At 71.3% G+C, this 57023-nt stretch carries 51 protein-coding genes, 1 pseudogene and 2 riboswitches (1 of these 54 running past the window's edge); of the genes and pseudogenes, 12 read left to right on the top strand and 40 right to left on the bottom strand.

From position 1 onward, the window contains the following. Positions 1–262, bottom strand: partial view of a 2-hydroxyacid dehydrogenase gene (locus tag ABT300_RS03955; protein WP_351671735.1) — the 5' portion only. Its footprint begins 692 nt before the window's first position; the window shows 262 of its 954 coding nt (coding positions 1–262); it begins with the start codon at positions 260–262; the stop codon falls past the left edge of the window. A 77-nt stretch (positions 263–339) separates the two neighbouring features. Here ABT300_RS03955 and ABT300_RS03950 point away from each other — a divergent pair, with 77 nt between their 5' ends. Then, positions 340–1338: an aldo/keto reductase gene (locus tag ABT300_RS03950; protein ID WP_351671732.1), complete on the top strand. Its 999-nt coding sequence runs from the start codon at positions 340–342 to the stop codon at positions 1336–1338. A gap of 135 nt (positions 1339–1473) precedes the next feature. Beyond that, positions 1474–2637, top strand: coding sequence for a PQQ-dependent sugar dehydrogenase (locus tag ABT300_RS03945; protein ID WP_351671729.1), 1164 nt, complete (start codon positions 1474–1476; stop codon positions 2635–2637). Positions 2638–2646: 9 nt separating this feature from the next. Here ABT300_RS03945 and ABT300_RS03940 read toward each other — a convergent pair whose 3' ends face one another. The 16 genes from ABT300_RS03940 to ABT300_RS03865 form a co-directional block, all read right to left on the bottom strand. Beyond that, positions 2647–2898, bottom strand: coding sequence for a DUF6191 domain-containing protein (locus tag ABT300_RS03940; RefSeq protein WP_351671726.1), 252 nt, complete (start codon positions 2896–2898; stop codon positions 2647–2649). Positions 2899–2942: 44 nt separating this feature from the next. Beyond that, entirely contained in the window at positions 2943–6011 is a 3069-nt protein-coding gene (locus ABT300_RS03935) for a helix-turn-helix transcriptional regulator (RefSeq protein WP_351671723.1), read from the bottom strand. Positions 6012–6106: 95 nt separating this feature from the next. Further along, positions 6107–6301 carry a hypothetical protein gene (locus tag ABT300_RS03930; RefSeq protein WP_319277508.1) on the bottom strand — a complete coding sequence of 65 codons (195 nt, stop codon included), beginning with the start codon at positions 6299–6301 and terminating at the stop codon, positions 6107–6109. Positions 6302–6516: 215 nt separating this feature from the next. After that, positions 6517–7152: a hypothetical protein gene (locus ABT300_RS03925; RefSeq protein WP_351671720.1), complete on the bottom strand. Its 636-nt coding sequence runs from the start codon at positions 7150–7152 to the stop codon at positions 6517–6519. A gap of 35 nt (positions 7153–7187) precedes the next feature. Beyond that, positions 7188–7763, bottom strand: coding sequence for a GNAT family N-acetyltransferase (locus ABT300_RS03920; protein ID WP_351671717.1), 576 nt, complete (start codon positions 7761–7763; stop codon positions 7188–7190). Further along, a complete protein-coding gene (locus ABT300_RS03915; RefSeq protein WP_351671714.1) occupies positions 7741–10005 on the bottom strand; it encodes an MMPL family transporter in 2265 nt (754 codons plus the stop codon). The genes ABT300_RS03920 and ABT300_RS03915 overlap by 23 nt, the downstream gene beginning before the upstream one ends. 299 nt (positions 10006–10304) lie before the next feature. Beyond that, positions 10305–10616 carry a hypothetical protein gene (locus tag ABT300_RS03910; RefSeq protein ID WP_351671711.1) on the bottom strand — a complete coding sequence of 104 codons (312 nt, stop codon included), beginning with the start codon at positions 10614–10616 and terminating at the stop codon, positions 10305–10307. 85 nt (positions 10617–10701) lie between these two features. Beyond that, positions 10702–12216, bottom strand: a complete 1515-nt coding sequence (gene gatB / locus ABT300_RS03905; protein ID WP_351671708.1) for an Asp-tRNA(Asn)/Glu-tRNA(Gln) amidotransferase subunit GatB — start codon at positions 12214–12216, stop codon at positions 10702–10704. Between the two features lie 15 nt (positions 12217–12231). Continuing rightward, the gene (locus ABT300_RS03900) at positions 12232–12471 is read right to left on the bottom strand and encodes a hypothetical protein (protein WP_069770484.1); all 240 of its coding nucleotides are present in this window, start codon (positions 12469–12471) and stop codon (positions 12232–12234) included. Next, complete coding sequence (gene gatA, locus ABT300_RS03895; RefSeq protein WP_351671704.1) at positions 12468–13970, bottom strand: Asp-tRNA(Asn)/Glu-tRNA(Gln) amidotransferase subunit GatA; 1503 nt, start codon at positions 13968–13970, stop codon at positions 12468–12470. Before gatA ends, ABT300_RS03900 begins: the two co-directional genes overlap by 4 nt. 5 nt (positions 13971–13975) lie before the next feature. Then, positions 13976–14272 (bottom strand): Asp-tRNA(Asn)/Glu-tRNA(Gln) amidotransferase subunit GatC, encoded by a 297-nt coding sequence (gene gatC, locus ABT300_RS03890; protein ID WP_007384860.1) that lies wholly within the window; start codon positions 14270–14272, stop codon positions 13976–13978. Between the two features lie 100 nt (positions 14273–14372). Further along, complete coding sequence (locus ABT300_RS03885) at positions 14373–16610, bottom strand: putative bifunctional diguanylate cyclase/phosphodiesterase (protein ID WP_351671700.1); 2238 nt, start codon at positions 16608–16610, stop codon at positions 14373–14375. Between the two features lie 201 nt (positions 16611–16811). After that, positions 16812–19004 carry an NAD-dependent DNA ligase LigA gene (gene ligA, locus ABT300_RS03880; protein ID WP_351671697.1) on the bottom strand — a complete coding sequence of 731 codons (2193 nt, stop codon included), beginning with the start codon at positions 19002–19004 and terminating at the stop codon, positions 16812–16814. A 14-nt stretch (positions 19005–19018) separates the two neighbouring features. After that, entirely contained in the window at positions 19019–20020 is a 1002-nt protein-coding gene (locus tag ABT300_RS03875; protein WP_351671694.1) for a methionine synthase, read from the bottom strand. Between the two features lie 29 nt (positions 20021–20049). Beyond that, positions 20050–20748: an SDR family oxidoreductase gene (locus ABT300_RS03870; RefSeq protein ID WP_351671691.1), complete on the bottom strand. Its 699-nt coding sequence runs from the start codon at positions 20746–20748 to the stop codon at positions 20050–20052. A gap of 18 nt (positions 20749–20766) precedes the next feature. After that, complete coding sequence (locus tag ABT300_RS03865) at positions 20767–21306, bottom strand: LOG family protein (protein ID WP_351671688.1); 540 nt, start codon at positions 21304–21306, stop codon at positions 20767–20769. Between the two features lie 50 nt (positions 21307–21356). Between ABT300_RS03865 and ABT300_RS03860 the strand changes: the two genes are divergently transcribed. Together ABT300_RS03860 and ABT300_RS03855 are read left to right on the top strand one after the other, a co-directional pair. Then, complete coding sequence (locus tag ABT300_RS03860; RefSeq protein WP_351671686.1) at positions 21357–21680, top strand: DUF427 domain-containing protein; 324 nt, start codon at positions 21357–21359, stop codon at positions 21678–21680. Positions 21681–21717: 37 nt separating this feature from the next. Then, positions 21718–22500 carry an alpha/beta fold hydrolase gene (locus ABT300_RS03855; protein WP_351671684.1) on the top strand — a complete coding sequence of 261 codons (783 nt, stop codon included), beginning with the start codon at positions 21718–21720 and terminating at the stop codon, positions 22498–22500. Between the two features lie 184 nt (positions 22501–22684). Here the strand turns inward: ABT300_RS03855 and ABT300_RS03850 are convergent, their stop codons facing one another. The 5 genes from ABT300_RS03850 to ABT300_RS03830 form a co-directional block, all read right to left on the bottom strand. Continuing rightward, entirely contained in the window at positions 22685–23254 is a 570-nt protein-coding gene (locus tag ABT300_RS03850; protein ID WP_351671682.1) for a hypothetical protein, read from the bottom strand. Between the two features lie 369 nt (positions 23255–23623). Next, on the bottom strand, positions 23624–24382 hold the full coding sequence (locus ABT300_RS03845; RefSeq protein WP_351671680.1) for a M48 family metallopeptidase: 759 nt from the start codon (positions 24380–24382) through the stop codon (positions 23624–23626). 62 nt (positions 24383–24444) lie between these two features. Further along, a complete protein-coding gene (locus ABT300_RS03840) occupies positions 24445–28119 on the bottom strand; it encodes a type I restriction endonuclease subunit R (protein WP_351671678.1) in 3675 nt (1224 codons plus the stop codon). A 155-nt stretch (positions 28120–28274) separates the two neighbouring features. After that, complete coding sequence (locus ABT300_RS03835) at positions 28275–28841, bottom strand: Uma2 family endonuclease (RefSeq protein WP_351671676.1); 567 nt, start codon at positions 28839–28841, stop codon at positions 28275–28277. Positions 28842–28987: 146 nt separating this feature from the next. Next, positions 28988–29539: an ATP-binding protein gene (locus tag ABT300_RS03830; RefSeq protein ID WP_351671673.1), complete on the bottom strand. Its 552-nt coding sequence runs from the start codon at positions 29537–29539 to the stop codon at positions 28988–28990. A 300-nt stretch (positions 29540–29839) separates the two neighbouring features. Here ABT300_RS03830 and ABT300_RS03825 point away from each other — a divergent pair, with 300 nt between their 5' ends. Then, positions 29840–30694: a helix-turn-helix domain-containing protein gene (locus ABT300_RS03825; protein WP_351671670.1), complete on the top strand. Its 855-nt coding sequence runs from the start codon at positions 29840–29842 to the stop codon at positions 30692–30694. A gap of 3 nt (positions 30695–30697) precedes the next feature. After that, on the top strand, positions 30698–30901 hold the full coding sequence (locus ABT300_RS03820) for a DUF397 domain-containing protein (protein ID WP_319593542.1): 204 nt from the start codon (positions 30698–30700) through the stop codon (positions 30899–30901). On the opposite strand, the gene ABT300_RS03815 is transcribed toward ABT300_RS03820, so the two are convergent. From ABT300_RS03815 to mnmA, 5 genes are all read right to left on the bottom strand, one after another. Next, a complete protein-coding gene (locus tag ABT300_RS03815; protein ID WP_351671666.1) occupies positions 30870–32072 on the bottom strand; it encodes a restriction endonuclease subunit S in 1203 nt (400 codons plus the stop codon). The two genes, ABT300_RS03820 and ABT300_RS03815, sit on opposite strands and share 32 nt — an antisense overlap. A gap of 22 nt (positions 32073–32094) precedes the next feature. Then, complete coding sequence (locus ABT300_RS03810; RefSeq protein WP_351671663.1) at positions 32095–34701, bottom strand: type I restriction-modification system subunit M; 2607 nt, start codon at positions 34699–34701, stop codon at positions 32095–32097. A gap of 120 nt (positions 34702–34821) precedes the next feature. After that, a complete protein-coding gene (locus ABT300_RS03805; RefSeq protein ID WP_351671660.1) occupies positions 34822–35589 on the bottom strand; it encodes an RloB family protein in 768 nt (255 codons plus the stop codon). Between the two features lie 22 nt (positions 35590–35611). After that, the gene (locus ABT300_RS03800; protein WP_351671658.1) at positions 35612–36910 is read right to left on the bottom strand and encodes an AAA family ATPase; all 1299 of its coding nucleotides are present in this window, start codon (positions 36908–36910) and stop codon (positions 35612–35614) included. A 120-nt stretch (positions 36911–37030) separates the two neighbouring features. Beyond that, the gene (gene mnmA, locus ABT300_RS03795) at positions 37031–38161 is read right to left on the bottom strand and encodes a tRNA 2-thiouridine(34) synthase MnmA (protein ID WP_351671655.1); all 1131 of its coding nucleotides are present in this window, start codon (positions 38159–38161) and stop codon (positions 37031–37033) included. Between the two features lie 107 nt (positions 38162–38268). Between mnmA and ABT300_RS03790 the strand changes: the two genes are divergently transcribed. Continuing rightward, entirely contained in the window at positions 38269–38940 is a 672-nt protein-coding gene (locus ABT300_RS03790) for an N-acetylmuramoyl-L-alanine amidase (RefSeq protein ID WP_351671652.1), read from the top strand. 168 nt (positions 38941–39108) lie between these two features. Here ABT300_RS03790 and ABT300_RS03785 read toward each other — a convergent pair whose 3' ends face one another. The 3 genes from ABT300_RS03785 to ABT300_RS03775 all read right to left on the bottom strand — a co-directional run bounded on the left by ABT300_RS03785 (position 39109) and on the right by ABT300_RS03775 (position 40869). Continuing rightward, positions 39109–40272, bottom strand: a complete 1164-nt coding sequence (locus ABT300_RS03785) for a cysteine desulfurase family protein (protein WP_351671649.1) — start codon at positions 40270–40272, stop codon at positions 39109–39111. 60 nt (positions 40273–40332) lie between these two features. Further along, positions 40333–40599, bottom strand: a complete 267-nt coding sequence (locus ABT300_RS03780; protein WP_266725844.1) for a DUF4190 domain-containing protein — start codon at positions 40597–40599, stop codon at positions 40333–40335. 105 nt (positions 40600–40704) lie between these two features. After that, positions 40705–40869: a hypothetical protein gene (locus ABT300_RS03775; protein ID WP_319277535.1), complete on the bottom strand. Its 165-nt coding sequence runs from the start codon at positions 40867–40869 to the stop codon at positions 40705–40707. A 142-nt stretch (positions 40870–41011) separates the two neighbouring features. On the opposite strand from ABT300_RS03775, the gene ABT300_RS03770 reads away from it, so the two are divergent. Then, entirely contained in the window at positions 41012–41638 is a 627-nt protein-coding gene (locus ABT300_RS03770; protein WP_319277538.1) for a TetR family transcriptional regulator, read from the top strand. 722 nt (positions 41639–42360) lie between these two features. Here the strand turns inward: ABT300_RS03770 and ABT300_RS03765 are convergent. After that, positions 42361–43242, bottom strand: a complete 882-nt coding sequence (locus ABT300_RS03765) for a thioesterase family protein (protein ID WP_351671644.1) — start codon at positions 43240–43242, stop codon at positions 42361–42363. A 142-nt stretch (positions 43243–43384) separates the two neighbouring features. Here ABT300_RS03765 and ABT300_RS03760 point away from each other — a divergent pair, with 142 nt between their 5' ends. Continuing rightward, positions 43385–44623, top strand: coding sequence for an alpha/beta hydrolase (locus ABT300_RS03760; RefSeq protein WP_351671641.1), 1239 nt, complete (start codon positions 43385–43387; stop codon positions 44621–44623). Here the strand turns inward: ABT300_RS03760 and ABT300_RS03755 are convergent. The 9 genes from ABT300_RS03755 to ABT300_RS03715 all read right to left on the bottom strand — a co-directional run bounded on the left by ABT300_RS03755 (position 44532) and on the right by ABT300_RS03715 (position 54774). Continuing rightward, entirely contained in the window at positions 44532–45188 is a 657-nt protein-coding gene (locus ABT300_RS03755) for a trimeric intracellular cation channel family protein (RefSeq protein WP_351671638.1), read from the bottom strand. The two genes, ABT300_RS03760 and ABT300_RS03755, sit on opposite strands and share 92 nt — an antisense overlap. A gap of 69 nt (positions 45189–45257) precedes the next feature. Continuing rightward, positions 45258–46691 (bottom strand): ABC transporter ATP-binding protein, encoded by a 1434-nt coding sequence (locus tag ABT300_RS03750; protein WP_351671635.1) that lies wholly within the window; start codon positions 46689–46691, stop codon positions 45258–45260. Next, on the bottom strand, positions 46688–47785 hold the full coding sequence (locus ABT300_RS03745) for an ABC transporter ATP-binding protein (protein WP_319277550.1): 1098 nt from the start codon (positions 47783–47785) through the stop codon (positions 46688–46690). Before ABT300_RS03745 ends, ABT300_RS03750 begins: the two co-directional genes overlap by 4 nt. Continuing rightward, positions 47782–48789 carry an ABC transporter permease gene (locus ABT300_RS03740; protein WP_351671631.1) on the bottom strand — a complete coding sequence of 336 codons (1008 nt, stop codon included), beginning with the start codon at positions 48787–48789 and terminating at the stop codon, positions 47782–47784. The genes ABT300_RS03745 and ABT300_RS03740 overlap by 4 nt, the downstream gene beginning before the upstream one ends. Positions 48790–48857: 68 nt before the next feature. After that, complete coding sequence (locus tag ABT300_RS03735; protein WP_351671628.1) at positions 48858–50603, bottom strand: ABC transporter substrate-binding protein; 1746 nt, start codon at positions 50601–50603, stop codon at positions 48858–48860. A gap of 58 nt (positions 50604–50661) precedes the next feature. Beyond that, positions 50662–51660 (bottom strand): ABC transporter permease, encoded by a 999-nt coding sequence (locus tag ABT300_RS03730; protein ID WP_351671625.1) that lies wholly within the window; start codon positions 51658–51660, stop codon positions 50662–50664. Positions 51661–52224: 564 nt separating this feature from the next. Next, on the bottom strand, positions 52225–52980 hold the full coding sequence (locus ABT300_RS03725; RefSeq protein ID WP_351671802.1) for an enhanced serine sensitivity protein SseB C-terminal domain-containing protein: 756 nt from the start codon (positions 52978–52980) through the stop codon (positions 52225–52227). 161 nt (positions 52981–53141) lie between these two features. Further along, entirely contained in the window at positions 53142–53936 is a 795-nt protein-coding gene (locus tag ABT300_RS03720) for an enhanced serine sensitivity protein SseB (RefSeq protein ID WP_351671622.1), read from the bottom strand. A 118-nt stretch (positions 53937–54054) separates the two neighbouring features. Then, positions 54055–54774, bottom strand: a complete 720-nt coding sequence (locus tag ABT300_RS03715) for an AAA family ATPase (protein WP_351671619.1) — start codon at positions 54772–54774, stop codon at positions 54055–54057. 141 nt (positions 54775–54915) lie between these two features. Further along, positions 54916–55015: riboswitch (glycine riboswitch) on the top strand. Then, positions 55016–55137: riboswitch (glycine riboswitch) on the top strand. Positions 55138–55211: 74 nt separating this feature from the next. On the opposite strand from ABT300_RS03715, the gene gcvT reads away from it, so the two are divergent. The 3 genes and pseudogenes from gcvT to ABT300_RS03700 all read left to right on the top strand — a co-directional run. Beyond that, positions 55212–56330, top strand: coding sequence for a glycine cleavage system aminomethyltransferase GcvT (gcvT, locus tag ABT300_RS03710; RefSeq protein ID WP_351671616.1), 1119 nt, complete (start codon positions 55212–55214; stop codon positions 56328–56330). Positions 56331–56438: 108 nt separating this feature from the next. Further along, entirely contained in the window at positions 56439–56816 is a 378-nt protein-coding gene (gcvH, locus tag ABT300_RS03705; RefSeq protein WP_057584871.1) for a glycine cleavage system protein GcvH, read from the top strand. 14 nt (positions 56817–56830) lie between these two features. Next, positions 56831–57023, top strand: a pseudogene (locus ABT300_RS03700) (serine hydroxymethyltransferase); the annotation flags it as partial.

The following is a 57023-nucleotide window of genomic DNA, read 5'->3' as shown; positions in this document are numbered from 1 at the left end:
GTACGCCGGGGGGCAGCGTCCCGAGGGCCGGCTCCACGTGGTCGATGCCGGCGGACAGGGTCTGCACGACCTCCAGCGAGCTCATCGCGGGCAGGGGTCGCTGCCCGACCTCGGGGTCCTTCATGTAGGGGACGACGTAGAAGGCGCAGTCGGCGGGGTCCGCCGGAAAGTCCTGCTCGCCGTTCCAGAAGCGGTAGGCCGGGCCCTGCGGGAGGCCCTCGATCTCCTGCGGGGGGATGGGCAGCCATACGTCAGCACTCATGGTCGGGAGGCTATGTCAGGCCCGGGCCGCGGCAGAGGTTAGGTTGGGGGGTCGGGTTGAGGGAGGGTTTCGGGCAGGTGGAGCGCAGGACGATCGGCGCGGGGGCGCTCGAGGTGGGCGCCGTCGGTCTCGGGTGCATGCCGATGAGCTGGGCGTACAGCGGGTCGCGGCAGCGGGGCGACGAGTCGCTGAGGGCGGTGCACCGGGCGCTGGACGAGGGCTCGTCCCTGCTGGACACCGCCGACATGTACGGCCCGTTCACCAACGAGCTGTTATTGGGACGGGCGTTGAAGGAGCGGCGCGAGGACGCGTTCGTGTCGACGAAGGTGGGTCTGCTCGTCGGCGAACAGCACATCGTGGCCAACGGCCGCCCGGGATACGTGAAACGGGCCTGCGACGCCTCCCTGCGGCGGCTGCAGACGGATGTCATCGACCTCTACCAGCTGCACCGCGCCGACCCCGAGGTGCCGGTCGAGGAGACCTGGGGCGCGATGGCCGAGCTCGTCCGGGCGGGCAAGGTGCGGGCGCTGGGACTGTGCGCGGTGGGCGCGCGGGGCGGCCGCCGGTCGAGCGGGCGCCTGTACGACGGAACGATTCGGCAGCTGCGGCGCGTCCAGCAGGTCTTCCCGGTGAGCGCGGTCGAGGCGGAGCTGTCGGTGTGGTCGCCCGAGGCGCTGGACGGTCTGCTGCCGTGGTGCGAGGCGCACGGGGTCGGCTTCCTGGCCGCGATGCCGCTCGGCAACGGCTTCCTCACCGGCAGGCTGACCCCCGGGCAGGGATTCGAACCGGACGACATGCGGGCCCGGCATCCGCGGTTCACCGCCGAGATGATGGCCTCGAACCAGCCGATCGTCGTCGGCCTGCGCCGGGTCGCCGCCCGGCACGGCGACGCCGTGACGGCCGCGCAGGCGGCCCTGGCCTGGGTGCTGGCGCAGGGCCGGCACGTGGTGCCGGTCCCGGGCGCCAAGCGGGAACGGTGGGTGTCGGAGAACGCGGGCGCCCCCCGGCTGCGTCTGACGCCGCAGGATCTGGCCGAACTGGCGGGGCTGCCGGGGGCGCAGGGATCGTGGGAGTGAGCGCCCCCGCCCGGGGCGCCGGGGCCGAAGGGACGAGCACCGCTTTCGGGTGGGCGCCGCGCCGGACGGGAACCCCACAGGCTCCGCCGGCGTAAGACAGGTGTAGCCCGCCGAGGGACCCGTGTCGAAGGGACCATGATCGTGCGACGTCGAGCTGTGTCGGCCGTGCTGGCCACGGGCGCCCTGTTGGTGACGGCCGGCTGTTCCTCCGGCGCCGGAGGGTCGCCCGGCGCCTCCGCCAGCGCCTCCCCGGGGAGCGCGTCCGCCGCCCGGACCGCTCCGGCCGCCGAGGAGACCCCGCCCGCGAAGGGCACGGTCGACGTGGTGCGCACGGTGGCCGAGGGCCTGAACACGCCCTGGGGCCTCGCGCCCCTCCCCGAGGGCGGACTGCTGGTCGGCTCGCGCGACGAGGGCACGATCACGCGGGTGGACGAGAAGACGGGCGCGAAGACGGAGCTGGGCGAGGTGCCGGGGGTCTCCGCGGCCGGTGAGGGCGGCCTGCTGGGCCTCGCCCTCTCCCCCGACTACGCCTCCGACCACATGGTCTACGCGTACTTCACCTCGGTCTCCGACAACCGCGTCGTCCGCATGCTCTACGACGCGAAGCGACCGGCCGGCGATCAGCTGGGGGCGCCCGACACGGTCTTCAAGGGCATCCCCAAAGGCATGATCCACAACGGCGGCCGGATCGCCTTCGGTCCCGACCGGCAGCTGTACATCGGCACCGGCGAGAACGGCGACCGGGGGCTGGCGCAGGACAAGAAGTCCCTCGGCGGCAAGATCCTGCGGCTGACCCCGGAGGGCGAGCCGGCCCCCGGCAACCCGTTCCCGGACTCTCCGGTGTACTCGTACGGCCACCGCAATGTGCAGGGGCTGGCCTGGGACGCGAAGCAGCGCCTGTTCGCGTCGGAGTTCGGCCAGAACACCTGGGACGAGCTGAACGCGATCGAACCCGGCGCCGACTACGGCTGGCCCGCGGCCGAGGGCGCGTCCAAGGACGCGAAGTACCGCGACCCGACAGCCCAGTGGCACACCGACGAGGCCTCACCGAGCGGCATCGCGTACGCCGAGGGCTCGATCTGGATGGCGGGGCTGCGGGGGCAGCGGCTGTGGCGCGTCCCGCTGAAGGGCACGGCCGTCTCCGCGGATCCGCAGGCCTTCCTCAAGGGCGAGTACGGGCGGCTGCGCACGGTGGTGGCGGCGGGCGGCGACAAGCTGTGGGTCACCACCAGCGCCACGGACGGCCGCGGCGCCCCGAAGAAGGGGGACGACCGGATTCTGGAGCTGCGCGTGACCTGACCGCCGCCGTCACCCCTCCCCCGCGGTGGGCCTCTCCCCCGCGGTGGGCCTCTCCTCCGCGGGTTCGTCCCGCGCCGGTACCTCCCGCGCCGGCGGCTCCGGTTCGGGCGGGCGGACCACGACCTTTCCTGAGGCGAGGTCTATCGGCCCGCGTCCGGGATCGGCGTCGCCGACGTCCTCCCGGGTCAGCTCCAGCCGGTTCTGCTCGTCCCGGGTGTGCTTGCGGCCCGGTGAGAAGAGTTCCTCGAAGGCGTTGAACATCGCTCTCCTCTGCCGGGTCGCGGTCGGCCTGCCCCGTGTCGCGATTATCGCGCGATCAGCCCGTTTCCGGCCTTCGGCGGGAACAGCCCCAGCCGGTGGGCCACCGCCGCCGCCTCTCCCCGGCCCGACACCTCGAGCTTCGACAGGATGTTCGAGACGTGCACACTGGCCGTCTTCGGGGAGATGAACAGCTCCTCGGCGATCTGCCGGTTGGTGCGGCCGGCCGAGACCAGACGCAGTACGTCGCGTTCGCGGCTGGTGAGACCGAGAGCGGCGAGCGGGTCCGCGGGTCCGGCCGGGGCGTCCGGCGGGCCCGCGACGGTGGTCCGGGGCAGCCGGGCGCGCCGGCCCAGCAGGGCGACGGCGTCGGCGAGCGGACGGGCCCCGAGGTGGACGGCGACCGCGTGCGCGAGGCGCAGAAGCTCGGCGGCCCGCTCGCGTTCGGCGTCCCCGCCGACGGCGAGCAGCGCCTCGGCCGTCCGGCGCCGGACGCGGGCCAGGTCGTAGGGGCGTTCCAGACACTCGAAGGCGGCGACCGCCTCGGACCAGTCCTCCGGGTCGTTGCGGCCCTCCGCGCGGGCGAGTTCGGCGTGGAGCCACAGCGCGTGCGCCTGCCAGACGGGGGCGACTGCGGCGAGCGTCTTCGCCGCCCGACGGATCCGGACCGCCGACCCGGCGCCGGTCCCGGCGACCGCGTCGAGCGCGGAGACCGCGGTGAGCAGCAGGGGCCAGGCGTAGCGCTGGGCGCCGGGCGGGAATCCGACGTCCAGGGCGTGTTCCAGGTGGGACCGGGCGTCGGCGGGGCGGTCCTCGGCCACGGCGAGGGCGATGGCGAGGCGGGCGAGCGGGAGACGGTCCTGCGGCACGTGTTCGCGGAAGCCGAAGCAGCGGTGGGCGGCGTCCAGTCGGCGGCCCGCCTCGGCGAGGTCGCCCCGGGCCAGGGCGAGTTCGGCGCGCAGCGTGGCGTGGACGCCCTTGACGGCCACCCCCCGGGCGATCCGGCCCGCCTCGGCGCTCGCACGGTCGGCCTCGTCCCAGCGGCCCAGCGACAACAGGGACTCCGCGAGGTTGGCCTGCACACACGCCTCGGTGTCCGGCAGCCCCTGCCGTCGGGCGTAGAGCAGTCCCTCCGTCATGATCGCGACGGCTTCCCGGGAGCGTCCGACCGCCTCCAGTTCGGAGGGGAGGTTCACATAGGCGTCGAGCGCGACGGTGGGGATGTCCTCGGCGAGCGCCCGGTCCTTGACCTCGGTCAGCTCGGTGAGACCGGTCTCGATGTGCCCGGCGTCGACCATGAGGATGCCCAGGATCTGGCGGGCCTTGAGCTCGGTCTCGCGGGCGCCGACCATCCGGGCGTACTCCACCGCCCGCTCGGCGGCGCGGTAGGCGTCCGGTCCCGGCACATGGAGCGCCGACCAGCCGGCGGCGTGGGCGAGCACCTCGGCGTGCACCTCGCTGGGCGGCAGGCCGCGCATCAGCTCCTGTGCCCGGGCCAGCTCCTCACGGCCGCTGCCCCGGCCCAGGGAACGCACCAGACGGGAGCGCTGCACCCAGAACCAGGCGGCGCACAGGGGGTCGCCGTCCTCGTCCTCGAGCAGCCGCAGCGCCCGCTTGGCGATCTTCAGCGCGCGTTCGCGTTCTCCGCAGTAGCGGCCCGCGACGGCGGCCTCCGCCAGGAGGTCGAGGTAACGCAGCGGGGCAGCGGGGTCGCGGCCGCCGGGCGTCCCCTCGCGCGGTTCGGGCGGCCCGGACGGGTACGCCTCGGCGTGGTCGACGGGGCGCAGCGCGGCCCTGACCTCCGGCGGGGCGGCTTCCCACAGCTCCATCGCCCGCTCCAGGAGCCGCAGTTGCTCGCTGTAGGCGCGGCGGCGGCGGGCTTCGACGGACGCGTCGAGAACGGCGGGCAGCGCCTTGGCCGGGTCGTGGGCGTGGTACCAGTAGCTGGCCAGCCGCAGGACGCGCTCGTCGGCGGGGACGAGCGTCGGGTCGGCCTGCAGGGCCTCGGCGTAGCGGCGGTTGAGGCGGGAGCGTTCCCCGGGCAGGAGATCGTCGCTCACGGCCTCGCGGACCAGGGAGTGGCGGAAGCGGTAGCCGTCCCCGTCGGGCGCCGCGAGCAGCAGATGGGCGTTGACGGCGGCGCGCAGGGCGTCGATCAGATCGTCCTCGGCGAGCCGGGCGACGGCCTCCAGCAGCCGGTACTCGACGGTGGAGCCGCCCTCGGCGACGATCCGGGCGACGCTCTGGGCGCAGTCGGGCAGCGTCTCGACGCGGACGAGGAGCAGGTCGCGCAGGGAGTCGGTGAGACCGGTGCGGCAGCCCTCGTGGGCGGCGACGGCGAGTTCCTCGACGAAGAAGGCGTTGCCGTCGGAGCGTTCGAAGATGGCGTCGACCTGTGCGGGGTCGGGTTCGCGGGCCAGGATGCCGGCGATCTGACGGCCGACCTCGTCCCGGGTGAAGCGGGCGAGTTCGAGACGCCGCACGGTGCGCAGCCGTTCGAGCTCGGCGAGCAGGGGGCGCAGCGGGTGACGGCGGTGGATGTCGTCCGCGCGGTAGGTGGCGACGACGACGAGGCGGCCGGCGCGCAGGGTGCGCAGCAGATAGGACAGCAGATGGCGGGTGGAGGCGTCGGCCCAGTGGAGGTCCTCCAGGACGAGGACGACCGTGCGGTCGGCGGCGACGCGTTCCAGGAGGCGCGCGACGAGTTCGAAGAGCCGGGCCGTGCCCTCCTCGTCGTGCCGTCCGGCCGTGCTCCGACCGCACTCCGGCAGCAGCCGGGCGAGTTCGTCCTCCTGTCCGGCGGCGGCCGCCGCGAACTCGTCCGGCAGGGCCCGGCGCAGGGCTCGCAGGGCGGTGGAGAACGGGGCGAAGGGCAGTCCGTCCGCGCCGATCTCGACGCAGCCGCCGACCGCGACGACGGCGCCGCCACCGCGGCCCGCGGTCACCGCGAACTCCTCGACGAGCCTGGTCTTGCCGACCCCGGCCTCGCCGCCGACGAGCAACGCCCGGGCCTCTCCCGCGGCGGCCCGGGAGAGCGCGTCGTGCAGGATGTCCAGCTCGTCGCAGCGGCCGACGAAGACGGGGCTGACGGACGTGTTCTCCACGGGGGCGAGCATGGCATGCGGGCGCGAGGGGAGCCCAGCGGATATCGCCGGGCCCCCGGTGGGCGGACGGCCGACCCCCGTGCGGCCGCCCGCCACCGCCGCGGCGGTCACGCCGTCCGGGGGAACCGGAGCCGGCGCAGACGGTGCGTATGGGACTCGGACTCGGCGCCCCCGCTCGCGCGTTCCTCGGCCGCGCGGCGGGCGGCGCGAGCGCCTCGGGCGACGGTGCGGGCGAGCCGCTCGTCGGCGGCCCGGCGGCGCAGTTCGGCGGACCGGGCCTGGTGGAGCTCGTACTCGTACATCGTGTGTCTCCCGGGAGATCGGTTTCGGCTTCGCTTGCTGCGATGCCTCAACCTTCGTCTCCCAGGGGGGTCCGCCACATCGGGAGAGTTCCGCATCTTCGGCGGGCGGCGGGGCCTTAGACGCGCCCGAGGGGCCTCAGAGCCGGCCGTAAGGTGCTTACGGCGGCCCTGAGGCCCCTCATGGTCTCCTGAGATCCCTCGTGGTCCGCGGAGACTCAGGGCGCGGAGGGCAGGCCGAGCAACGCGTCGGTGTACTTGAGCACGGCCAGCAGCAGCCCGATGACGCCGAGCGCGACGCCCGCCCAGGAGACCGACTTGATCCAGGCCGCCTGCGGCCGGGCCGGGCTGCCGAAGGCCGGGCGGGCGAGCACGACGACGCCGGTGACCAGCGCGGTCAGCGCGAAGAGTCCGGCCCACAGGGCGGTGATCTGCCAGGCGTCGCCGTAGATCGCCTGCATCTGCTGGGCGACGCTCAAGCCGCCGGCCGAGGTCTTTAGCTGGCCGACGAGGCTCTGGCGCGCACCGGCGACGGTGCCGACCCAGCTGCCGGTCAGCGACACGAAGCCGAGGACCGCGGAGACGACCGCGCCCGCTCCCTGCCCCACGCCGACGGACTCCGCCCGGAGCGCCTCGGTGCCGTCGGCGCCGTCGGCGTCCTCGGCAGCCCCGGTGTCCTCGGCGTCCTGCGCGGCCTGCGCGTCCTGTGCGGCGGCCTCCCCGGAGTCCGCGAGCTCCCCGGTCTCCGTCGCGCGGTCGTCGGCGTCGGTCTTGGTGACGTCCGCCTTCTCCTCGTCGGTCGTGGCCCCGGCGCCGGTCTCGGCCCCGGCCTGGTCAGCAGTCTTGGTTCCCATACCTCGCACCGTACGGACGCTCTCTGAGAGGTCCCTTAGAGATCGTTGTGAGCGGCGCCCGCGCGAGCGTCGCGCCACTCCTGGGCCAGCACGGACCACACCTCGAGGTCGTGCCGCTCCCCACGATAGGGGTAGGCCTGGCGGCGGACGCCGTCACGGGTCATCCCGAGACGCCGGGCGACGTTCAGGCTGGCCGTGTTCCCGGCGGAGGCGATCCACTCGACCCGCTGGATCCCGCGCTGCTCCACCGCGTGGTCGATCAGGACCCGCACGGCCCGGGTGATCAGTCCGCGCCCGGTCGCGGCGGGCTCCAGCCAGCAGCCGACCTCGCAGTTGGCGGTCGCGGCGTCGAAGTTCAGCAGGAGCGCGCCGCCCACCAGACGGCCGTCTGCCCACAGGCCGTGCAGCGAGCCGGTGTCGGCGGCGCGCATGTCGGCGTACCGCCGCAGGGTCTCCCGCGCGGTCGCCGCGTCGACGGCCTTCGCGCCGAAGGGGACGTACCGGTTGATGAAGTCCCGGCCGCGCTGCAGATGCGTCAGGAACTCCTCGGCGTGCCAGGTCTCCAGGGGGCGCAGCTCGGCTCCGTCGTCACCCAGCGATATCGCGTACATCCGGCCGCGGCTCCCTCTCGAGTTCCTCCAGTGCCCCGGCGAGCCTCTCATGGGCGGCCCGGCACTCGGGCGGCTCGATGCTGATCCGCGGCAGGCGCCGGTCGAGGGCGCGGGGCAGCCACCAGTTGGCGCCGCCGAGCAGGTGCATGAGGGCGGGGACGAGCAGGGTGCGCAGCACGAAGGCGTCCAGGGCGACGGCGGCGGCGAGCGCGATGCCGAACATGGCGATCACCCGGTCGCCGCTGAGCACGAAGGCGAGGAAGACCGAGATCATGATGACGGCGGCCGAGTTGATGACCCGGCTGGTCTCGGCGAGGCCGACGCGGACCGCGCGCCGGTTGTCGCCGGTCTCCAGCCACTCCTCGTACATCCGGCTGACCAGGAAGACCTGGTAGTCCATGGAGAGGCCGAAGAGGACCGACACCATGATCACGGGGAGGAAGGGCTCTATGGGCCCGGCGCGGCCGAGTCCCAGCAGCTCGCTGCCCCAGCCCCACTGGAAGACGGCCACGACGATCCCGAAGGCGGCGGCGACGGCGGCCACGTTCATCACGGCGGCCTTCAGCGGGATGCCCACGGACCGGAACGCGAGCAGGAGCAGCAGACAGCCGAGGCCGATGACGACGCCCACGAAGAGCGGCAGCTTGTCGACGATGACGTCGGCGAAGTCGTCGTAGCCGGCGGTGACGCCGCCGACCTGCACGTCGAGGGAGGTGCCCGCCTCGGCGCGGGGCAGCACCTCGGTGCGCAGCCGGTCGACGAGTTCGCTGGTGTGCTGCGACTGCGGGGCGGACGTCGGGACCACCGTCAGGTACGCGGTGCGGCCGTCGGAGGCGAAGGTCACCGGCGTCACCGACGCCACGCCCTCGGTGGTGCGCAGGGCGGTGTCGAGGTTGTCCAGGGCGAGCCGGTCCTCGGCGCCGCCGACGCGGGTCACCAGGGTCAGCGGGCCGTTGACGCCGGGCCCGAAGCCTCCCCCGTTCCCGGTCGCGCCGGGGCGGGAGTCGCCCTGGGCGAGGAGGTCGTAGGCCTGGCGGGTGGTGGCCGTCTCCGGGCCGTTGCCCTGGTCGGAGGTCCCGAGGCGGAGGGAGAAGGTGGGCACGGCGAGGACGCCGATGACGACCAGGGCGAGCGCGCCGAGGAGCTTGGGGCGGCGCTCCACGAACGCCGACCAGCGGGCGGCGAGCCCGGTCGGCAGCTCCGGCTGGGGCCCGTGTTCGGTGAGGCTGCGGCGTTCGCGGCGGCTGAGGGCCCGCATGCCGATGAGGGACAGCAGGGCGGGCAGCAGCGTCACGGAGGCCGCGACGGTGAGGACGACGGTCAGCGAGGCGGCGATCGCCACGCCGCCCAGGAAGCTCAGGCGCAGGATCAGCATGCCGAGCAGGGCGATGCACACGGTGGCGCCCGCGAAGACGACCGCGCGACCTGTGGTGGTGACGGCGTTCGCGGCGGCCTCGGCGACCGGCAGCCCGCGTTTGAGCCCGCGCCGGTGTCGGGTCACGATGAACAGCGCGTAGTCGATGCCGACGCCGAGCCCGATGAGCATGCCGAGCATGGGCGCGAAGTCGGCGACCGTCATGGCGTGCCCGAGCAGCACGATCCCGGCGTAGGCGGTGCCCACGCCGACCAGGGCGGTGGCGATGGGCAGGGCCGAGGCGGCGAGCGAGCCGAAGGCGAGGAACAGCACGACCGCGGCCACCACCACGCCGACGACCTCGGCGAGATGCCCGCCGGAGGACTCGGTGAGCGCGATCGCGCTGCCGCCCAGCTCGACCTGGAGCCCGTCGGTCTCGGCGGCCTTGGCGGCGTCGACGACGGCCCGGGCCTCGCCCTCGTCGACGTCCTCGGCGCGGTCGTCGAAGGCGACCGTCGCGTAGGCGGTGTGCCCGTCCCTGCTGATCTGCGCCTTGCCCTGCTCGCCGTAGGGACCGGCGACGGAGGCCACGCCGGGCAGACCGGCGATCTTCTCCAGCGTCCGGGTCATGGTCTGTTCGACGTCGGCGTCGCTCACCGAGCCGGCCGCGGTGTGCCAGACGACGGTGTCGCTGTCGCCGCCGAGGTCGGGGAAGCCCTCGGTGAGCAGTTGGGTGGCGCGGCCGGACTCGGTGCCGGGGACCTCGTAGTCGTTGGAGTACGCGGCGCCGGCGACGGCGGCCGCCGTGGCCGTGCCGCCCAGGGCGAGGAGCCAGAGCAGGACCACCAGCAGGCGGTTGCGGACACACCAACGCGCGAGGGCTGCCACAGCTGTGCTCCCGGAGGACGAATTGTGGATCTTTGACCGGGAATCAGCCAGCAAAGAACGTATGAGCGATCTGGGATCACTCTTGCAGGCGGAAAAGATCGAATGACGCGTTCGTGTGTCTTTTCACAAGAGTGGGAGACAGATCACAGGACAATCACGGTGTCCCTGTCGGGCCATGTCAGCCCTGCCATGCCGGTCCGGCCGCGCCCGTCTCGCCGCGCCCGTCTCGCCATGTCCGTCTCGCCGCTCCATCCGGCCGCGCCCGCGTGGCCCCGCCCGTCCGGCCGCGCAGGGCGGCGTCAGTCCGACTGGTCTCCGAGCGCCATCACCATCACGCCGGCGATGAGCAGCCACAGGGCGCGCCGGGTGCGGCCCCGGGCGCCGAGGAACGCGGCGAGCGCGCAGACGGCGGCGCCGAGCGCGTAGGCCGAGGGGACGAGGGCCGGAACGGAGCGGCCGAGGCGCACGAGGGACGCGGCGAGGCCGGCGAGGGTGAGCAGGGCGCCGGCGACGGTCGCCGTCCAGCGGGCCCGCCGGGCCTCCTCGGCGCCGTACGCCTCGTCCGGGTCCTCCATGTCGCTGTGGGCGTCGGAGTCGGTTCGTGCGCTCATGGCGGGCGAGCGTAGCGCGTCCGGCCGGGAACGCGGCCAGGGGTGCACCGGCGAACCGGTGCACCCCTGGTGGCTCGCGAAGGGCTCAGCCCTCGCTGACGCCCAGCTTCTCCAGGATCAGCTCCTTGACGCGGGCCGCGTCGGCCTGACCGCGCGTGGCCTTCATCACGGCGCCGACCAGCGCGCCGGCCGCGGCCACCTTGCCGCCGCGGATCTTGTCGGCGATGCCCGGGTTGCCGGCGATGGCCTCGTCGACGGCCGTGCCCAGCGCCGAGTCGTCGGAGACGACCTTCAGCCCGCGCTTGTCGACGACCTCGTCCGGGTCGCCCTCGCCCGCGAGGACGCCCTCGATGACCTGGCGGGCCAGCTTGTCGTTCAGGTCGCCGGAGCTCACCAGTGCGGCGACCCGGGCGACCTGCTGCGGCGTGATGGCCAGCTCGTCGAGCGCGACGCCCGACTCGTTGGCGCTGCGGGCCAGTTCGCCCATCCACCACTTGCGGGCGGACGCCGCGTCGGCGCCGGCGTCGATCGTGGCGACGATCGGGTCCAGTGCGCCGGCGTTGAGGATCGACTGCATGTCGGTGGCGGAGATCCCCCACTCGGCGAGCAGCCGGCCCCGGCGAACCAGCGGCAGCTCCGGCAGCCCTGCGCGGATCTCCTCGACCCACTCGCGGGACGGGGCGACCGGGACGAGGTCGGGCTCCGGGAAGTACCGGTAGTCCTCGGCCTCCTCCTTCACGCGGCCCGAGGTCGTGGACCCGGTGTCCTCGTGGAAGTGGCGGGTCTCCTGGACGATCGTGCCGCCGCCGTTGAGCACGGCCGCGTGCCGCATGATCTCGAAGCGGGCCGCACGCTCCACGGACCGCAGCGAGTTCACGTTCTTCGTCTCGGAGCGCGTGCCGAACTTCTCGCGGCCGTGCGGCCGCAGCGACAGGTTCACGTCGCAGCGCATCTGGCCCATCTCCATACGGGCCTCGGAGACGCCGAGCGCCTTGATGACCTCGCGCAGCTCACGCACGTACGCCCGGGCCACCTCGGGGGCCCGCTCGCCGGCGCCCTCGATCGGCTTGGTGACGATCTCGATGAGCGGGATGCCGGCGCGGTTGTAGTCCAGCAGGGAGTGGGACGCGCCGTGGATGCGGCCGGTGGCGCCGCCGACGTGGGTCGACTTGCCGGTGTCCTCCTCCATGTGGGCGCGCTCGATCTCCACGCGGAAGGTCTCGCCGTCCTCCAGCTGCACGTCGAGGTAGCCGTTGAAGGCGATGGGCTCGTCGTACTGGGAGGTCTGGAAGTTCTTCGGCATGTCCGGATAGAAGTAGTTCTTCCGGGCGAAGCGGCACCACTCGGCGATCTCGCAGTTCAGCGCGAGACCGATCTTGATCGCCGACTCGATGCCGATCGCGTTGACGACCGGGAGCGCGCCGGGCAGGCCGAGGCAGGTGGGGCAGGTCTGCGTGTTGGCGTCCCTGCCGAGCTCGGTCGAGCAGCCGCAGAACATCTTGGTCTTGGTGCCGAGTTCGACATGGACCTCGAGGCCCATGACGGGGTCGTACGACGCCAGCGCGTCCTCGTACGACACCAGGTCGGTCGTGGTGGTCACGGTGAAACTTCCCTCTCAGCCCAGCAGGACGTCGTCGTCGCCCAGCCGCTTCAGCTCGCGGTAGAGGATGGCGAGGCCGGTGACGATGGCGACGGCGGACACGGTGGCGTCGATCAGGACCAGGGTGTCCTTCTCGGCGCGGGCCTTCTTCAGCCGCTTGGCGACGCCGATCGCGCCGAAGGCGGTGCCGGCGATGGACAGGTACGTGCCGGACTTGGACTTCTTGAAGCCCTTGGCCTTGTTCAGTGCACTCACAGCGACGGAGCCTCCTCGATGAGCGGGTGACCCCACCTTTCCACGAAGGCGGCCTCGACGGCGGCGCCGACCTTGTACAGCCGGTCGTCCTTCAGCGCCGGGGCGATGATCTGCAGGCCCACCGGGAGGTTGTCCTCCGGGGCGAGACCGCAGGGCAGCGACATGGCCGCGTTGCCCGCGAGGTTGGTCGGGATGGTGCACAGGTCGGCCAGGTACATCGCCATCGGGTCGTCGGCGCGCTCGCCGATCGCGAAGGCGGTGGTCGGCGTCGTGGGCGACACGATCACGTCGACCTGCTCGAAGGCCTTCTCGAAGTCCCGCGTGATGAGCGTGCGGACCTTCTGCGCGGAGCCGTAGTAGGCGTCGTAGTAACCGCTCGACAGGGCGTACGTGCCGAGCATGATGCGGCGCTTGACCTCGGGGCCGAAGCCCGCCTCACGGGTGAGGGAGGTGACGTCCTCGGCCGAGCGGGTGCCGTCGTCGCCGGTGCGGCGGCCGTAGCGCAGACCGTCGAAGCGGGCGAGGTTGGAGGAGCACTCGGAGGGCGCGATCAGGTAGTACGCCGACAGCGCGAGGTCGAAGGACGGGCAGTCCAGCTCGACGATCTCGGCGCCCAGCTCCTTCAGCAGCGCGACGGACTCGTCGAACCGCTGGATGACGCCGGCCTGGTAGCCCTCGCCGCGGAACTGCTTGACGACGCCGACGCGCATGCCGTCGACGCTGCCGTTGCGGGCGGCCTCGACGACCGGCGGGACGGGCGCGTCGATCGACGTCGAGTCCAGCGGGTCGTGCCCGGCGATGACCTCGTGCAGCAGCGCCGCGTCGAGGACGGTGCGGGCGCAGGGGCCTCCCTGGTCGAGGGAGGACGAGAAGGCGACCATGCCGTAGCGGGAGACCGCGCCGTACGTCGGCTTCACGCCGACCGTGCCGGTGACGGCGGCGGGCTGGCGGATGGAGCCGCCGGTGTCGGTGCCGATGGCGAGCGGCGCCTGGAAGGAGGCGAGCGCGGCGGACGAACCGCCGCCGGAGCCGCCGGGGATCTTGGAGAGGTCCCAGGGGTTGCCGGTCGGGCCGTAGGCGCTGTTCTCGGTGGAGGACCCCATGGCGAACTCGTCCATGTTGGTCTTGCCGAGGATGACGACGTCGGCGGCCTTCAGCCGCTTGGTGACCGTCGCGTCGTACGGCGGGATCCAGCCCTCGAGGATCTTGGAGCCGACGGTCGTCGGGATGCCCTCGGTGGTGAAGATGTCCTTGAGCGCGAGCGGGACGCCGGCCAGCGGGCCGAGCTTCTCGCCCCGCTCCCGCTTCTCGTCGACGGCGCGGGCCTGCGCGAGCGCGCCCTCGCGGTCGACGTGCAGGAAGGCGTGGACCTTCTCGTCGACGGCCTCGATACGGGCCAGGTGGGCCTCGGTGACCTGGACGGCCGTGAGCTCGCCGGAGGCGATCCTCGCGGCGGTCTCGGCGGCGGTGAGCCTGATGATGGTGACGTTGTCCGTCATGGCGGTTAGTCCTCCCCCAGGATCTGCGGCACCTTGAAACGCTGCTGCTCCTGGGCCGGGGCGCCGGAGAGCGCCTGCTCGGGGGTGAGCGACGGACGGACCTCGTCCGCCCGCATGACGTTGGTCAGCGGGAGCGGGTGCGAGGTCGGCGGTACGTCTTGGTCGGCGACCTCGCTGACGCGGGCGACCGCGCCGATGATGTCGTCCAGCTGTCCCGCGAAGTGCTCGAGCTCTTCGGGCTTCAGCTCCAGACGCGCCAGCCGGGCGAGGTGGGCGACCTCCTCGCGCGTGATGCCAGGCATGCAGCGTTCCTCTGGGGTGGAGTGAGTGTGTGGTCCGGGCCCAATCCTAGGGTGCTGTGCGCCCTGCCCGTGAAACGCTTTCGTCACCGGCCCGCGAGGGCTACTCGTCCGCGGCGGCCGCGGGCAGGGCCGCCCGCGGGCGCTGCCAGCCGCGCGAGCCCCTGGCCCGCAGCCACGCCGTCGTCTCGTCCGCCGGCATCGCGGCCGCCACCAGCCAGCCCTGGACGGCGTCGCAGCCCAGGTCGCGCAGGCGTTCCCAGGTCTCGTCGTCCTCGACGCCCTCGGCGACGACCAGGAGCCCCAGGGAATGCGCGAGGTCGACCGTGCAGCGCACGATCTCCGCGTCCTCGGCGTCGACGGCCAGCCGCGCCACGAAGGAACGGTCGATCTTCAGCTCGCTCACCGGCAGCCGGCGCAGGTGCACCAGGGAGGAGTAGCCGGTGCCGAAGTCGTCGAGGGACATCTTCACGCCGTGGCCGGTCAGTCCGTTGAGGGTGTCGGCGGCGCGCTGCGGGTCCTCCAGGAGGACGTGCTCGGTGATCTCCAACTGGAGCGCTCCCGCCGGCACTCCGTGCCGGGCGAGGCGCGCCGCGACCGATCCCGCGAAGCCCGGCGTGTGGACGTCGCGCGGGGAGACGTTGACCGCGACCGGCACGAACAGCCCCTGGGCCCGCCAACGGGCGACCTGGCCGAGCGCCGTGTCCAGCACGTACTCGGTGAGGTGCGGCATCAGCCCGGACGACTCGGCGATCGCTATGAACTCGTCCGGCGGAACCTTCCCGCGCTCCGGGTGCACCCAGCGCACCAGCGCCTCCAGCCCGGCCACCTGTCCGTCGAAGCGGACCTTCGGCTGGTAGTGCAGCTGCACCTCGTGCGCGTCGAGCGCGCGCCGCAGGTCGCCCAGCAGGCCGAGCCGGTCGGGGGTGTTGGAGTCGCGTTTGGACTCGTACACCTCGACGCCCGTGCGGTCCCGCTTGGCCTGGTACATCGCCACGTCGGCCCGGCGCAGCATGCCCTCGGCGTCGAGCGCGTGCTCGGGGAAGACGGCGACGCCCGCGCTGGCCTCCAGGACGAGCGTGAGTCCGTCGAGGTCGAGCGGCGAGCTGAGGTCGGACACCAGCCCGCGGGCGACCCGGGTCGCCGAGGTCGTGGAGTCGGCGACGGGCAGTAAGACGGCGAACTCGTCCCCGCCGAGCCGGGCGACCTCCGCTCCGCGCGGGAGGGCGAGCTTCAGCCGCTCGGCTATCTGGAGCAGCAGCCGGTCCCCGGCGAGGTGGCCGAGGGTGTCGTTGACCGAGCGGAAGCGGTCGAGGTCGATCAGCATCAGGGCGGAGCGGGCGCCGATGCGCTCGGCGTCGTCCAGGGCGGTCCAGATGCGCTCCAGGAGCCACTGACGGTTGGGCAGGCCGGTGAGCGGGTCGCGCAGCTGCTCCTCGGCGCGGGCGCGGGCCATCCACAGGGTGGAGTCGAGGGCGATGAGCGGGATGGCGAACAGCGGCAGCAGGATCGGCTTGGCCACGGCCACCACGCAGATCAGCGGTGCGATGCCGAGCAGGGCGACCGCGACGAGGCCCTGTCTGACCAGGGCCGTCCGGGCGACGGTGGGCAGTCCGCCGAGGCGGGGCGCGTGCAGGTACCAGAGCAGGACACGGGTGACGGCGAGGTAGGCGACGGCCACCAGGACCACCTGTGGTCCGGTGTAGACCGTCCAACTGTCGGGCGTCCAGGGGCGTTCCACCGAGGGTATCCGTCCGCAGGCCGCGAGCAGCAGGGCGCCCGCGCCGATGCCGAGGATGTCCACCGCGCCGTGCAGGACGCCCTGCCGCCAGCGGTGGCGCCGGGCTATGCCGACCAGGACGACGACGGTGAGGCTGACCATGCCGGCCGGCACCCACCCGTACAGCAGCAGGACGGCGAGGGTGAGCGCGGCGCCGGAGCCGGTGCCGCCCCACCACCGGGCGCGGCCGAGGAGGACCAGGTGGCCGACGACGACGCCGGCGAGGACGGCCAGCGCCCAGCCGGTCGTGCCGGACGGGAAGAGGGCCCGGTGGTCGGTGTAGGCGCGGAAGAACCCGGCGCCGAGGACGAGGGCGGCGACCCCGACGACCGACGCGGGCAGGGTGGGCAGGGACGGCTGACGGCCGGTGTGGGCGCCGGGCGCCCCGAGGGGCGGCGCGGCGAAGCCGCCGGCGTCGGGCCGCGGTGCGGTGTGCGGCACGTACGTCTCCGCGGCCGGTCGCCGCTCGGAGCGCCCCGTCCACCGGTTTCCCCACCGGACGCCGGCCACCCGGCGCCGGCGCAGCCATGACTCCGGGGCGGCGCTCTCGGTCGGTTCCATTCCCGTCCCTCTCACAGCCGGCGGTGCCCACGCCACGCGGCCCGTTGCCCTGACAACCCTGGGCACGGCAGGCGCACGCCTCAACAGTAGGCCGCAGAAGGCTTCCACGGGCAGCGGTCGTCGACGGTTGCCCAATTGCGCCCCGGCCACCCGTATGCATCTGGTATGCGCCAATCGGGTGGCCTTCAACCGCCGTCGCGCCTACTCCTCGGCGGAAAGCGCCACTTCAGCAGCCGCTTCGGGCCCTTGTTCCAGGAGAACGGAGAAGCCGTCCTCGTTCAGAACAGGAACCTTCAGCTGCATTGCCTTGTCATATTTCGATCCAGGATTGTCACCCACCACAACGAAAGATGTCTTTTTCGAAACCGAACCGGTCACCTTCGCCCCACGGGTCTGCAGGGCGTCCTTGGCGCCGTCACGGGTGAAGCGCTCCAGAGTGCCGGTGACGACGACCGTCAGGCCCTCCAGCGGACGCGGGCCCTCGTCCTCCTCGGAGCTCTCCTCCTCCATGCGGACGCCGGCGGCCTTCCACTTGCGGAGGATCTCCTGGTGCCACTCCTCGGCGAACCACTCCTTGAGCGAGGCCGCGATGATGGATCCGACCCCGTCGGTGTTCGCCAGCTCCTCCTCGGTCGCCTGCTCGATGCGCTCGATCGAGCGGAACTCACGCGCCAGCGCCTCGGCCGCGACCGGACCGACGTGCCGGATCGAGAGGCCGGTGAGGACACGCGCCAGCGGGCGGTCCTTGGCCGCCGCGATGTTCTCCAGCATGGCCACCGCGTTCTTCCGCGGCTCGCCCTGCTGGTTGGCGAAGACCGTGGCGATCTTCTCCTCGCCCGTCTTCGGGTCCCGCTTGGGCAGACCGCTGTCCTGGTCGAGCACATAGGCCCGGATGGGCAGCAACTGGTCGACGGTGAGGTCGAACAGGTCGCCCTCGTCGGCCAGCGGCGGCTGCGCGGGCTCCAGCGGGCGGGTGAGGGCGGCGGCGGCGACATAGCCGAACTGCTCGATGTCCAGCGCCTTGCGGCCCGCCAGGTAGAACAGGCGCTCGCGGAGCTGGGCCGGGCAGCTGCGGGCGTTCGGGCAGCGCAGGTCGACGTCGCCCTCCTTCATCGGCCGCAGGGGGGTCTCGCACTCCGGGCACTCGGCGGGCATCACGAACTCGCGCTCGCTGCCGTCGCGCAGGTCGACGACCGGGCCGAGGATCTCCGGGATCACGTCACCCGCCTTGCGCAGCACCACGGTGTCGCCGATGAGCACGCCCTTGGCCTTGACGACGTCCTGGTTGTGCAGGGTGGCGAACTCGACCTCTGAGCCGGCCACCGTCACCGGCTCCACCTGGGCGTACGGCGTCACGCGGCCGGTACGGCCGACGCCCACGCGGATGTTGACCAGGCGGGTGTTGACCTCCTCCGGCGCGTACTTGTAGGCGATCGCCCAGCGCGGCGCACGGGCCGTGGAGCCGAGCCGGCCCTGCAGCCGGATCTCGTCGAGCTTGACGACCACCCCGTCGATCTCGTGCGCCACCGAGTGCCGGTTCTCGCCGTAGTACGCGATGAACGCCCGCACCGCGTCGAGGTCGCCGACCACCCTGTTGTGAGGGGAGGTGGGCAGGCCCCAGGTCTTGAGGAGGTCGTAGGCCTCGGAGAGGCGGGTCAGGCCCTCGTAGCCCTCCAGGGCGCCGATGCCGTGCACGACCATGTGCAGCGGGCGGGAGGCGGTGACGCGCGGGTCCTTCTGGCGCAGCGATCCGGCCGCCGCGTTGCGCGGGTTGGCGAACGGCTTGTCGCCGGCCTCGACCAGACGGGCGTTGAGCTCCTCGAACTTCTCCATCGGGAAGAACACCTCGCCGCGGATCTCCACGAGCGAGGGCACCCCGTCGCCCGTGAGACGCTCCGGGATCTCCGCGATGGTGCGCACGTTGGGCGTGATGTCCTCGCCCGTGCGGCCGTCGCCGCGGGTCGCCGCACGCGTGAGACGGCCGTTCTCGTAGGTCAGGTTGACGGCCAGGCCGTCCACCTTGAGCTCGCACAGGAAGTGGTACGCGGAGGCTCCGACGTCGCGGTGGACGCGCTCGGCCCACGCGGCCAGCTCCAGGTCGTCGAAGGCGTTGTCGAGCGACAGCATCCGCTCGCGGTGCTGGACGGCCGTGAACTCCGTGGCGTACGCGCCCGCGACCTTCTGGGTCGGGGAGTCGGGCGTGCGCAGCTCGGGGTGCTCCTCCTCCAGCGCCTCGAGGGCGCGCAGCAGCCGGTCGAACTCCGCGTCGCTGACGACGGGAGCGTCCTTCACGTAGTACCGGAAGCGGTGCTCCTCGATCTGCTCGGCGAGCTGCGCGTGCTGCTCCCGCGCCTCGCTGGGCACCGTCGTCTCCGCCTGCCTGTCGCCGGCCACCGTGTGTCCTCCCGTCACTCAGGGTCGTCCGCGAGGGATCTCGCCGCCCGGACGCAGTGGGCGAAGGCCCGGCGGGCGTATCCGGGGGAAGCGCCCGCGAGGCCGCACGACGGCGTGAGCGTGACCGCCTCCGCGAGAAGCCCGGGTCGCAGTCCCAGTCGGCGCCACAGCGTCCTGACACCCATGACGCTACCGGCAGGGTCTGACAATGGGGCGTCCACGCCCGGCACGACACCGGCGAAGAGCCGGGTGCCCGCCTCGACCGCCTCGCCGATCACGTCGTCGTCACGCTCGGTGAGGAGCGAGAAGTCGAAGGAGACCGCGGCCGCCCCGGACCGCCGCAGCAGGGCGAACGGGACGTCCGGCGCACACGAGTGGACCACGACGGGCCCCTCGCCGTGCACCCCGACGACGTCCCGCAGCGTGCCCTCCACGACCTGCCGGTCCACCGCGCGGTGCGTCCGGTAGCCGCTGGCGCTCCGCACGTGGCCGCGGAGCACGGCGGTGAGGGACGGCTCGTCGAGCTGGAGCACGACGTCCGCGCCGGGCACCCGTCGGCGCACCTCGGCGAGGTGGAGCCGCAGGCCCTCGGCGAGGGAGCCGGCGAGATCGCGGCAGGCGCCGGGATCGGACAGGGCGACCTCCCCGTTCCTGAGCTCCAGTGCGGCGGCGAGGGTCCAGGGCCCGACCGCCTGCACCTTCAGCTGCCCCTCGTAGCCCTGGGTGTGCTCCTCCAGTGCGTCGAGGTCCTCCCGCAGCCAGGACCGGGCCCGTTTGGTGTCCCGGCCCGGCCGGTCGCCGATCCGCCAGCCGCTGGGCTCCACGCGCGCGTACAGCTCGACGAGCAGGCCCGCGCTGCGGCCGATCATGTCCGCGCCGGGTCCACGGGCCGGCAGCTCGGCGAGGAAGGGGAAGTCCTCGAAGGACCCGGTGACGGTCTTGGCGGCCTCGCGGGCGTCGCCGCCCGGCAGGGAGCCGACGCCGGTGGCCGGGCCGAAACTGAAGTCTGCGTTCACGGGTGAAGCGTACGTAGCGCGACCGACCGTCAGCGCCCCGGCCGTACCGTCAGGTCGTTGATCTCGGCGTCCCTCGGGAGGTCGAGCGCCGTCAGGATCGTCGTGGCCACCGACTCGGGGTCGATCCACTCGGCGGGGTCGTACTCCTTGCCCTCCTGCCGGTGCACCTTGGCCTGCATGGGGCTGGCCGTCCGTCCGGGGTAGACGGAGGTGACGCGGACGCCGTTGCCGTGCTCTTCGGCGCGCAGCGAGTCGGCGAGGGCCTTCAGGCCGTGCTTGGAGGCGGCGTAGGCGGACCAGTCGGGGCTCGCCCGCAGACCGGCGCCGGAGTTCACGAACAGCACCTGGCCGCGCGCGGTGCGCAGTTGGGGCAGGAAGTGCCGGGTCAGTTCCGCGGGGGCGATCAGGTTGACGTTGAGCTGGTGCCGCCAGGACTTCGGGGTGAGGTCGCCGACCGGGCCGAGGTCGACCACTCCGGCGATGTGCAGGAGGGAGTCCACCTGCTCCGGGAGGCTCTGGTGGGAGAAGGCCCAGCTCAGCCTGTCGGGGTCGGCGAGGTCGCCGACGAGCGTCCGTGCGCCGGGGAAGCCGGCCGCGAGTTCCTTCGCCCGGCCGGCGTCGCGCGCGTGCAGCACGAGTTCGTCCCCGCGCGCGTGCAGACGACGGGCGACGGCGGCGCCGATGCCGGAGCCCGCTCCGGTGATCACATGGGTAGCCATGCCCGCCATGCTCGCATCATCGCCGGGTCACCCGATGCCCCGGCTCTCCTCGAGGTAGGCGAGGGCGCCCACCGGCTCCTCCGCGAAGAACACCAGGTCGGTGAGGGGCAGGGGCAGCAAGCCCTCGGACTCCATCCGTCGGAACTGCTCTTTGAGGCCGTCGTAGAAGCCCGCGGTGTTGAGCAGCACGACCGGCTTGTCGGTGTGGCCGTGCTTCTTCAGCTCCAGTATCTCGGTGGCCTCGTCCAGGGTGCCGGTCCCGCCGACCATGATCACCACGGCGTCCGACTTCGCCAGGAGCAGCCGCTTCCGCTCGGCCAGGTCCTTCGCGATCACCATCTCGTCGGCTCCCGGCCGCGCCGACGCGGCGAGGAAGTCCACGGATACCCCGCACAGCCGGCCGCCGGCCGACTGCACGCCGTCGGCGACGACCTTCATCAGGCCGACGTCCGAGCCGCCCCACACGAGGGTGTGCCCGCCCTTGCCGAGCAGTTCCGCGAACTCGCGCGCGGGGCGGGTGTAGCGGTCGTCGAGGTCGGCCGCGGAGAGGAAGACGCAGATACGCATGCCGCCACCGTACGCGGGAAGAACCGCGGGCCTCCGAGTGCTGTGGTGGCATGACCCGAGGACACACGATCACCGTCGAGCTGAGCGACCGGCACGTCAGGGCGGTCCACGACGGCCATGTGCTGGCCGAGACCGACCGGGCGCTCGTCCTGCGCGAGACCGGCTGTCCGGCGCGCTACTACATCCCCGCCGAGGACGTCCGGCTCGACCTGCTGACCCCCTCCGAGACGCACACCTACTGCCCCTTCAAGGGAACGGCGTCCTACTGGTCGCTGCCGGGCGCGCCCGACCTCGTCTGGGCCTATCCGGATCCGAAGCCGGACGTGGCGCCGATCAAGAACCACCTCTGCTTCTACGAAGCCGAGGTGTCGTGACCGATTAGTCGCGTGCTGTGGGGCAGTCTGCTGAAGCATGGACAAGAAGACCACTTCACGCGACGGCACCTCCCTCGCGTACGGACGCACCGGCGCGGGTCCCGCGGTGATCCTGGTGAGCGGGGCGATGTCGACGGGGGCCACGGTGGCGCCGTTCGCCGTGCCCCTCGCCGACCGCTTCACCGTCGTCTCCTACGACCGCAGGGGTCGGGGCGAGAGCGGCGACACCGCGCCCTACGACGTCGCCCGTGAGGTAGAGGACCTGGCCGCGCTCATCGAGGCGGTGGGCGGCGAGGCGTGCCTGTACGGGCACTCCTCGGGCGGCGCCCTGGTCCTGGAGGCGGCGGCGAGCGGACTGCCGCTGCGCGGCGTCGCCGTGTACGAGGTGCCGTACGCCGTCTACGAGGGCGGTGCGAAGGAGCGGGCCAAGTACACCGACGGTCTCACCGAGGCGCTGGAGCACGGTCGGCGCGGGGACGCGGTGGAGCTGTTCCTGCGGCTGACGGGCCTGGCCGAGGAGATGATCCAGGGCGCCCGCCAGTCGCCGATGTGGGCCGGGATGGAGTCGCTCGCCCCGAGCCTGGCTTACGACGACGCGGTGATGGGCGACGGACTGGTGCCCCGGGACCGGCTGGCCTCGATCACCGTGCCCGTCCTGTCCCTCGGCGGCGGCGCGAGCCCCGACTGGATGCGCGAGGCCGCCCGCACAGTGGCCGAGTCGGTGCCGCAGGGCACGTACCAGGTGCTGGAAGGCCAGTCGCACATGGTGGACCCCCAGGCGCTCGCGCCGGCGCTGACGGAGTTCTTCTCGTCCCTCTAGGCGATGGCCCCGCTGTCCGACGGTCCCGCCAGATGGCGGCCGTCACGCGCGTGGTCCGGCGGACGGAGGAGAGTATGCGTACGCTCCGTGATCCGGCCCGGGCTTCGAACAGGTGAAACCCCAGGTCGGTACCGACCTGGGGACAGCTTTCGTGCTTTGGCACAAGGGGGTCGACCCCTGCCTCTCACCGAAGCGAAGCGCTGATTTCCCCGTCGGGGGTGAGCACGACGAACATGCCGTTGCCGTTCATGCCGGCGTCCCGCTGGTTCGCCTCCAGCGTGGCGTAGACGGCACCCCGGTAGACGATCTGTGCGCGGTAGTGGTGCGGGCCCACCTTCGTGATCTTGGCCGTCGAGCCGTCGGGGAGCTTGAAGGAGCCGGGCCCGCTGTGGCCGCCTCCGAACCAGGAGTGCACCTCCCCGTCAGCGGTAAGCACGACGAACATGTTGTTGGCGTTCACGCCGGCGTCCCGCTGGTTCGCCTCCAGCCTGGCGTAGACAGCACCCCGGTAGACGATCTCGATGCGGAAGTGATGGGCCCCGAGCTTGTAGATCTTGCCCGTGCTGCCGTCCACCAGCTTCACGGTGCGCCAGGGCGACGCCGTCGTGGATGTGGCCGTCGCCGTGACACCGGCCCGGTGCGCGGCCGGTGTCGCGGCGAGGGCGGTTGCGGCGGGCGCCAGCAGAGCGGCCGTCAGAACCGTGCCGGTCAGGGCGCGGACGACTGCGCGGCGGGGCGCCTTCCATGTCGACATGCGGGTCTCCTTAGGTGAAGAGTCAAGGGGATGTGAGCCGCAGATCGCCTGTCTCCTCGTGTGCGGGGCCATGAGGATCGACGTCTTGCCTGATCGAACTTATTGATCGTTTTCAGCGGATTCGGCCATTCCCTGTCACAGCGGTGCAACAGGACCGTCGGACCGTCATGGCCTTGGTCGCGATCCTCGCCGACCCCACCAGGCGCGTGCCCTCGTACGGCACGATCGCGCCTGGCCGGGGGCGTCGCCGCGAACCGGCTCGGCGAACGTCGCCTTCAGGAAGCCGTCGAGGTTCGCGGGGGTCGTCCTCGTCGACGATCGTTTGCGCGCGGCCTTCCGTCCGGACCGCCGTGCGAAGCCGGGCGTCGGCTACGGCTGGTGCGTCGGCGAGGAGACGGCTCCGCGCCACAGTCGCGGCTCCTCCTGAGCGAACTGCCGTTCGCGCACGTCCACGTCGGGGAGCGCGAGCCGGACGGCCCGTCGGAAAGCCGATCCGTGGCCGGGGTGCCTGAGGTGGCACAGCTCGTGGATCAGGACGAGGTCCACCAGGGCGACCGGCAGTTGCATCACCGCCCAGTGCACGGTGATCGCGCCGTGCGGAGAACAGGCGCCCCAACGACGGCCGAGGTCTCGCACCTCGACGCCTGCCGGATCACGCACTCCGGCCAGTGTTGCCAGCGGCTGCAGCCGGGCAGCGAGCCAGCGCTCCCCGCAGCTGCTGTACCACTGCACAAGGGGCCTCGCGTCAGCGGCGGCCGACCGCGATCTGGGCAGCTCCAGCCATCCCAGTCTCAGTCGTACGTGACTGCTGCCCCCGTCGGGAGTGAGCTTGAGCCGGTACCGGCGGCCCAGGTAGGCGAAGCTCTCGCCGCCGATCAGGTCCCTGGCCGGTTCGGCCGCTTGCAGGTCCTGACGGCGGCGGACCTCGGCGGCGAGACGCGGCATCCGGCCGCGCACCGCGTCGGCGATCTCTTTCGGATCCGCGCCTGCGGGAATCGCGAAGAGCACCCGGCCGTCCTCGGCGATCTCGATGCCGAGGGTGCGGCGTCGTGGCCGCACGACGACATCCCACCGCCACCCCCTGGGCACGGGGAGATCGGCGATGGCCTGTTCGACGACGGTGGTCACCCGCTCTTCCTACCACTCGGCGACGACATCACCCTGCCCGGCAGCCGTCAGCGGTCACCGAGTCAGGTGCCCCCGCTGTCCCCCTCGTCCGTCTCGTCGCGCGGCTGGTATCCGAGGAAGTACTCGTATCTCTCGACGGCCAGCTCTGTCAGATGGCTCGCGAGGTCGCCGATGTCGTCCCAGTCCATGTCGAGCCAGATCTCCAGCTGCTGGCAGAGTTCGCTGCGCATGCGATTGCGGGCAGGGCCCTGTGTGCGTATCTGCGGACGCCGGACGAGCACCGACATCTCCCTGGTGAGGCCGCGGGCGGCCCGGATCAGATCGGTGCCCGGCGGCCAGGGGTCCCGCCCGGCTTCTTCCGCGTGCTGCTGGAGCAGCCCGAGGACCAGCCGCTCGGTGCGGGAGTCGAGACCGTCGCCGCTCTCCGGCTCGCGCTCTGCCGCGGCCACGTCCCCGACCAGACGCGCCAGGTCGGCTGCGGCCTGTTCGAAGTCGTCCCGCATCCGCGCGATGATCTCTTCGAGTCGGACGCTGAACCGCTGGTAGCCGGCCCGGTCGCCGCCGATCTTCGCGCTGATGCGCAGCTTCAGCGAGCCCGTCATGTACGAGCATCGCGCCCGGGGGTCGGCGTTCGCGTCGACCCGTTCCATGAACTCCGGGTCGGTGAGTTCGACGGGTGGGATCCGCTGCCGGATCCCGGTGGTCTCGATGTGCTGGGAGATGAGCCGGCGCACCTTTGCCCCGTAGCGGCGCGGGCTGAACTGTTCGCGACCGTCGAGGTAGCGGCGTCTGGCCATGTACTGCAGCGTGCCCAACTGGCCTGCCAAATCGCGGTACTTCAGCGCCTCGGGGTCCGGCAGGACCGCGTTGAGCGCGGTCAGGAAGTCGCGGACGCGTTCGTCGAACTCGCCGCGCAGCAGCGGGTCGTCGAGGCGTTGGCCGAGGAATTCCTCCCACTGCGACTCGTCGCCGGGGTCGGTGACGTTCTGCCCGGCCAGGAAGCGGGTGGCCTTCGCTCCGAGGTCTTTCAGGAGGGCCTTGGCGGCGGCGTCGGATCGCAGCAGCAGTCCGTCCCGATCGGGGCTGCGGCCGTCGGGCTGTGGCCCCTGGTAGTCCGGCTGGAGGTGGTCCACCGACACGTTCGGGTAGCCCAGCACATGCCGCAGATGCTCCTGGTCGTAGGAGGCGAGCGAGCGGGCCAGTTCGGGGCCGATGCCCACGTAGTCGACGACCTGGCCCCACTTCTTGGCCGGGTAGGGCCGGTTGGTGCGGGCCACGGCCTGCAGCAGTCCCGCGCCGGACAGCTTGCAGTCCAGGTAGAGGACCTGCTCGACGGGGGCGTCGAAGCCGGTGAGCAGCATCGACTGCACGACCAGGAAGGCCATGGTCTCCGGTGGCGCGCCGCCCTGCGTGTCCGGCGGCGCGGGGGGTCCGCTGTCGGCGGGCAGGTCGAGGTCGACGTTCCATACCTGGCCGCCGCTCGCCGGGGTGCCGATGCCGGAGGGCTGCAGCCCGTGCGTCCTGACGTTCCATGCCGGGTCGGCCGTGACGTCGCGCGGCGGCAGCCCCTTCTTGAAGCGTTCGATGTGCGCGTCCTGGTGGCTCTTGGTGATCCACGGCTGCCATGCCTTCGGGTCGCTGCTGCCTTGCCTGGCCGGGGAGACGACGACGGCCGCGTCGAGGGTTCTCAGTACCTCGCGGTCCGGCAGGAGCATGAGGAGCGCCCGCTCCTCGTCGTCGGCTTCGAGTGCGGCCATGGGGTCGGCGATCAGGGCCGGGTCGAGCGCGTCGAGGCGGGCGACGAGCCGGTCACGGGCGGCTAGCAGCGCGGTGCGGTAGCGGACGGCGGCGAGGCGGGAGACGGTGGCGATCTGCGCCCCGAAGCGGTCGGGCAACGCGTTGCGGGCCCAGTGGTCGAGCATGTGCTCGGCCTTGGCCTCGATCACCGACGGCGCTTCCAGGACCTCCTTGCGGCGGCCGAACCTGCGCAGCACCTCGGCCCGCAGCTTCGGATCGGACGGCACCTTCTCGTCGAACCGGGCGTCGAGGGCTGCCTGCTCGATGACCTCGAGCGGTACGGCGTACGCCTCGTAGCGGACGGGCACGACGGACCGGTCGAGTTCGGCGTCGCGCAGGGTGTAAGTGTCGGCGTACGGGCCGAAGATCTCCTCGCTGCGTCTGCGGTTGAGGTCGATCACCGGAGTGCCGGTGAAGCCGACGAACGCGGCGCGCGGGAGCATGGCCCGCCAGCGGGCGTGCTGCCACTTGTCCTGGCCCCGGTGGGCCTCGTCGACGAGGACGACGACGTGGTGGTGCGGGTTGGCCACCCGGTTCTGCACGTACCCGTCGCCGTCGGCGCCGCCCTCGGCGCCGTCATCGTCGTCGGCGGGGGCGGTGTCGGGCAGGGACTCCTCCCGGCCGTCGTACGCGGTGTCGTCGCGCTGCGCCTTCTGCAGGGTGACGAGGACGACGTCCCCGACGTCCACCTCCAGGTATTTTCTGGCCCGCTTGACGCTCGGCGCGCGATGCACCTTCTCCTCGGTGGCGGCGAGGCTTGCCCGGATCTGCTTCTCGAGGTCGATGCGGTCGGTGACCACGACCACCTTGTGCGACTTCAGAGCGGGACGGCTGCGCAGGTGCCGGACCAGGAACGCCATGGTCAGGCTCTTGCCGGAGCCCTGGGTGTGCCAGACGACACCGCCCCGGTGACCGACGGCCACGCCGGCCGCCGCCTTCCGGCCCCGCTCCTCCAGCTTCCGGGTGAGCGCCTTCACCGCTTTGAACTGCTGGTGGCGGCCGACCAGTTTGACCGTACGGTGACCGCTGCCGAGCCGGGTGGTGAAGTCCCGTACCAGGTCGAGCAGGTGGGAAGGGCGCAGCATCCCGGCAACGAGGATCTCCTGGTCGGCGAGGGCGGCCGACCCAGGCTTGTGCACCTCCTCGCGTACGCGGTCCTCACTCACGGGCGCGACCGTGCGCCAGGGGGCGAAGTGCCGGGGTTCGGCGGTGACCGTGCCGGTCTCGGCGTGGTCGCGGTCGGTGGCGACCAGGACCTGCGCGAAGCGGACGAACTCAGGTACGGCGGCCGGGGAGTTGACGCCCGCGTATCGCAGCACCTGGTCCACGGCGTCGTCCAAGGCGGCCCGCACGTCTCCCTGAGGGCCGGACACCACGGGCGCCTTGCACTCGATCACCACCCACGGCAGCCCGTTCACGAACAGCACGAGGTCGGGCGTGACGGGAGCGGCGTCCCTCCGCTCGACCCGGAACTGCGAGACGACGAGCAGGTCGTTGCCGCCGCCGGGAGTGTCCGGGCGCTCCCCGAACTCGCCGTCCCAGTCGACGAGTCGTACGTGTTCGGGGTCGCCCTTCGTCCAGCCCGGCAGGGTGCGGGCGTTGAGGCCCTTGCGGAGGAGGTCCGTCACCTCCAGGTTCCCGGCGACACCGTGCTCCCTCGGTCCCTGCCCCGGCGCGGTGCCCTGGACCAGGGCGAGGAGGCGGTCGAGCTGCGCGTCGCTCAGCCAGGGTTCTCCGTCCGACGGCCTCGGGTTGATCCTGGCCACGGCGGCCTTGAACCGGTCCGCGTACACGACAATCTCGAAGCTCGTACGGTCCGAGGCGCGCGACGCGGTGGCGGGTCCGGCGGCGGGTCCGCCCCGGAGATGGGTCCAGCCCATCGCCTTCAGCTGCTCGATCAGCGGCCGCTCGGTCCTGACGTACTCCGGCTGCTCCGCCACGCCTGTCCTCCCCGGCCACCGGCCTCGATCCCCGCCCCCCGGCAGGCAGGACAGGTGATCGAAACTCTATCGGCGGCCGGTGAGCGTGGCGCGTGGTGCGCGCGGATCAGGCGGCGAGCACAGGGGAAGGTGGCCGGAAATCACCTGCTCCTTGCTCAGAGGCTCGTGGTGTCCAGGACGATCCCGAAGGGCTCGGGCAGGGTGACCGGGGTGCCGAAGGGGTGGGGGCCGTCGGCCTTGGTGTAGCCGAGTCCGCCCGGCTCGGAGAACAGGGTGAGTTCGCGGTTCTGCCGGTCGACCAGGAGGTACAGCGGAGCACCGTACTCGGCGTAGCGCTTGCGCTTGGTGACACGGTCCGTGTCCCCGTTGGACTTCGAGGTGACCTCGACCGCCAGAAGCGTCAGGTCCGGGGTGACGATGATGTTGTCGTCCTGCGCGAGTTCCTCGGGGACGACGGCGATGTCCGGGACGTACCAGTTGGGCGAGCCGGGGAGGTCGATGTCCCCGGAACCCTCGACACAGCCGAGCTCGTCGACCCGGTCCTCGATCTGACGGCGAATGACCCGTGTGGCGCGTTCGTGGTCCCAGGTCGGCGGCACGGGTTGGATGATCCCCTCGATGATCTGTACGCGACTGCCGGCCATGTACCTGATGGCGTGCTTCAGGGCCCGCTCGTGATCGATGTCCGCGTACCTGTCGTTGGGCTGCGGGTGAGTGCTCATGGCGTCGTCGCCTCCTCTCGCGGAACGGCGTGACCGGTGTACCACGGACGCGGTGACTCCTGAACCGGGACGCCGGCGTGTTCCCCGTAAGGGTGATGAACACTGCCGGCGCCGGTTGCGGGGCGGTACGGCACCGGGTGTACGGGTCAGGCCGCGAGCACCGGGGGCGGTGGCCGGAAATCACCGCCGAGGGCGAGCTCGAACCAGATGGTCTTGCCGCCCGGCCCTCCGTTCGGCCCGTCGACGTACCCGCAGCCGCCCCACCGGTCGGCGAGACTCTCGATGATGGGCAGCCCCCGACCGCAGAGAGCGAGAGCGGCGGGGTCGGGCATCGCCACGCCGGGCGCGAACGGAGGCAGATCCGGACTCGCGTCCCAGACGCTGACACGCAGCGCGGGGCACAGCCAGTGCATGCGGACGATGACCGGGCCCTTGGTGTGCCGCACCGAGTTGGTGGCGAGCTCGCAGGTCAACAGCTCGGCCCGGTCGGCGAGTTCACCGATTCCGTGGGCGTGGAGCACGGCACGGAGGGTGCCCCGAACGATCCGGGGGCCGCGTGGGTCGCAGGGGAAGTGGATCTCGTACACCCAGGGGGCGGTGAACGGGATCGGGGAGGGGTGGTCGCCGTAGCTGACGTCGTAACTGACGGGGCGGGTCGGCTCGTTGCCGGGTGCGGTGCTCGGGTCGTTACTGCTCACGAGGGTGTACCTCCGTGGTGCGGAACGGGATTGCGGTTCGGTCCTGCGAAACGGGTTCACGCTGTGACGCCGGTCGCGAACTGCCGGACGGCGGTGGCAATGCCGGGACCCTGCCTTCCGGAGGGCAGGGGGGCCGGTGCGCTTCCGCTGGGCGGCGGGAACTCCAACGGCACGATTAACAAGGTACTGCAAGATCACATAACGTTGCTACGCGATTACACAGAAGAGTTAACCTTTGGATTCCGGTGGACCGTGAGCCATCGACTCGGCACACTGTGCGCGAGCACATGGAGAGGCCTTATGTCACCTCGGCAGACCCCGACCATCCTTCAACGCAGGTTCGGTACCGAGCTGCGACGGCTCCGCGAGGCGGCAGGTATGTCCGCGCCCACAGCCGCCGGACTGCTCGGCACGGACCGCACGGTCATCTCGAACGTCGAGGCCGGCCGCTTCGGCATCAGCGAGGAACGCCTGCGCCGCCTCGCGAGCATCTACGAGTGCGACGACGCCGACCTCATCAACGCCTTGGCGGACCTGACCGGCAGTCGCAAGACCGGCTGGTGGGAGGAGTACCGGGGCAAGATCCCGCCTGGTTTCCTCGACGTCTCCGCGCTGGAGGATTACGCCGTCGGCTTGCGCACGGTGCAGATTGCGCACCTGCCCGGCCTGTTCCATACCGAGGAACACGCTCGCGCCATCTTCGAGCTGTTCTTCCCTCCACTCGCCCGCCTGGAGATCGAGCTGCGCGTGGCACACCGCCTGGCGCGCCAACGTGTAGTGACCGGTGACGCGCCCATCTCCTACTCGGGTGTCATCCACGAAGCGGCCCTGCGCATGCAACTCGGCGGTCGCGATGTGGCCAGGGCCCAGCTCCAGCACCTGCTGGAGTCCAGCGAACGCCACAACGTCACGCTTCGCGTGGTCCCCTTCGAAGCAGGTGGCTTCCCCCTGCTCGGGGACTCCTCCGTCCTGTACGCCCAAGCACCCAATCCCCACCTGGACACGGTCCATATGGACTCCCCCGCAGAGCCCGTGTTCATCGACTCACCAACCCAACTGGCGAACTTCCGGACCCGGCTGGACATGGCGGAGAAGGTGGCGTTGACTCCCACCAAGTCCAGGGACTTCGTCCGCAAGATCGCAAGAGAACTGTAAGAGGTGTCTCACGTGCCCGGCCCGCAGTGGTTGAAGTCGTCATACTCCGACTCCGGTGGCAACAACTGCGTTGAGGTCGCCTCGGTACGAACAGGCGTTGCCGTGCGGGACAGCAAACGCCCGGCGAACGTGATCGTCACGGGCCGGGCGTCATTCGGTGCGCTGATCGAAAGCCTCAGGTCCGGTTCACTCGGGACCGGCCGCTGAGCAGGTCTTCGATCACGCCTTGCTGGATCGTGCGGAGCTTGGCGATCTGCCCGTGCAGAGAATCAACTGCGCGGATTCCTGTACGCCAGGTCTCCACGACCTTCCGCTGCTCCTCAATGGGCACCACCGGGAACGGGACATCCGCCAGCAGTTTGGAGTTGATCGTGTAGAGCCCGGAACTCGTAGCGCACCGGCTGATCCAGTAGGAGCGAACAGCCTCCGAGTTCAGCCACAACATCGCGAACTCCGGTACGACCTCGTCACGGTCGAACCTGAGCCGGAAGAGGTGGTTCTGGTAGAGCAACCCCTCTTCGGCAGGACCAACCAGCGCAGCACGACCGATTTGCTCCGGATTTGCATGTCCTTCGACGACCAGGACGTCACCGGCCTCCAGTTCGTACCTGGGACGGTCGTTACTGGTCGACTCCAGGGAAGCGACGTCGGAGGTGTCGATCCATCCCATCCGCACATTGGCCACACGCAGGTAACCAGTGGTCCGCTTCTGGGGTGCGCGATGCGCCCCCAGCGTGATGCCGGGATCACAGGAGATCATCATCGTCTCCAGGGTCGTACCTGAGCTGTCCTGACTCCGAAGTAGTGCAGACACTGCGGCCGAGAGCAGGGTGCTCCGCTTTTGCGCGACTCGTTCGAGGTCCCCGATCCGCCGCTCGAACGCCTCGTGCGCGGCGACGATGTCGCGTTGTTCGGGCAGAGGCAGGTGTGGAATCTCCAGCGCTCGAACGTCGGCTTGCGAAATGTTGTTCTGGCCTGTTCCACCGTTCAGCAGGTTTCCGATCTGTCTCCGGACGCCCGAAGTTCCGAGCAGGATTGCCAGATAGACAGGGTCAACCGCCGCCAGGTCAGGAACGAGTCGCAGCACCTTGTCGGACAGCATGAGCCTAGGACGAGTCACAGCGACGTAGCACGAAACGCCCACCAGAGAACGCGCACCATTGGCCCGTGCGAGCAAGACGTCGCCTTTCTTGACCTCCAGCTCCGGGCGTGGAACGTACCCCACCGGCAGGCGCTTAGCCTCGCCGCCCATGAACCGGCCCGACGTCACCGCGCTTACCTTTATGACACCCCATTCATCGACGTCAGGCTGCTCCGCGTCGCATGCAGGACTCCACCCAGACTCGATGCTGGTCAACACCGACCACAAACGGGTCAAACCATCACCTCTACTCCGGATTTCAGCGCCCATACCCCAACACCCCCAACCACTCCGCAAGCCCCGTCGCCGCGTCCCCGCTCTCGCCCTCCAGGTCCGTCAGCGACACCTCATACTTCTCGGCCCAGCGCCGGAACGAGGCGATGATCTCGCGGCGGCCCGTAGCCATCGCAGCGTCCAGGCGGTCGGACAGATCACGGCGGAGGACCGCCAGGACGACGCTCTCCGGTCCGCCCTCCTCGGCCTGCTTCAGGTCCGCCGCCGCCTTCAGGTCCGACAGGAAGCTGTCGTCCAGTTCCTTGCGCTTCTTGCGCGCCGCCGTCAGGGCCTTCTTGGCCGCCGTGAACGCCTTGTCCAGCGCGGCGAGTTGAACCAGGTCCACCGACTCCGCCGGTTCAGCGGACTCGGACTCGTCGTCCATGTCCGTACCCGCGTCCGCCACCGCCGACCTCGCCTCCGCCGCCGTCTTCGCCGCGGCCTCCGCCTCCGCGAGAGCCTTGTCGGCCGCCTTGACCAGCTCCAGGAACTCCGGGATCAACTCCCGTACCACCGGCTGGTCGAGGGCCCGGCGGCGCTCCGCCGGGGAGACCGTCGAGCGCTTCGCGTCCTCCGCGCCACCCGGGACCGCCGGGTCGACGATCGCCTCGACGGAGTCGACCCAGCCCACAAGGACCCGCTCGAAGCCGCCCGCCGCGAGTGCCTTCATGTCGTAGCGGTTCTCCGTCCACCACGCGGCGATGATGCCGGCGGTGGTGAACTCGTCGAGAACTCCGGCTCCACCGACCGCGGCCGTGAACCCGTCGAGGAGCCCGCTGCGGAGGTCCATCAGCTTCCGGTCCGCCGCGAGCTGTGCGAAGAGGCCAGAGCTCTTCGACCACCACTCGTCGTACGTCTCGCGCAGCTCCGACTCCCGCTCGTATGTCAGCCGGGGAATGCGGGCGGCCGTCGCCTCCGCGCCCTCTGGCAGGAAGTCGTAGTACCCGCGTGAGTCATCACCCGTGTCACCGTCCCGGCGCGCGAACAGCGAGCCGGCGTCGACTCCGTACGCCTTGAACAGTCCCTCCTTGGCGGCGACTTCGGCGACCGGCACGCCGCCGTACAGATGCGCCCGTACGTCCTGCGGCTCCGCGGGCGGTGAGTTGTCCACCCAGCGGCGGATGTTGAAGTTCGCCTCGGGGACGCCCTTCGCGTCGGGGGCGAGGAGTTCGTCGCGGTGGACCTCGCGCGAGTAGCCGTCGATGAGACGCCATTCGCGGAAGACCGTGACGATCTTCTCGATGTGCTCGGGGCCGAGTTCGTTCTGGTTGCGGCCGGGCGTGAAGTCCCGGTCGGCGTTGATGAAGAGGACCTTCTCCAGGCGCTTCGAGTCGGTCTTCCCGTGCGGGGGCCGCAGGATCAGGATGCAGGCCGGGACGCCCGCGCCGTAGAACAGGTTCGGGCCGAGGCCGATGACGGCCTCCACGCAGTCCGCGCGGAGCATCCCGACGCGGATGTCGCGTTCCTTGCCGCCCCGGAACAGCACCCCGTACGGCATGACGACGGCCGCCCGTCCGCCGTCCTCCTCCAGGACGGACACCATGTGCTGGACGAACATCAGGTCGGCCTTCTTGCCGCTCCCGGGCGTCCAGCCCCAGTGCATCCGCTTGCCGTGGTCCTCGTCGGCCTTGGCTACGGCGTCCTCGTCGTACGGGAGCGAGAACGGAGGGTTGGACAGGATCGCCGAGAACTTGCGCAGCCGCCCGTTCTCGTCGAGGTGGAGCGGTTCGGCGAGCGTGTCGCCGTGCTGGAGGTCGAAGGTGTGGATGCCGTGCAGGACCATGTTCATGCTGGCCATGGACCAGGACGGGCCGTTCTTGTCCTGCCCGTTGACCGACAGTTCCTCCGGATTGCCGCCGTGTTCCTCGACGTGCTCGCGGGCCGCGATCAGCATGCCGCCGGAACCCGCGCACGGGTCGTACACCGACTCCCCGGGCTGTGGGTCGACCAGGCGCACCATCATCCGCACCACCGACCGCGGCGTGTAGAACTCGCCGCCGCGCTGGCCGGCCGAGTCCGCGAACCGGCCGAGAAGGTACTCGTAGGCCGCGCCCAGCATGTCGGGGAACTCGAAGTCCTCGTTGCGCAGCCGGTAAAGGCTGAAGTGCCGGATCAGTGAACGGAGTTCGGGATCGGTGAAGCGCGGCTTGGTACCGACCACCTCGTTGAAGCTGATGTGCGAGGCGATGCCCGCGAGCAGGTCGTTGCCCTCCTGCAGCGCCACCAAAGCCTCGTCGAGGCCCTGGCCGACCTTCTCGGTCAGGGCCATGATGCCGGGCGCCGGGCTCTGCGGCGTCTCCGGGTCGTGGTGCGGTCCACGCCACCAGCGCGCTCGCGGCGGCACGTAGAAGACCCGGGGATAGGCAGCCGGGTTGTTCGCCTTGGCCAACGCCTTCGCCTCGTCGCCTCCGGTCTGCGCGAGGCGCTCCTCGTACACCCGCTTCCACTCCGGCTCGAACTCGTCCGAGGCCCGCTTCAGGAAGAGCATCCCGAAGATGAAGTCGCGGTACTCGGAGGCGTCCATCCGGCCGCGCAGGATGTCGGCGGCCGAGAAGAGATGGCGTTCGAGCTCGGGCAGGGTGATTCTGGCCACGCGCTGATCCTTCGTACGGGAATGGAGGTGCTACGGAAGGTTAGACGGCCCGCCGGTGCGGGAGGTAACCCGCGCGGAAACGGTCATCCGCCGCTGTACACCGAGGGGCGCGGCCGTCGCTCACACCTTCACGATGCCGAGACTGACCAGGAGCCGCCACACGTCGGTGGACGGGTCGCGGCTCAGGACCTCGCAGTTCTTGGCGTGCCCTGAGCGGGCGGCCCGTTCCTTCTTCGAGCGACCGTACTTCGGCACCTCGAACGTGGCGTTGGCCGGCTTGCACGAACCGTGCTCGCACTGACCGATCAGGGCCCGCGCGTGCTGCACCGCCGCCTTCTCCTTGTCCTTCAGCGCCTTGGTGCGGGCATCACTCAGCCCCTTGTCGGGCTTGTCGAACCGCTTGTACGCGGGGTCGGCCCTGCGCAGCTTCTCCAGGACGTGAGTGTTCTTCGCCGCGCCCTGTGCCCCGCCGAACGGCTGGAAATGCAGCAGCAGCCACAGCTCGAAGGAGGGGTGGGAGAAGCAGACCTCGGTGTCGGACGCCGCTGCGGCCTCGAAGGCCTCGTGGATGTCATGGTGGCTGTCGCGGTCGAAGAGCACCCAGGTCTCGTCCTCCCCCTGGGCGGCCTCGACGACCGCCTTGACGGTACGGGACGGAATCAGGCCGTCGGTCTTGCGGACCGGTTTGATGGTGAAGGGGGGCCGGCCCGTCTCACTGTCCCCGCTCCCGAACTGCTTGTTGAGGTACCGCAGGTAGTCGTACTCGGTCACCTCGCCCTCGCACCCCACGTACAGCACCCGCTCGCGGCGTGAGTACTGCGAAGGAGGCGCCTGCGGCGGCGTCAGCGTGCTCGCCGCGTCCTTCTTCGACCTGCGCCTGCTGCTCATGCTGCGTGCCCACCCCGTTCACTCACGCCGTCGCTGCCGCCTTCTCCTCCAGCCAGGACACCTCGCGGGCGATCTCGCCCGGGGTCACCCGGGGCACCCCTCCGTACCGGCCGCGCAGATAGCCCCGCTCCAGGTCCTCACCCGCCTCAGGGTGGGCGGCGACCAGCGGATACAGCTCACTCGCGCCGGACTTCGTCTTCGCGGTGAGCCACACCTGATCACGGCCGAGCGGACGGTCGAGCACGGCGTTGCCGAGCAGCGTGGCGTCATGGGTGGTGAAGATCAGCTGGGCGCCCTTGGCATTGGCCTTACGGTCCTGGAAGAGACGGACGACCTCGGCGGCCAGCGTCGGGTGGAGACTGGAGTCGAGCTCGTCGACCAGCAGCGTCGTCCCGGTGTCGAGGACGGTGAGCATCGGGCCGAGGAAAGCGAACCACGCGTGCGTACCGAAGCTTTCCTCGGTGAGGAAGTCCAGGGCCACCGCTTCCGTCCCTTCCGTCCGGTGCCGAAGGGAGACCGCGCCGGTGTCCGGGTCGAGGTCGAAGCCGCTGACACCCAGGTCCGCGGCGGCCAGGAGCTGGACGAGTCGTTCGCGGTAGCCGGTGTTGTCGTGGACTTCGGTGAGGCGGCGCTTGGTCCAGTCGGTGCGGTGGCTGATGTCCTCACCCGGGGTCATCAGCCAGAGGTTGTTCAGGAACCAGCGGTGCAGGGCGGACAGTTGAGGGTCGTTGAGGGTGGCCGCGGTGGAGAGGAAGAGGGCGTTCGGCCGGGTGAGCGCTACCAGGTCGTCGCGGCGGCCGGTGAAGGCCGGACTCTCGAAGAGGAACTCGTGGCCGTCCTCCGCCGGGCGGTCCGCCTCCCTGTCGAACCAGACCTGCCGGATGCCGCCCGGGTAGGCGTGCAGCCATTCGGCCTCGACCCGGTCGTCGGAGAGTTCGAAGCCGTACGTGTAGCGGACGGGGGTGCGCGCGCCGAGGACCAGGTCGACCTCGAAGAGGGTGGTCTCCTCGGCGCTGGCGGCGTCCAGCTTGAAGGGCTGCCGGTGAGGCACCCCGGGATACTTGGCCCAGTCCGCGAAGGAGGTGCGGACCGCCTCCCGCATGGCGTGGAACGCGCTGAGCAGGTTGCTCTTGCCGGAGGCGTTCGCACCGAAGATCCCGGCCACGGGCAGCACCGGCACGTGCCCGCCGCCGTCCTGAGCGATCCCGCTGTCACGCGCGACGCTGTCGGAAGCGTCAGCACTGCCTGCTGCTGCGACCAGTGTCAGCTCGGCCTCGTCCCGGATCGAGCGGTGATTCGCCACTCGAAAGCGCAGGAGCACCGTCCACCTCCCGAAGGGGCGGGTAGCTCCCGCCGCCGGCTCACCCTGGTGCGGACCTTCCGCGACAGCCAGCCTATGCCGGGCGGTAGGACCATGCCAGCTCCTTCAAGCCCTCGATGATCAGGCCGTGGCAGTTTCCCGGCGAGTCGTCGTCGCGATCGTCGCCGAACCCACCACGCGTGTGCCGTCGTACAGCACGATCGCCTGACCGGGCGCCACGCCCCGGACCGGCTCGGTGAACGTGACCTGAAGGCGGTCGTCGACGAGTTCGGCGGCCACCTCGGTCTCGCCGCCGTGGGCGCGCAGCTGGGCCGTGTACACGCCGGGGCCGGTGGGGGCGGCGCCGCACCAGCGGGGCTTGATCGCGGTCAGCGCGCCGACGTCGAGGGAGGCGGCGGGACCGACCGTCACGGTGTTGTTCACCGGGGAGATGTCGAGGACGTAGCGGGGCTTGCCGTCGGCGGCGGGGGTGCCGATGCGCAGGCCCTTGCGCTGGCCGACGGTGAAGCCGTACGCGCCCTCGTGAGTGCCGATCTTCGTGCCGGACTCGTCGACGATGTCGCCCTCCGCCCGGCCGAGCCGCTTCGCGAGGAAGCCCTGGGTGTCGCCGTCGGCGATGAAGCAGATGTCGTGGGAGTCGGGCTTCTTGGCGACGGCGAGGCCCCGCCGCTCCGCCTCCGCGCGGATCTCGTCCTTGGTCGTCACCGTGTCGCCGAGGGGGAAGAGCGCGTGGGCGAGCTGCCGGTCGTCCAGCACGCCGAGCACGTACGACTGGTCCTTCGCCATGTCGGAGGCGCGGTGCAGTTCGCGCGTGCCGTCCTCGCGGACCAGCACCTTCGCGTAGTGGCCGGTGCACACCGCGTCGAAGCCGAGCGCGAGCGCCTTGTCGAGCAGCGCGGCGAACTTGATCTTCTCGTTGCAGCGCAGGCACGGGTTGGGGGTGCGGCCGGCCTCGTACTCGGCGACGAAGTCGTCGACGACGTCCTCGCGGAAGCGGTCGGCGAGGTCCCAGACGTAGAACGGGATGCCGATGACGTCGGCGGCGCGACGGGCGTCACGCGAATCCTCGATGGTGCAGCAGCCCCGCGCGCCGGTGCGGAACGACTGCGGGTTCGCGGAGAGCGCGAGGTGGACGCCGGTCACGTCGTGGCCGGCTTCGGCCGCGCGGGCGGCGGCGACGGCGGAGTCGACCCCGCCGGACATGGCGGCGAGTACGCGAAGGGGGCGGGGGCGCTGCGAGGTCTCAGTCATAACCCTTTCAGGGTACGGGTCGCCGGGAACCCGGACCCGCGAGTATCCGTTGACGATCTCGAGGGACCGGCCCTGTCCGACGGACCGGGCCCGAGGAAGGACGGGTCATGGGGGCGACACGAGGTGACTCCGACCGGCGGATCGGGCGGCGCGCGCTGCTGATCGGCGGCGCGGCGGCGGCCGTCGGCGTCGGCGTTCTGGCGCGTGAGGAGCTGACGCGGCTGTACTGGCGGCTGCCCGGCGTGCGCAAACAGCGGGTGGAGGGCGCGGTCGACTTCGGGGGCGCGCGCTGGACGCCGGCCTCCGAGGCGAACTTCCGCTGGGCGGACCGGCCGGACGACTACGGGATCGACATGGTCGTCATCCATGTCACGCAGGGAGATCTGGGGAGCGCGGTCAAGGCGTTCGAGGACCCGGGGCACCGGGCGGCGGCGCACTACATCGTCGCCAAGGACGGCCGCGTCACGCAGATGGTCCGCGAGCTGGACGTGGCGTACCACGCGGGCAACCGCTCCTACAACGAGCGCAGTGTGGGCATCGAGCACGAGGGGTTCGTCGACCGGCCGCAGGACTTCACGGACGTGATGTACGCCGCGTCGGCCCGGCTGACCGCCGCGGTCTGCCGCCGCTACGACATACCCGTGGACCGGGAGCACATCATCGGGCACGTGGAGGTGCCGGGCACGGACCACACCGATCCGGGCAAGCACTGGGACTGGGAGCGGTACCTGCGGCTCGTCGCCGCGGCGCAGACGGCCGACGACCGGCGCCGGACCTGACCGGGCCGCTCACCCTTGCAGCCGTGAACGGCGGACCGGCATCGCGCGGCCGCGGCGGACGCGGCGAAACTCGGCGACGCCGAGGGCGGCAGGGCCGCGGGGAGCAGGACGGCCGGACCCGAGGGGGCGTAGGGCGGCAGGGCCGCGAGGGGGCTCAGTCGCCGGGGGTCATGTGAGCCCCGCCGCACGGGCCCGCTCGACCGCGGGGCCGATGGCCTTGGCCACCGCTTCGACATCGGCCTCGGTGGAGGTGTGGCCGAGGGAGAAGCGCAGGGTGCCGCGCGCCAGGTCGGGGTCGACGCCGGTGGCCAGCAGCACATGGCTGGGCTGGGCGACCCCGGCGGTGCAGGCGGAGCCGGTGGAGCACTCGATGCCCTGGGCGTCCAGCAGCAGCAGCAGCGAGTCGCCCTCGCAGCCGGGAAAGGTGAAGTGCGCGTTGGCCGGCAGCCGGTCCACGGGGTCGCCGCCGAGGATCGCGTCCGGGACAGCCGTGCGCACGGCGTCGATCAGTGCGTCGCGCAGCGCGCCGACCTCACGGGCGAACCACTCGCGCCGCTCGGCGGCGAGGCGTCCGGCGACCGCGAAGGAGGCGATCGCGGGGACGTCGAGGGTGCCGGAGCGGACATGGCGTTCCTGCCCGCCGCCGTGCAGGACGGGGACGGGGGTGTGCTCGCGGCCCAACAGCAGGGCGCCGATCCCGTACGGGCCGCCGATCTTGTGACCGGAGACCGTCATGGCGGCGAGCCCGGAGGCGGCGAAGTCGACGGGGACCTGGCCGAAGGCCTGCACCGCGTCGGCATGCAGCGGGACGTCGAACTCGGCTGCCGCGTCGGCCAGTTCACGGACCGGCAGGATCGTGCCGATCTCGTTGTTCGCCCACATCACGGTGGCCAGGGCGACGTCCTCGGGATTGCGTGCGATCGCGTCGCGAAGGGCGTCGGGGTGGACCCGTCCCTCGGCGTCGACCGGCAGATACTCGACGGTGGCGCCCTCGTGCTCGCCGAGCCAGTGCACGGCGTCGAGCACGGCGTGGTGCTCCACGGGGCTCGCCAGGACACGGGTGCGGGCCGGGTCGGCGTCACGGCGGGACCAGTACAGGCCTTTGACCGCGAGGTTGTCGGCCTCGGTGCCGCCGGAGGTGAGGACGACCTCGCTGGGGCGGGCGCCGAGCGCTTCCGCGAGGGTCTCACGGGCTTCCTCGACCGTGCGGCGGGCCTGCCGGCCTGCTGCGTGGAGGGAGGAGGCGTTACCGGTGATGCTCAGGTGCGCGGTGAGCGCCTCGACCGCCTCGGGGAGCATCGGCGTGGTCGCGGCGTGGTCGAGGTATGCCATGGTGGCCCGATTCTACGGGGACCGGGTGGCGCCTCTCGCTCGCAGGTGCGGCCCTCGCGGTCAGAAGCTCCAGGAGACCGTCGAGTCCGCCTGCATGAACGCGACCAGGACGAGCAGATCGGCGACGCCCAGGGCGAGGCCGAGGTAGGCGCGGCCGCGGCGGGCGGTGCCGCGCCAGAGGGCTGCCGCCGCGAGGATCACGGCGATCGGGCCGAGGAAGACGTTGAGGACGAGCAGGCCCAGCAGGCCCAGGATGAAGGACGCGACGGCCATGCCGTCGGCGTCCCGGACGCCGGTGCGACGTGTGGCCGGTGCGGTGAGGTGCATGGTCGGTCAGCTCCTGTGGATCAGTCGATCAGCGGGTCGGCGAGTCGGTGAGCGGCGAGCCGGTGCGTCGGCGGGCGGCGTCCCGGATGCCGGTGGGTCGGTGGGTCAGTGCGCCGAGGTGCGCCGACGGCCGTGGCGCTCGCGGAGCGCGAAGACGCCGAGCCAGGCGGCGATCACCACGCCGGCGACGAGCGTGAAGGCGAACGGCGCGTGGGCGACGGTGCCCAGGACGACGCCGAACAGCAGCAGTGCGGCGACGAGGAACAGCATGGGACGAACCCCCTTCGAGGCGGCGTGGCGCCGCGTTCGTGACGTTTCGGTGAACAGTTGTGGTTACACTTGTTCACTGACTCCAGAGTCTAGCGCGCCTCCCGGCTTTCCAATTACGGAGAACAGTTGTTAACTGGATGACATGAGTCACACCCTCGGCATCCGGCAGGCACAGAAGCAGAAGACCCGGCAGTCGCTCCTGGACGCGGCCCTGCTGCTGCTCGAGGAGCAGAGCCTGAGCAGCCTGGGCCTGCGTGAGGTCACCCGGGCCGTCGGGGTGGCCCCGACGGCCTTCTACCGGCACTTCCGCTCCACGGCGGATCTCGGCGTGGCGCTGGTCGAGGAGGCGCTGGGCAGTCTGCACCCGATGATCCGCACCACCGTGACCACGGCCGACACCAGCGCCGAACGCATCACGCGCGCTGTGGAGTTGATAGCCGGTCATGTGACCGCGTACCCCGCTCACGTCCGTTTCATCGCGCGGGAGCGACACGGCGGGGTGCAGCCGGTGAGGGAGGCGATCCGGGAGCAACTGGGCCGGTTCGCCGAGGAGGTGAAGGCCGAGCTGGCCAAGGACTCCGAGGCCGAGGGCTGGAGCGACGACGACCTGCTGATGCTCTCGCATCTCTACGTCGACCAGATGCTCATCACTGCCTCGCTGTTCCTCGAGTCCCTGGAGGCCTCACCGGAGGAGCGCGAACGGGTCGCCAGGATGGCGACCCGTCAGATGCGGCTCATCAGCATCGGCCGTCATCACTGGCTGGACTGAGCGCCGGCGGCGACGCACAGGGGCGGCGCTCCCGTTCCCGGGTGCGCCGCCCTGATGTGCCGTGCCGACGGTCAGCTCTGCTGCCGAGCCCGCTGGGCCCGCCGGGTCCAGTGGATCCGCCGGATCTACTGGGGCTGCTGGGCCTGCGGGGCCTGACCGCCGCCCGGGCCGCCGCAGCCGCCGCCGGGACCGCCCTGACCCCCGCCGCCCGGGGCGCCGCTCGGCGCGCCGGAAGGGACGCCGGTCGGCATGCCGGTCGGGGCCCCCGTCGGCCGCCCCGACGCCGCGCCGGCCGGCGCACCCGACGGAGCCCCGCTCGGCGCCCCGCTCGGAGCCCCGCTCGGCATCGCGGAGGCGGCACCGGACGGCGCCCGACAGGACTGCTGCCCCGAAGTGCCGCTTTCGGAGGTGGAGGAGTCACCCGAGCCGCAGGCTGCCAGAGCGAGGGGCGAGAGCGCCAGCAGCGCCACCGCGGGGACGAGACGGACGGGTATCGGCGCACGCTTCATCGAGACAGCTCCAAGCGGTTGAGGGAACCTGAGGCGGGCACTCAACCAACGGCGCCTGGGGCTTTCTTGGGGCTCCACTGTCCGCCGCCTGTGAGGCGGGCAAAGCGCCCCCCAAGAGAAGCCCTCGACCTGGGAGTCGACCGACGGGGCCGCCCGCTTGCCGACGAGGCTCTGGTACAGCTCCGTGACACGGGCGGCCGCCTGGGGCGCCGCTCAGCCGAGCCTGGCCCTCGCCAGCTGCCGCGACTGGGCGACCAGCCGGTCCGCGCTGTCCCAGACCTCGGCGTCCTCCTCGAGGAAGCCGCCCGCGAGGTTGCGGGTGACGATGGAGACGCGCAGCGGTCCGGGAGCCGGACGGCAGCGGACGTGGACGGTCAGCTCCACCGTGGGGACCCAGCCGCGCAGACCGATCTCGAAGGCGGTCGGCGGCAGGGCGTCCACCGCCAGCAGCAGGGAGAGCGGGTCGGGGTCGCGGCCGTCCTTCAGGCCGAACCAGGCCCGCATCTCGCCCTTGCCGGACGGCTGCCCGAGCGCCCAGCCGAGGGTCGACGGGTCGAGCTTGAGCATCAGCCGCTCCGTGATGGCGGAGCTGCCGTCCACCGGGGCCGGTCCGTCCTCGGGGCCGAAGCACTGCTCGGGGGGCGGGATCGCCGGGGGCTTCGCCGTGGTGCGGACGTCGTCCGGGAGCGCGTCCAGGTCGCCGTAGGAGGCGAGGACGCGGATCCGCTCGACCTCGGCGCCGCTCTCGTCGTACTGGAAGAGCGAGGCCTGGCCGGTCGACAGGGTGCGGCCGGAGCGGACGACCTCCGTGCGGACGGTCGCGGGGCCGGGCTGCGACGCGGTGAGGTAGTGGGCCGAGATCGTGAACGGATCGCCGTGCGGCAGGGCGTCCGCGAGGGCCCGGCCGAGGACGGCGAGGAGATAGCCGCCGTTGACGGCGCTGATGATCGTCCAGCCGGCCGACAGGTCGATGTCGTAGACACCGGGCGCCCGTCGGGTGAGCGCGGTGTCCCGGTCGAACTCGCTGTCGCCGATCGAGGCCGTGACGGGGTCGACGGAGGCCCGCTCGGCCGCCGCGGTAGCTGCTTCTGGCATGCCTGAACGGTACAGTAAGTGATTACTAAGCGGTAGCTTTGTGTGGGGCGGAGGGTGAAGACAGGACATGAGACGGCAAATTTCTCGGTAAGTGTCCCGACTCGTCCGTAACCTTGCCGCCCCTATTCCCCTCTGCAAGGACATGAGCCTCACCGGGACTCCGTTCCTCTACACCCTGATCGCCGTGTCCGTGCTCGCCGTCGCGCTGCCGCTGCTGCTGTGGTCGCGGATGCGCGGACCGCGGCTGCTGCGCGTCGCGGCCCGGATGCTGATGCTGCTGTTCGCCCAGGGCACCGCCGTCGCCCTGGTCTTCGTCCTCGTCAACAACGCCAACAGCCTGTACGACACCTGGGGCGACCTGCTGGGCACCGGCACCCATGTGCAGCAGGCCGCCGACCTGGGCGCCGACGGCACCGGCGGCATCGCGCTCGACCGGCTGCCCAAGGTCAAGCAGCAGTTCGCGCGGGCGGACGGGACGGGGATGCACGCGGCCGGCGGGGTGCGCGTCACCCAGCTCGAGGGTCAGGTCTCGGGCGTGAACGCCGAGGTCTACGTCTGGCTGCCCCCGCAGTATCACGACCCCGCCTACGCGCACCGCTCCTTCCCCGTGGTGGAGCTGCTGCCCGGCTACCCGGGCTCCCCCAAGTCCTGGTTCGGGTCGCTGCACGTGCACGAGCAGCTGGAGCCGCTGATGCGCTCGGGCGAGATCGCGCCGTTCATCCTCGTCGCACCGCGCACCACGCTGCTGCCGGGTGTGGACACCGGCTGCGCCAACGTCCCGCACGTCGTCAACGCGGACAGCTGGCTCAGCATCGACGTGCCGAAGATGGTCAGGGACAACTTCCGGGCCCAGCCCGCGCCCAAGGGCTGGGCGGTCGCCGGGTACTCGGCGGGAGCCCACTGCGCGGCCAAGCTCGCCGTCGCGCACCCCGACCGCTTCCGGGCCGCGGTGAGCCTGTCCGGGTACAGCGACCCGATCGGCGAGCGCAAGTCCCTCGCGGCCAAAACTCCTTCGCTGCGCCGGGCCAACAACCCCTATGCGCTGCTGCGGAAGGCCGTGGTGCCGCCCGCCGTGGCCCTGTACCTCTCCGGTCAGCCGCAGGACGGCTACGAGGCGGCGCTGGCCCTGCGCAAGGAGGCGAAGGCGCCGACGACCGTGCACGTCGTGTACATCCCGAAGAGCGCGGGCGGCCACTCCATGGCGCTGTGGCGGCCGCAGGTCGTGCCGGCGTTCCGCTGGCTGACCCTGCAGATGCAGCAGACCCCCGTCGTCGGCGGCGGGAGCGGGACTACTCCTCGCGCACCGTCGAGCGACGATTCCAGGCACGAGGCGCTCGCCAGTGGAACCTCATCGCCAGAAGCCGCAGCACGAAGGCGGTGACGGCCGCCGTCCCGCTGGCCAGCGGGGTGAGCACGTCGTAGCGGATGCAGAGCGCGACCATGGCGGCGCCGACGATCGCCGGGACCGCGTACAGGTCCCGGTCCCAGCGCAGGAGCGAGGGCACCTCGTTGGCCAGCACGTCGCGCAGCACACCGCCGCCCACAGCGGTGGCGAGCCCCAGCGCGGCCGACGCGGTGAGGCCGAGCCCGTAGTCGTACGCTTTCGTCGTCCCGGTGACGCAGAACAGGCCGAGGCCGGCCGCGTCGAAGACGTTGACGCCGGTCTGGATCCGCTCCACCTGCGGATGCAGGAAGACGACGAGCAGCGCGGCGATCAGCGGCGTGAGGAAGTATCCGAGGTCGGTGAAGGCGGCCGGCGGCACCGCCCCGATGACCAGGTCCCGGAACAGCCCGCCGCCGAGCGCGGTGACCTCGGCGAGCGTGGCGATGCCGAACACGTCGAAGTTCTTGCGAACGGCGAGCAGCGCCCCCGAGATGGCGAACACGAAGATGCCGAACAGGTCGAGGGTGTGCTGGACGGAGGGACTGAAGATCTGCTGGAGCACCCTTACATTGTCACCCAACAGACAACCCCCGCCTTACATTGCAAGGCGGGGGCTGCGATCTGGCGGTGCTTACTTCTCCTTGGACGGCGTCTCACCGTCGGACGCCGGGGACGCCTCGGACGCCGGGGACGCCTCGGAGGACTCGGGCGCCGCGGAGGACTCGGGCGCCGCGGAGGACTCGGCCTCCTCCTGCCCCTTCGCCGTCTCGGGGGCCTCTTCGGCGGTCTCGGTCTCCGCCGCCTCGGCGGCCTCCGCCTCCGAGACCTCTGCCGCCTCCGAGACCTCTGCCGACTCGGGGGCCTCGGACGCCTCTGCCGTCTCGGTCGCCGGGTGGTCGGCGATCTCCGCCGCCACCGCCGCCGAGGTCGCCGCCGACTCGGCGAGCACCTCGTCGGCCACCAGCTCCGCGGCCTCCTTCGCGGCGGTCAGCAGGACGACGTCCTGCGGGGCCTGGTCCGCGAAGTTCTCCGGGTGGTGGCAGGCCACCTGCTGACCCGTCCGCAGCTCGACGAGCACGGGCTCCTGGGTCGCGCAGACCTGCGTCGCCTTCCAGCACCGGGTGTGGAAGCGGCAGCCGCTCGGCGGCGAGATCGGCGAGGGCACGTCGCCCTTGAGCAGGATGCGCTCGCTCTTGGCGCCCCGGCGCCGCGGGTCCGGGACCGGCACCGCCGACATGAGCGCCTTGGTGTACGGGTGCATCGGCGACTTGTACAGCGAGGTGCGGTCGGCGAGTTCGACGATCTTGCCGAGGTACATCACCGCGATGCGGTCCGAGACGTGGCGCACCACGGACAGGTCGTGCGCGATGATCACGTAGGTCAGGCCGAGCTCCTGCTGGAGGTCGTCCATCAGGTTGACGACCTGCGCCTGGATCGACACGTCCAGCGCGGAGACCGGCTCGTCCGCCACGACGAGCTTCGGCTTGAGGGCGAGCGCACGGGCGATGCCGATGCGCTGGCGCTGACCGCCGGAGAATTCGTGCGGGTAGCGGTTGTAGTGCTCGGGGCTCAGACCCACGAGCTCCAGCAGCCGCTGCACCTCCTTCTTCACGCCGCCCTCGGGCTCCACGCCCTGGAGACGGAAGGGCGCCGAGACGATCCCGCCGATGGTGTGCCGCGGGTTCAGGGAACCGTACGGGTCCTGGAAGATCATCTGGATGTCCCGCCGCAGCGGGCGCATCGCGGACGGCTTCAGCCGGGTGATGTCCTGGCCCTCGAAGTGGATCCGGCCGCCGGTCGGCTCCTCGAGCCGGGTGATGACCCGGCCCATGGTCGACTTTCCGCAGCCCGACTCGCCGACGACGCCCAGGGTCTCGCCCTTGCGCACCTCGAAGTCGATGCCGTCGACCGCCTTGACCGCGCCGACCTGACGCTGCAGGACGCCCTTGCGGATGGGGAAGTGCTTCTGCAGGCCCTGGACCCTGAGCAGCACCTCGCGGTCCTCGGGGGAGGAGGCCTGCGGCGGAACCGGGGCGGCCGCGTCCGTCTTCTTCGTCTCACTCACAGCTTCGGCGCAATCTCTTCGGTCCAGATCCGCGTACGGTCCTCCGACGAGAGGTGACAGGCGGACCAGTGCCCGCCGCCGACCTGCTGCAACTCGGGGCGCACGGTGCGGGTGACATCACCCTTGGGCACGTCCGCGTACGGGCAGCGGGGGTGGAAGGCGCAGCCCGAGGGGACGTTGATGAGGCTCGGCGGCTGACCCTTGACCGGGATGAGCCGCTCGGAGGTCTCACGGTCGATGCGCGGCATCGAGCCGAGCAGGCCCCAGGTGTAGGGGTGCTGCGGCTTCTCGAAGATCTCGTCGACCGGGCCGCGCTCCACGCACCGGCCGCCGTACATCACCAGGACGTCGTCGGCGATCTCGGCGACCACGCCGAGGTCGTGGGTGATGATGACGACCGCGGAGCCGAACTCCTTCTGCAGATCCCGGATGAGGTCCAGGATCTGCGCCTGGACGGTCACGTCCAGGGCGGTGGTCGGCTCGTCCGCGATGAGCAGCTCGGGGTTGTTGACCAGCGCCATGGCGATCATCGCGCGCTGGCGCATACCGCCGGAGAACTCGTGCGGGTAGCCGTCCACACGCTTCGCCGGCTCCGGGATGCCGACCCGGTCGAGCATCTCGATCGCCCGCGCGCGGGCGGCCTTCTTGGTGACGTCGTGGTGGACGCGGTACGCCTCCACGATCTGGTTGCCGATCGTGTAGTACGGGTGCATCGCGGACAGCGGGTCCTGGAAGATCATCGCCATCTCGCGGCCGCGCAGCCGGCGCACCTCGTCCGGGTCGGCGGAGACCAGCTCCTTGCCGTCGAGCCAGATCTCGCCGGACATCTGCACGTTCTTGCCGCGGGCGCCGAGCCGGTGCAGACCCATGATCGCCAGCGAGGTGACCGACTTCCCGGAGCCGGACTCGCCCACGATGCTGAGGGTCTTGCCCTTCTCCACCTGGAAGCTGAGCCCGTCGACGGACTTGACCAGGCCGTCGTCGGTCGGGAAGTGCACCTTGAGGTCGCGCACGTCGAGGAACGCGCCGGGCTTGTTCGAGGACGGGCCGGTCGGCTCGCCCACGGCGGCGCCGGTCTTGGACAGTTCGGTCACGAGAGCCTCACCCGCGGGTCGGCGGCCGCGTAGAGCAGGTCCACCAGAAGATTTGCGATGACGACGAAGAAGGCGGCGAGCAGCGTGACGCCGAGGATCGGCGGCAGGTCGTTGTCCGTGATGGCCTTCACCGCGTACTCGCCGACGCCGTGCAGCGAGAAGACGGACTCGGTGATCAGGGCGCCGCCGAGCAGCAGACCGACGTCCATGCCGAACACCGTGATGATCGGCGTCAGCGCGGCCCGCAGTCCGTGCCGGGCGACGACCTTGCGCTCGCGCAGGCCCTTGGCGCGGGCCGTGCGGATGAAGTCCTCGTTCATCGTCTCCAGCATGCCCGAGCGGGTGAGCCGCGCGTAGATGGCGGAGTAGAGCAGGGCGAGCGAACACCACGCCGGGAACAGCGTGTTGGCCCACTGCGCCGGGTTCTCGGTGAACGGCACGTAGGTGCGGCCGAAGATCGGGATCTGGTAGGTGAAGAGCAGGATCGCCAGGCTGCCCGTGAAGAACATGGGAAGCGACACGCCGGCGAGCGCGATGCCCATGAAGGTGCGGTCGAAGATCGAGCGCGGCTTCAGCGCGGAGATCACGCCGATGACCACACCGCCGATCAGCCACATCAGGGCGGCGCCGACGGCCAGCGAACCCGTCACCGGAAGGCGCGAGGTGAGCTGCGGCCAGACCGCCTCGTGGGTCTTGAAGGAGTACCCGAAGCACGGCGCGTCACAGTGCGCGGTGGTGGGCCCCAGGTCGTAGGTGGCACCGGTCACGACACCCTTGATGAAGTGCCAGTACTGGAGGTAGACCGGGTCGTCCAGACCGAGGTTGCGCTTGACCGCAGCGATGTCCGCCGCCGACGGGCTCTTCCCGATGTACTGCTGTGCCATCTGGTCGGCGGTCTGGCCGGCGAGGCGTGGCAGCAGGAAGAAGATGGCGAAGGTCACCGCGGTGACGACCAGCAGCAGGATCACTGCCGCGAACGTCCGACGGAGGATGTACGAGATCACGGGGATCGGCCTGGTGCCCGCGGGCCGGGAAGCCCGCGGGCACCAATGCCTTCACCTGCCTTCCGGGGCTACTTCTTGGTCGTGCCGATGTTGAGGTAGTCGTACTGACCGCTGAAGGCCGCCGTCGACACCAGGTTGGTGTAGTTCGCCGGGCGGTACAGCAGGACCTTGAAGTAGGTCAGCGGCACGAGGGCCGCGTCGTCCATGACCTTCTTGTCGATCTGCGTGTAGATGGCGTTGCGCTGGGTCGCGTCCTGCGTGCCGATCGCCTTGGCGAGGTTCGCGTTGACCTCGGGGTCGTTCAGCTCCGACAGGTTGGTGTTGCCGGACGCGCCGATGGCGGCGCCGTTCAGGATCTGCTGCAGGAAGCCGTAGCCGCCCGGCCAGTCGGCGCCCCACTGCATCATCATCAGGCCGACGTTGTTCTTCTTGTTGAACGCCGGGACGCCCGCGTAGTCGGTGAAGTACTTGCCCGACGGGAACTGCTTCAGGCTGGCGTTGATGCCGACCTTCTTCAGCGAGGCGATGATCGCGGTGGCCGCGTCGATCTCCGGCTGACGGTCGCTGCGCGCGGTGATGTTCGTGGTGATCGCCGTCTTGCCGCAGGCCTTCAGCTGCTCCTTGGCCTTGGCGACGTCGCCCTTGTTGCCGTCGGTCGCGTAGACGTCCGCCTTCGCGTAGCCCGGGATGTCCGGCGGGAGGACGGTGGTGGCGATGTCACCGCGGATCGGGCCGCCCTCGGCGGTCTGCACCGAGACCTTGTCGACGGCGTACTGCACGGCCTTGCGGCAGGCGACGTTGTCGAACGGCGCGACCTTGGTGTTGATCGCCAGGTAGACGAGACGGCCGCCGAAGGTGTTGTCCGTGTTGGCCTTCAGCGCGGCGTCGTTGATGACCTTCGCCTGCGTCGCGGCCTGAACGCCGGTGCCGCCGAGGTCGATCGCGTCGCCGGCCTGGACGTCCTGGTCGATCGTCTCGGCGTTGACCTTCAGCTTGACGACGATCTTGTCCGGGTACTGCTTGCGCAGCGGGTCGGTCTTCGGGTCCCAGTTCTCGTTGCGGACGAGGGTGACCTGCTTGCCCTCGTCGTAGCTCTCGAACTTGTACGAGCCCGAGGACACGATGTTCTTGACGTAGTCGATGCCCTTGTCCTTGGCCTCGGGCACCGGCGCGGTCTGCGGCGTCGCGACCAGGTAGTCGAACTCCTGGAACGCCGACTTCAGCTTGAAGACGATCGTGGAGTCGTCCGGCGTCTCGATGGACGCGAGACCCTTCTTGTCCTTGTACGGACCCTTGTACGCCTCGCCGCCCACAAGGAGCTGCTGGAAGTAGTTCGGGCCGAGGGACAGCACGTCACGCGCGAAGTTGGAGCGCTCGACGGCGTACTTGACGTCCTTGGACGTGATCGCCGTGCCGTCCTGGTACTTCAGGCCCGTCCGCAGCTTGTACGTCCAGGTCTTGCCGCCGTCGCTGGGCACGCCCGCGCTCGCCGCGAGGTCGGGGACCAGCTTGTTGCCCTCCTCGCCCGCGCCGGGCTGGAAGGTCATCAGCGGACGCGCGTAGACGCGGCTGAGGTTGTACATGTACGCGTAGTACGTGTTACCCGGGTCGAAGGAGTCCGGCACGTCGGAGTACTCGTACGTGACCGTCCCACCCTTCTGGGTGGAGGCGTTGACGACGCCCTTGGTGGCCGCGTCGGCCCCGGCGGACTTGCCGCCGTCCTTGTCCGTGTTGTCATCGGCCTTGCTGCAGCCGGCGAGCAACAGGCTCACACTGCCGATGGCCGCAATCGCGGCCAGCCCTGACCTTCGCATGATGGTCTGCTTCCCCTTTGTTGATGGAAATCTGTCGGACTCTCGCTGCGGCTGCACGTCAGCGGCTGCGCGGGTCGAGAGCGTCACGGAGACCGTCGCCGAGCAGGTTGAACGCCAGCACGGTCACGAAGATGGCGAGACCGGGCACGATCATGAACTGCGGATCGACCTGGTAGTAGGTGACCGCCTCCTTGAGCATGCCGCCCCACGACGCCTGCGGGGGCTGGATGCCGACGCCCAGGAAGCTCAGGCTGGCCTCGAAGAGGATGTTGGTCGGGATGAGCAGCGTCGAGTAGACGATGATCGGGCCGACCAGGTTGGGCAGCAGCTCCCGGAACAGGATGTACGGCCCCTTGGCGCCCATCCCCCGCGACGCGTCCACGAACTCGCGTTCCCGCAGGGCGAGCGTCTGGCCCCGGACGATGCGTCCGAGGTAGGGCCAGTTGAAGAAGCCGATGACGAAGATGAGGACGCTGATGTGGAGCGGCAGTCCCTCCATGCCGAACGCGCCGCCCTGCAGCGTGGCGGAGATGGCGATGGCGAAGAGCAGGAGGGGGAAGGCGAGGAACGTGTCCATCAGCCGACTGATGATCGAGTCGACCCGCCCGCCGTAGTAGCCGGCCACCACGCCGAGGACCGCGCCGATGGTGTTCGACAGGATCGTCGCCCCGAAGGCCACGACCAGCGACACCCAGGAGCCCTCCAGGATGCGGGTGGCGATGTCCCGCCCGAACTTCGGGTCCACGCCGAGCGGGTGCTCCCAGCTCATGCCGCCGAAGTCGCCGGTGGGGATCGACGTGTTGGGGTCGATGAGGTCCTGGTTGAAGGCGTTGGGGTCCAGACCGAACAGGGCCTGGATCGGACGGGAGAGAAGCGCGAGCACGATCAGCAGGATCACGATGACCCCGCCGGCCACGGCCACCTTGTCCTTCTTGAAACGGGACCAGGCGATCTGCCCCAGGGAACGGCCCTCGATCTGCCCCTTGTCGACACCCGCGAGCACAGCCTCAGGCTGTACCTCGGTTGCCGACCCGGTGGTCTCGATCGGTGCGGTCACGGTGACCCGACCCCTCTCGCCGGCGGTGACCGGCCTTTGTCCGCCGCTGTCGGCGGCTTGGTTCGCTTACTGCCTGCTACGCGGCCGGCGCCGGTGAGTGCGGCCCAACTGTCCAGTTGACCCCGGATTGCTGCCGATGGGCAGTCGCTCGCAGGATCGACGACCTCGCGTCTGAGAGGCGAGTCTTCAATGCATGCGCGATCACACGCCAGATCTCGCGGCGAAAGTATGCGTAACCGTGATGCCGACCTGCACATTCCGTTACCCGAACGCCACACCCCGACATCCGGAGAGGGCGGCGCGCCCGTCCCGTGTGCCCGGCGTCACATCACGGAAGAACCGGAACACTTCAGGACGTCGGCGCGAGGCGGCGCGCGGGGCCGGCGGCTGACGCGGCCACACGCCCCGCGTCGGCGCGGGTCTGACGGACGGTCAGCGGCCGGGCGTCCGTGACCGGGAGTGACCGTCGGCACCCCGGACGCCGCATACCGGACGCCGGGACTCCGCACACCCGGCGTCGGGTGTCGGGCGTCGCGCGGCAGGCGGCGGGAGTCGGGCGGCGGATCAGTACGGACGCGGGCCCGGGAAGCCGTAGCCGCCGCCCGGTCCCTGGGCCGGAGCCGGGGCGTGCGCCTCACGGTCGTAGAAGGGGCGGGCGTTGGCGCGCATCCACATCACGACGGGGTCGTAGTCGTCGGTCATCGCGACCGTGGAGACCGGCAGCCCGTCCGGCACCGCGCCGATGGACTGCTGCATCATCGCCCGCACGGCTTCCACGGCCGCCGGGGAGGAGTCGTACACGTCGAGCCCGATGGCCAGGTAGGGCGCGCCCAGCGCCGGCTGCACCCAGGCCCGGCGCAGCGTGCGCACCGCCTGGGCGCGGTGGGCGTTCTGCGCGAGCAGCGCGTAGAACTGCGGGATCTCGATGCCGGGCTCGGACAGCCGGAGCGGGCCGGCGGGCTGCCGCTCCAGGCCGGTGGCGATCCGGCGCAGATCCAGCCAGGGAATGCCGACGCCGCCGCCGGGGGCGTGCGGGTTCAGCCAGAGGCCGTAGTGGTCGGGGTAGAGGGTCCGGGCCACGTCCAGCCCGTCGACCACCTCGTACGAGCGGTTCCAGCCGCTCGCGCTGAGCTCCTGGGCGGACGTCACACAGGGCGCGTAGCCGTGCCCTTCGACCTCCATGTTTCCGTACTGGGCGTCCGGGGAGCCGGCCTGCCCGTGCCACAGCAGCATCCAGACCTGACCCGAGGAGGGGGTCGCGAGCGCGCGCAGGAGCGCCTCGTAGGCGTCGTAGCGCCCGGGCGTGACCTGGCGCAGCATGTGCTCGACCGAGCCGGTCGCGGCAGTGCCAGCGCTCACTTTTTATCGCCCCTTCGAGAAGTTGCCCCGCGTCGGAGTCCAGCTTAGGCGCTCCGCCTGGTCGAGCAGTTGAGAGCGCGGGCCAGGCGCCCCGTCGGGCGGCCCGCTCTCCGGTCCTGTGGCTAGTGGAGCCTCGAGTAGAAGGGGCGGACCCGCTCCCGCATCCAGTCGCCCACCGGGTCCTGGGCGACGTCGAGGAGCACCAGGTTGACCGGCCAGGGCGCCGCCGCCGTCGTCAGGGCCCTGCCGAGGGCCTCCAGGGGGAGTGCGCGCAGGTCGCCCTCCCACTGGGAGAGCTCGACGCCCACGAACATCACCGGGTCCGCCGTCTCGATCGCGGCCAGACAGCGGCGGGCGGTGCGCACCACGCCGACGGCCTCGAACTCCGCGGAGGCCGCGGCCAGGAAGTCCATCGGGTCGTCCTGCCAGTCCGGCTCGTAGAGGCGGACCCGGCCGCCGACGGCCGGACCGTCCAGCGGAGTGCGGCCGGCCCGGCACAGCTCGGCCACGGCGGCCGGCGGCAGCGGGACGCCGACCACGCCGTCGGGGTTGACGAGGATGCCCGCCTGCGGCGGCAGCCCCCGCGCGAACTCCACGGCCGGCGCGACGGTGAACGACATGTGCGAGCCGACGACCTGGCGGAACTGCTCCTCGGAGCTGAAGACCGGCACGTACACCTGGCCGTCGAGCTCCATCGTGGGCAGGTCGAGGGGGCCGCTGTGCGGGCCGCCGCCGCCGGGGAGCGGCACCCAGACGAAGCTGCGGCCGAGCACCTCCACGATCCGGCCGCCGGCTCCCGGCACGCCGAGGGAGGCGGAGAGCACCTCCTCCAGCTCGTTGCCGGGCCATCCGCCGTGCGAATGGGGGTGCGCCTGCGCCGGGAAGTCCGCGGGGAAGTCCGCCGGGGGGAAGTCCATCTGCCTACCGCCTGCTAAGAACCGCTCACTCTGCTGCTGTGACTGAAAGGCTAGCGGGTGTCGGCCGCGCCGCCTCTGCCCGTGGGACGACGAGCCCACGCCCGGGGGAGGACGCGCCTCAGCCCGTGAAGCCGATCCGCCGCAGGACGTCGGCGGCGGGCCGGTCGAGCAGGACCGCGGAGCCGCACCCCTCGGGCAGCCGGCCCTTCTCCACCGAGCTCAGCAGACGGGCGGCGGCGCGGCGGTGCCGCAGGAAGGCGTACCGCGAGACGCCTCGGCCGCGCTCGCGCTGACCTCGCAGGGCCGTGTCCGCGCCGACGTCGAGGACGAGCAGGTGCAGCGCGCCGCCGCGGCGGCGGGCCGCGCGCGCCAGCCAGTCGCGGACCCAGGCCTGGGCGCCGCAGTCGTGCACCACGACGCCCCCGCCGCCGCGCAGGGCCCGGCGCAGTCCGGCGTAGTGGGCGAGGCGGACCAGCGGCCGGTAGAGCGCGTAGGGCAGCACACGGGGCATCCGGGCGTCCCAGCGGTCGCGGGTGTCCTGGGAGTCGATGCGGACGCCGTCCACCGCACGCGTCATCAGGGTCGACTTGCCGCTGCCGGGCAGCCCTGTGACGACCACCAGATCGCGCGGGCCGAAGAGCAGGCCGTGCGGACTGCGGCCGGCCCGCTCGCGCAGGTCGCGGACGACCGGCGCGGACTGCCGGGAGCACGCCTCCCGTGTCCGGGCGCCGGGCTGCGCGGGCAGCGCGATCCCCGAGCCGGCCGCGAAGGCCGTGGTCCTCGCCGAGGTCGTCCTCTTCACCGTGATCGTCCTCCCCTGGGGCCGGGTATGACTCATCCCCATCGCACGTAAAGAGAAGGTAATGCGCGCCGCCTCGCGTTTTCGTGCGCGTAGCGACACAAGCCGGTTACAGATCCGGCCTGCCGCGACGGGGGCGGGCCGTGCGATGATGGCCGCGCCAACTGCATACCGGCCGTTTGAATCCGCGCGGGAGAGTCCTCAGCAGCAGTTCCGCTGGGGCGCCGAAGGAGCAAGTCCCTCCCTTGAATCTCTCAGGCCCCGTTACCGCGCGGGCGAGGCACATCTGAAAAGCGGGCCGCCGTCGCCGGCGGTCCCACCCACGGTGCAAGCCATGTCCCGCCCCCGCTCGCAGCGGTGGTCATGGCGAACCTCTCAGGTTCCGATGACAGATGGGGAGGAACGACCTCGCCGTCCCCCCGCCCGGCTCCGCCCGCGCGGGAGGGGCATACGTCGCCTTGGGAGACGAACGACCGATGAGCAGCACCGCACCCCGTCACACCGCGCTCGATGCCCTGCATCGCTCGCTCGGCGCGACGATGACCGACTTCGCCGGCTGGGACATGCCCCTGCGCTACGGCTCCGAACGCGACGAGCATCTCGCCGTGCGGACCCGAGCCGGGCTCTTCGACCTCTCGCACATGGGCGAGATCACGGTGACCGGCCCGCAGGCGGCCGAGTTCCTGAACTTCGCCCTGGTGGGCGACATCGGCGGCGTCAACTCCGGCCGGGCCCGCTACACGATGATCTGCCGGGCCGACGGCGGCATCCTCGACGACCTGATCGTGTACCGGCTGGCCGAGACCGAGTACATGGTCGTCGCCAACGCCTCCAACGCCCAGGTCGTGCTGGACGCCCTGGTGGAGCGGTCCGAGGGCTTCGACGTCGAGGTCCGCGACGACCGCGACGCCTACGCCCTGATCGCCGTCCAGGGGCCGCAGTCCCCCGGCATCCTCGCGGCCGTCACCGACGCCGACCTCGACGGCCTGAAGTACTACGCCGGCCTGCCGGGCGCCGTCGCCGGCGTCCCCGCGCTCATCGCGCGCACCGGTTACACCGGCGAGGACGGCTTCGAGCTGTTCGTGAAGCCGGAGCACGCCGTCGAGCTGTGGCAGGCGCTGACCAAGGCCGGCGAGGGCGTCGGGCTGGTCCCCTGCGGTCTGTCCTGCCGGGACACGCTGCGCCTGGAGGCGGGCATGCCGCTGTACGGGCACGAGCTGAGCCTCTCCCTCACCCCCTTCGACGCGGGCCTCGGGCGCGTGGTGAAGTTCGGGAAGGAGGGCGACTTCGTCGGGCGCGAGGCGCTCGCCGAGGCGGCCGCGCTGGCCGAGCGGCAGCCGCCGCGCGTCCTGGTCGGCCTGGTCGCCGAGGGCCGCCGCGTCCCGCGCGCCGGGTACGCGGTCGTGGCGAACGGCGAGGTGATCGGCGAGGTCACGTCCGGGGCGCCGTCCCCGACGCTGGGCAAGCCGATCGCGATGGCCTACGTCGACGCCGCGCACGCCACGCCGGGCGCTGCGGGCGTGGGCGTGGACATCCGGGGCAGCCACGAGCCGTACGAGGTCGTGGCGCTGCCCTTCTACAAGCGCCAGAAGTAGACACTGGGCCCCGGACGCGAGTGACACTGCGCACATTCGCGCTGCTCACCCGTGCCCTGGACCGTCCCCCTTCATCAGCACTCCCCCGCGTACAGGAGAATTCAGGCCATGAGCAACCCCCAGCAGCTGCGCTACAGCAAGGAGCACGAGTGGCTGTCGGTCGCCGAGGACGGCGTCTCGACGGTCGGCATCACGGAGCACGCGGCCAACGCGCTCGGCGACGTGGTCTTCGTCCAGCTCCCGGAGGCCGGCGCCACGGTGGCCGCGGGCGAGTCCTGCGGCGAGCTGGAGTCGACCAAGTCGGTCAGCGAGCTGTACGCCCCGGTCTCCGGTGAGATCACCGAGGTCAACCAGGACGTCGTCGACGACCCGGCGCTGGTGAACTCCGCCCCCTTCGAGGGCGGGTGGCTGTTCAAGGTACGCATCACGGGCGAGCCGGACGATCTGCTCTCCGCTGACGAGTACACCGCCTACACCGCCGGCTGAGGAGTCGTAGTCGCATGTCCGTCTTGAACACGTCCCTGCACGAGCTCGATCCCGAGATCGCGGCCGCGGTCGACGCCGAGCTGCACCGCCAGCAGTCCACGCTCGAGATGATCGCCTCGGAGAACTTCGCGCCGCTCGCGGTCATGGAGGCCCAGGGCTCGGTCCTCACCAACAAGTACGCCGAGGGCTACCCCGGCCGCCGCTACT

The sequence above is a fragment of the Streptomyces sp. NPDC001027 genome, assembly GCF_040299045.1.
In the GTDB taxonomy this organism is placed as follows: domain Bacteria; phylum Actinomycetota; class Actinomycetes; order Streptomycetales; family Streptomycetaceae; genus Streptomyces.
This window is presented reverse-complemented; position numbering and strand designations above follow the sequence as displayed.

What these genes read in the sequence shown, in the direction of transcription:
- ABT300_RS03945 (WP_351671729.1), top strand. Translation starts at nt 1,474, where the DNA reads ATGATCGTGCGACGTCGAGCTGTGTCGGCCGTGCTGGCCACGGGCGCC.
- ABT300_RS03940 (WP_351671726.1), bottom strand. Translation starts at nt 2,898, where the DNA reads ATGTTCAACGCCTTCGAGGAACTCTTCTCACCGGGCCGCAAGCACACC.
- ABT300_RS03935 (WP_351671723.1), bottom strand. Translation starts at nt 6,011, where the DNA reads ATGCTCGCCCCCGTGGAGAACACGTCCGTCAGCCCCGTCTTCGTCGGC.
- ABT300_RS03930 (WP_319277508.1), bottom strand. Translation starts at nt 6,301, where the DNA reads ATGTACGAGTACGAGCTCCACCAGGCCCGGTCCGCCGAACTGCGCCGC.
- ABT300_RS03925 (WP_351671720.1), bottom strand. Translation starts at nt 7,152, where the DNA reads ATGGGAACCAAGACTGCTGACCAGGCCGGGGCCGAGACCGGCGCCGGG.
- ABT300_RS03920 (WP_351671717.1), bottom strand. Translation starts at nt 7,763, where the DNA reads ATGTACGCGATATCGCTGGGTGACGACGGAGCCGAGCTGCGCCCCCTG.
- ABT300_RS03910 (WP_351671711.1), bottom strand. Translation starts at nt 10,616, where the DNA reads ATGAGCGCACGAACCGACTCCGACGCCCACAGCGACATGGAGGACCCG.
- gatA (WP_351671704.1), bottom strand. Translation starts at nt 13,970, where the DNA reads ATGACGGACAACGTCACCATCATCAGGCTCACCGCCGCCGAGACCGCC.
- gatC (WP_007384860.1), bottom strand. Translation starts at nt 14,272, where the DNA reads ATGCCTGGCATCACGCGCGAGGAGGTCGCCCACCTCGCCCGGCTGGCG.
- ABT300_RS03885 (WP_351671700.1), bottom strand. Translation starts at nt 16,610, where the DNA reads ATGGAACCGACCGAGAGCGCCGCCCCGGAGTCATGGCTGCGCCGGCGC.
- ABT300_RS03870 (WP_351671691.1), bottom strand. Translation starts at nt 20,748, where the DNA reads ATGGCGGGCATGGCTACCCATGTGATCACCGGAGCGGGCTCCGGCATC.
- ABT300_RS03865 (WP_351671688.1), bottom strand. Translation starts at nt 21,306, where the DNA reads ATGCGTATCTGCGTCTTCCTCTCCGCGGCCGACCTCGACGACCGCTAC.
- ABT300_RS03860 (WP_351671686.1), top strand. Translation starts at nt 21,357, where the DNA reads ATGACCCGAGGACACACGATCACCGTCGAGCTGAGCGACCGGCACGTC.
- ABT300_RS03855 (WP_351671684.1), top strand. Translation starts at nt 21,718, where the DNA reads ATGGACAAGAAGACCACTTCACGCGACGGCACCTCCCTCGCGTACGGA.
- ABT300_RS03850 (WP_351671682.1), bottom strand. Translation starts at nt 23,254, where the DNA reads ATGTCGACATGGAAGGCGCCCCGCCGCGCAGTCGTCCGCGCCCTGACC.
- ABT300_RS03835 (WP_351671676.1), bottom strand. Translation starts at nt 28,841, where the DNA reads ATGAGCACTCACCCGCAGCCCAACGACAGGTACGCGGACATCGATCAC.
- ABT300_RS03825 (WP_351671670.1), top strand. Translation starts at nt 29,840, where the DNA reads ATGTCACCTCGGCAGACCCCGACCATCCTTCAACGCAGGTTCGGTACC.
- ABT300_RS03805 (WP_351671660.1), bottom strand. Translation starts at nt 35,589, where the DNA reads ATGAGCAGCAGGCGCAGGTCGAAGAAGGACGCGGCGAGCACGCTGACG.
- mnmA (WP_351671655.1), bottom strand. Translation starts at nt 38,161, where the DNA reads ATGACTGAGACCTCGCAGCGCCCCCGCCCCCTTCGCGTACTCGCCGCC.
- ABT300_RS03790 (WP_351671652.1), top strand. Translation starts at nt 38,269, where the DNA reads ATGGGGGCGACACGAGGTGACTCCGACCGGCGGATCGGGCGGCGCGCG.
- ABT300_RS03785 (WP_351671649.1), bottom strand. Translation starts at nt 40,272, where the DNA reads ATGGCATACCTCGACCACGCCGCGACCACGCCGATGCTCCCCGAGGCG.
- ABT300_RS03780 (WP_266725844.1), bottom strand. Translation starts at nt 40,599, where the DNA reads ATGCACCTCACCGCACCGGCCACACGTCGCACCGGCGTCCGGGACGCC.
- ABT300_RS03775 (WP_319277535.1), bottom strand. Translation starts at nt 40,869, where the DNA reads ATGCTGTTCCTCGTCGCCGCACTGCTGCTGTTCGGCGTCGTCCTGGGC.
- ABT300_RS03770 (WP_319277538.1), top strand. Translation starts at nt 41,012, where the DNA reads ATGAGTCACACCCTCGGCATCCGGCAGGCACAGAAGCAGAAGACCCGG.
- ABT300_RS03765 (WP_351671644.1), bottom strand. Translation starts at nt 43,242, where the DNA reads ATGCCAGAAGCAGCTACCGCGGCGGCCGAGCGGGCCTCCGTCGACCCC.
- ABT300_RS03760 (WP_351671641.1), top strand. Translation starts at nt 43,385, where the DNA reads ATGAGCCTCACCGGGACTCCGTTCCTCTACACCCTGATCGCCGTGTCC.
- ABT300_RS03735 (WP_351671628.1), bottom strand. Translation starts at nt 50,603, where the DNA reads ATGCGAAGGTCAGGGCTGGCCGCGATTGCGGCCATCGGCAGTGTGAGC.
- ABT300_RS03725 (WP_351671802.1), bottom strand. Translation starts at nt 52,980, where the DNA reads ATGCTGCGCCAGGTCACGCCCGGGCGCTACGACGCCTACGAGGCGCTC.
- ABT300_RS03720 (WP_351671622.1), bottom strand. Translation starts at nt 53,936, where the DNA reads ATGGACTTCCCCCCGGCGGACTTCCCCGCGGACTTCCCGGCGCAGGCG.
- ABT300_RS03715 (WP_351671619.1), bottom strand. Translation starts at nt 54,774, where the DNA reads ATGAGTCATACCCGGCCCCAGGGGAGGACGATCACGGTGAAGAGGACG.
- gcvT (WP_351671616.1), top strand. Translation starts at nt 55,212, where the DNA reads ATGAGCAGCACCGCACCCCGTCACACCGCGCTCGATGCCCTGCATCGC.
- gcvH (WP_057584871.1), top strand. Translation starts at nt 56,439, where the DNA reads ATGAGCAACCCCCAGCAGCTGCGCTACAGCAAGGAGCACGAGTGGCTG.